Raw genomic sequence first — 57,671 nt, forward strand, 5'->3', positions numbered from 1 at the left:
GGGTCGCCGCGGAGTACGTCAGCGCCCCGTCGACCTGCGCGACGTCGTGCCAGGCGCCGTCGCGGAGCGACGCCTCGGCCGCTTCGACGATGCTCGCGGTCGCCAGTCCGTCGGCGACGGACGGCGCGAGCTGCTCCCCGCGTCGCACGCTCGCGACGAACTGGGCAGCCTCGATCGTCTTGAGGTCGTCGTAGCCCATGGCCGTGCCGGCTCCGGGCTGGAACCGGCCGAACTCGCCGTCACCGGGGGCGACGTAGTGGGTGGCGTACCCGTCGACCTCCTGGCCGTCGAGGTACACCTCGAGCTCGTTCAGCCGCTGGAAGTCCCACCGGACCGAGCCCTTCGTCCCGTAGACCTCGAGCGCGTACTCGGCGTGCGGGCCGCGCATCACCCGGCTCGAGTCCATGGTGCCGACCGCGCCGTCCTCGAAGCGGAACAGGAGCGCGGCGTAGTCCTCGTTCTCCACCGGGCCGTGTTCACCCCTCGCAGCGGCCGAGCGGTCGACGATCCCCTGCCCCGGTCGGGGCCTCGTCTCGATGAAGGTCTCGGCGAGGGCGGTCACGCTCGCGATCCGACCGACGACGTACTGCGCGAGGTCGAGCCCGTGCGAGAGCAGGTCGCCGAGGACGCCGGACCCTGCTCGTTCGCGTTCGAACCGCCAGGTCAGCGGGGCGTCCGGGTCGGACGAGTAGTCGGCGAGGAGCGCCCCTCGGACGTTCGTGATCCGGCCGAGCCGCCCGCTCCGGACGAGCTCGCGTGCCCGCTGGATCGCTGGGGCGTGCCGGTAGTTGAAGCCGACGCTCGTGACGACCCCAGCCGCCCGAACGGCGTCGTGGATCGCGCGGGAGTCGCTCGCGTACCGGCCCATCGGCTTCTCGATCCAGAACGGTTTCCCGGCCTCGGCCGCGGCGACGGCGACCTCGCGGTGCAGGAAGTTCGGCGCGCAGATCGACACGACGTCCACCTCGGGGTCGGTGAGGACCTCCCGGTACTCGGCGACGGCGCGTTCGTAGCCGAGCCGGGTCGTGGCCTGTTCGCGTGCGGCGTCGATCGGGTCGGCCGCGACGACGAGCCGCGGGTGGACGCCGAGTTCCGGGAAGTGGTCCGGGAGGGCCCGGTACGCGCGGGAGTGCAGTCGGCCCATCCAACCGACCGAGACCAGCCCGACGCCGAGCGTGTCCGTGGCGGTGCTCACGCGGCCGGGACGATGATGTCGCGGACGAGGGCGTCGAGCTTCGCGTCGGCGTCGAGGAACTGCCGGAGCGTCGTCACGGTCGCGCCGAAGCGGTCGAACTCGTCGATCGTCATCCCGTCGACGTCGTAGCCGCGGGCGAACTCGGGCGTCGCCGCACGCAGCGCCGCGATGACCTCGGCCGGGACCTCGTCGTCGATCGCGTCCGGGCGCCACGGGAACGCGTTGTCGTTGATGTCCTTCGACCACTGGAACGGCGGCGACACGACGAGGTCCCCGCCCTGGAACTCCGACCACTGCAGCGGGTTCCGGAACGCCGCCACGAGCACCCGTGAGCGGAAGCCGCGCTCCTGGAACACCCGGTAGGCGTTCTTCACCGCGGCCACCCCGGCCCACTCGAGGATCCCCGGGTCGACCATGACGTGGTCACGCTTGACGACGGTCTTCAGCCAGTCGTCGAACCGGCCGGCCATGAGCGTGACGACGTGACCGAACTCCTGCTCGGGCAGTCCGTCGGCGGCGCGTCGGTCGAGGGCACGCTCGATGGCCTCACCCACCGCGACGACCTGCGGCACCGTGAACGACACGGTGGCGTTGATCGAGACACCGCGGTACGCGGCCTCCTCGATCGCGGCGATCCCGGTCTTCATCGCGGGGATCTTCACGATGATGTTCGGCGCGAGCCGCGAGAACCGCACGGCCTGGTCGACGAGTGCGTCGGCGTCCCGGTGCAGCCGCGGGTCGGTCTGCATCGACAGTCGGCCGTTGCGCCCGCCCGACGCCTCGAACGCGGGCAGCAGCTGCTCCGCGGCGGCGATCGAGAGCTCCTCGACCGCCTTCCACCCGATCCAGGTCTCCCCCGCGGTCGGGTGCTCGGCGGCGATCTCGCGGATCCGCGGCACCCACCGCTCCGGGTCCTGCTGGATGCAGGTGAAGGCGATCACCGGGTTGCACGTCGCTCCGACCGCGCCGTACTCGTGGATCGCGGTCGACAGCTCGCGCGGGTCGGCGGAGTCGTTCCAGAGCGCGGTCGGGGTCCGTTCCGCGGCCTGCAGGGTCACCGGACGGGTGTCCGTCCCGGTCCGGTCGGTCGACGTCTCGAGCGTGGTGGTCATCGGGTCAGTCCCTTCGTGATCGCGTCCAGCTGGAAGCGGGACACCGCATCGGCGTTCTCGTCCTCGGCGAAGACGCTGGACACCGCGACCGTGTCGTCGCGGTCGGTGAACCCGATGCGGGCGAGGCCGGCCCAGAACGCGTCGAAGTCGACGTCGGCCTGACCGACCGGCAGGTGCTGGTGCACGCGCGCGGTGTTGCCGGGCGGGTTCGAGATGTAACGGAGGCCGTGCGACCGGGTGTGGTCGAACGCATCGGCCACGTGGACGAGCTGCAGCGAGTCACCGGCGGCGTCCATGATCGCGTCCATGTTCCCGCCGTAGTGGAACGTGTGACAGGCGACGTAGACGAACCCGACGTGCTTCGAGTTGAGGCCGCGGATCACCCGGAGCGCCTCGAGCCCGTCCTCGACGAAGTCATCGGGGTGCGGGTCGATGAGGACACGCAGGTCCGAGGACTCGATGATCGGCAGGAGCTCCTCCATCGAGCGGTAGAAGGCGTCCTCGGACTCCTCGGCGCGTTCGGGACGGCCGGAGAACTCGGTGTTGATGGTGTCGACCCCGAGTCGTTTCGTGATCTCGATGACGCGCTTCCACTTCGTCACCGCCGCCTCGCGGGCGTCCCGGTCGGGGCCGGACCAGCGGAGCACCGGGAGCACACTCGCCACCTGGACCCCGGCGTCACGGCACGCGGCGGCGAACGCGTCGACGAGGTCGTCGTCCGCCTTGGGGTGCCGGTAGAACGGGATGAAGTCCCGGTGCGGGGTGAGCTGGAGGTACTCGTACCCGAGGTCCGCAACCTTCCGCGGGAACTCGAGCAGCGACAGGTCGTGGTGGAACGGCGTCGGGTCGAGGGCGATCTTCGGCATGCGTCAGGCTCCGGCGAGCGCGTCGACGACGCCGTCCGCCGTCGCCGTGTCCGTCGCGTAGAAGGCGGGCTTCGCGGTGGCGTACGTGACCTGCTCGAGCGCACCCGACTGCTGGGCGCGGACCGCGACCTCGGCCACGACGGACGCCGTGTAGCCGTCCCAGGCGCTCGGGCCGTCGATCCCACCGGTGCGCGCGGCGTCGACCCAACGCTGGACCTCCTCGTCGTACGCGGCGCCGAACCGCTCGACGAACGACGGCGTGACGCCCTGGCCGGAGACGCCGGCGGACACGACGTTCATCGCGGTCTCGCGGCCGATGTACGCGACGCCCGACTCGAACACGGCGTCGGTCGTGACCTGGTAGCCGAACTGCGCGTTGACGTTGATCTCGACGATCGCCATCGTGCCCGACTCCGTGGTGAACAGCACGAATTGCGGCTCGGGCAGGTCCGCCGGAGCGAGTGAGTTCTTCCGCGGCTTCTTCACCTCGACGGACACGATCGGCTCGCCGGTGAGGAACGGGATGATGTCGATCTCGTGGATCACGGAGTCGTGGATGAGCATCGACTCACTGAAGTGCGGCGGCGTCGTCGGGTTCCGGTGTGCGTGGTGCAGGGCGAGCAGGGCGCCGTTCGCACCGGACTCGCGGAGGGCCTTGAGCTCCTGGTAGCCCTTGTCGAACCGACGCATGAACCCGACCTGGATCCGCGGACGGTCGGACCGCGCCTGCTCGAGCTCGACGATGCGGAGGGAGTCCTCGGCGCTCGTGGTGAGGGGCTTCTCGCACAGCACGGCGAGCCCGCGCTCGATCGCCGGGACGAGGACCGGCTCGTGCAGGAAGCCCGGCGTCGCGACGATGACCGCGTCGATCGGCGTGGCGTCGAGGGCGTCCTCGAACGACGCGGCGGTGATCGCGCCGGGTGCCTTCTCGGCAGCGGCCGTGGCGCGCGCCGTGTCCGGGTCGACGATGGCGACGACGTCGGCGCCGGCGATCGTGGACGTGATGCGACGGACGTGGTCGCTGCCCATCGCGCCGGCACCGACGACGGCGACGCGGAGGTTCTCGGTGGTGCTCATGGGGTTCTCCTGGTTGGACGACTGGTGGTGGACGGCGCTGCTACGAGACCCGGGCGGCCGAGGTCGACCCGAAGATGTGCTGGAAGGTCCGCTCGGCGATGGGGCCCGGGGCGTCGACCGAGCAGCCGTACATGTCCTGCTCGACGATCCCGAAGACGTCGGGGTTGATCTTCGCGACGGCCTCGATGATCGGCGCGAGCTCGGGTGTGCCGTGCGGCGGCTCGGTCATGATCCCCTGCGCGACCGCGGTGGCGAACGGGACGTCGTTCTTGAGCACGTCGAACAGCAGCTCGGTGTCGACCTGCTTGAGGTGCAGGTAGCCGATCCGCTCCGGGTGCTCGGCGATCATGCGGAGGTTGTCGCCGCCGTAGTAGGCGAAGTGCCCGGTGTCGAGGCAGAGGTTCGTGTACCGCGGGTCGGTGACCTCGAGGAAGCGGACGGTCTCGCGGTAGGTGCCGACGTGGCTGTCCGCGTGGGTGTGGAACTGCTGGTGGACGCCGTACTCCTCGAGCAGCGCCTTGCCGAGCTGGTCGTGCCCCTTGCCGAGGCGCTCCCACTGCTCGTCGGTCAGCGTGCGGGACTCGAGGACCTCCTCGGTGGCGTCGGAACGCCAGAGGTCCGGGATCGTGACGAGGTGCTCGGCACCGAGCTTCGACGCGAGGCCCGCGACCGCGACCGCCTGGTCCCACGCCCGCTGGAACTGGTCGTCGCCCTTGTGGAAGCCGGTGAAGACCGTGCCCGCCGAGAGCTTGAGCCCTCGGGACTCGAGCTCGTCGGACAGCTGCGACGGATCGGTCGGCAGGTACCCGTAGGGGCCGAGCTCGATCCACTCGTACCCGGCGGCGGCGGCCTCGTCGAGGAAGCGCTGCCACGGCACCTGCTTCGGGTCATCGGGGAACCAGACGCCCCAGGAGTCCGGAGCGGTGCCGATGCGGATGGCGTCGGTGGCGGTGGCGGTGTCGGTCATGACGTCGTCGTCCTTCGTGGGTGGAGGGTGGTTCAGCCGAGGAGCGGCCGCTGGGCAGCGACCTGCTGCTCGTACTCGGTGCGGGCCTGCTGCGTGCTCGGGAGGGTCGAGGTCTGGGCGACCGGGACGTCCCACCAGCCGTCGCCCTCGGGGGCGTAGACGAGCGGGTCGGAGTGCACGTGCACGAGCGTGGTGTGGTCGTTCGCCTTCGCCTGGCGGACCGCTGCCGTGAGGTCGGCGACCACGTCCGGCCCGGGCTGGACCTCGATCACGTCGACGCCGTACGAGCGGGCGTTCGCCGCGAGGTCGACGGGCAGCACCGCGTCGTTCTCGAACGAGCCGGTCTCGTCCAGGTAGCGGTACTTCGTGCCGTACCGCTCGGACCCCACGGTCTCGGACAGGTGCCCGATCGACGCGTACCCGTTGTTCTGGATGAGGACGACGACGATCTTGATGCCCTCGGCGACCGCGGTGACGAGTTCGGTGTGGAGCATGAGGTACGAGCCGTCGCCGACCATGACGATGGCGTCGCGGTCCGGGGCACCACGGCGCACGCCGATGCCGCCGGCGATCTCGTAACCCATGCACGAGAACGCGTACTCGACGTGGTAGCCGAGGGCGTCCCGCACCCGCCAGAGCTTGTGGAGGTCGCCCGGCAGCGAACCGGCGGCCTGGATGACGACGTCGCGGGGGTCGGTCGCGGCCTGCACGGCGCCGATGATCTCCGACTGCCCGGGCAGCGCGAGCCCGGACGGCGCGAAGGCGGCGTCGACCACGGCGTCCCACTCCTGCTTCCGCTGCGCGATCTCGGCGGCGTAGCCGGCGTCGACGGCGTACGACGAGTCGGTCGTGAGCGACGCGGTCAAGGCGACCAGTGCCTCCCGGGCGTCCGCGATCAGCGGCAGCTGCGTGCCGTGCTTGTAGGCGTCGAACGCAGCGACGTTGACGTTGACGAAGGTCACGTCGGGGTTCTGGAACGCCGTCCGCGACGCCGTCGTGAAGTCGCTGTACCGCGTACCGATGCCGATCACCACGTCGGCCTGTGCGGCGATGGCGTTCGCGGCCGCGGTGCCCGTCGCACCGACCCCGCCGAGGTACTGCGGGTGGTCCCAGACCAGGGAGCCGCCGCCGGCCTGCGAGGTCCCGACGGGGATCCCGGTCGCCTCGACGAAGGCGGCGAGCTGCTCCGACGCGTCGGAGTACAGCACGCCGCCACCGGCGACGATGACCGGACGCTTCGCCGCACGGATCGCCGACACCGCACGAGCCAACGGACCGTGCTCCGGCAGCGGTCGACGGATGTGCCACTCGCGCGGCTGCAGGAACGACACCGGGACGTCGAGGGCCTCGGCCTGCACGTCCTCCGGCAGGGCGATCGTCACGGCGCCGGTCTCGGCCGGGTCGGTCAGGACGCGCATCGCGGCGAGGGCGATCGAGAACAGCTGCTCGGGCCGCTCGACGCGGTCGAAGAAGCGCGACAGGGGCCGGAACGCGTCGGTCACCTGCAACGAGGTGTCGTGCGGCATCTCGATCTGCTGCAGGACCGGGTCGGTGGTCCGTGTCGCGAAGGTGTCGGACGGCAGCAGCAGCGCCGGGAGCCGGTTCGTCGTCGCGAGGGCGGCTGCGGTCAGCATGTTCGCGGCGCCCGGGCCGACGGACGCCGTCGACGCGAAGGTCGCACGGCGGCGGTGCATGCGCGCGAAGCCGACGGCCTCGTGCACCATCGCCTGCTCGTTGCGGGCCTGGTGGTAGGGCAGCAGACCCGGCTGCTCGACGTGGAGCTGCTTGATCGCCTGCCCGAGCCCGGCGACGTTGCCGTGCCCGAAGATGCCGAAGATCCCCAGGATGGTGCGTTCGCGGTGGTCGCCGTCGACGGTCCACTGGTTCGCCAGGAACTCGACGAGTGCCTGGCCGACGGTCATCCGACGGGTCTGCGCCGGGCCGGTGTGCTGGCTCATCGGGAGGACTCCTTCTCGTAGGGCAGGCGGGGGTCGAGCTGCTCGCTCGCCCACGCTTGACGGACCCAGCCGTGGGCCGGGTCGTCGGTGATGTTCCAGACGCGCTCCGGGTCGGGCCCGGCCATCACGTTGAGGTAGTACATGTCGTAGCCGGGGGCGGCGACGGCGGGGCCGTGCCACCCGTAGGGCACGAGGGCGATGTCGCCCGTGCGGACCTGCCGGAACTCGTCGATCGCGCGGTCGTCCGAGGCGTACGTCCGGTGCAGCGCGAAGGGGTCCGCGGCCTCCGGGGCGATGTCCGCTACCCCGCGGGACACCGCGGCCTCGTAGTAGTAGATCTCCTCGAGGTTCGACTCCGCGCCGGGCACGGTGGTGTCGTGCTTGTGGGGCGGGTACGACGACCAGTTCCCGGCCGGGGTGATGACCTCACACACGATGAACTTCACCGCGTCGAGCGCCGCCGGCGTGCCGAAGTTGTGCACCTGTCGACTCGACCGGCCGGCACCGCGGAGCTCCACCGGGACGTCCCGACGGGCGATGTACGTGCTCGGCCCGACCGTCTCGGTCGGTGCCTCGGCCACGGCGACACGGCCGGTGCCGGTGATCGTCGCTGCGGTCCCGGACCCGAGGTACAGGACGTCCGTCGGCCCCTCGAAGACGCTGGCGCGTCCCTCGAGGACCTGCGTCGTGTCGTCGTACACCACGGTGAAGCTGCCGGCGAGCGGGACGACCAGGCGTTCCACCGCGTCGGCCGGGAGGCGCAGCTCGCCCCCGTCACGGAGGGTGCCGGTCCGGAGACCGGTGTGCGCCCACCCCGCGACACGTCCGTCCACCACGTCCGTCCAGCCCGCCTCGGGGCGGGAGCCGGCGGCGATGAACCAGTTGTCGTTCGTCATCGGGTGCGTCAGCCGTTCGACGGGAAGCCGAGGTTGATGCCGCCGTGCGACGGGTCGAGCCACCGTGAGGTGATGGCCTTCTGGCGGGTGAAGAAGCTCACGCCGTCGGCGCCGTACGCCTTGTGGTCCCCGAACAGCGAGTTCTTCCAGCCGCCGAACGAGTAGTACGCCACCGGCACCGGGATCGGCACGTTGATGCCGATCATGCCGACCTGCACGTCGCGCTGGAACCGACGAGCGGCGCCGCCGTCGTTGGTGAAGATCGCCGTGCCGTTGCCGAACGCTCCGGAGTTGATGAGCTCCAGGCCCTCTTCGTACGAAGCGACGCGGACCACGCTCAGCACCGGGCCGAAGATCTCCTCGGTGTAGACGCGGCTCGTCGTCGGCACCCGGTCGATGAGCGTCGGGCCGAGCCAGAAGCCGTTCTCGTCGCCGTCGGGTCGGACGGTGCGGCCGTCCACCACGACCACCGCACCGTCCTGCTCTGCGACCTCGATGTACGAGGCGACCTTGTCGCGGTGCTGCTCCGTCACGAGCGGGCCCATGTCGCAGCCGCGACGCCCGTCTCCGATCCGCAGCGTCGCCGCGCGTTCCGTGATCTTCTCGATGAGCTCGTCCGCCACCGGCTCGACGGCGACGACGACCGAGATCGCCATGCAGCGCTCACCCGCGGAACCGAAGCCCGCGTTGATCGCGTTGTCCGCGACGAGGTCGAGGTCGGCGTCCGGCAGCACCAGCATGTGGTTCTTCGCACCGCCGAGGGCCTGCACCCGCTTGCCGTGCTTCGTGCCGGTCTCGTAGACGTACTGGGCGATCGGCGTCGACCCGACGAACGAGATCGACTCGACGTCCGGGCTCGTCAGCAGCCCGTCGACGGAGAGCTTGTCGCCGTTCAGCACGTTGAACACGCCGTCGGGCAGGCCCGCCTCCTTGAACTTCGACGCCAGCCAGATCGCGGCCGACGGGTCCTTCTCGGACGGCTTCAGCACCACGGTGTTGCCGGCCGCGATCGCGATCGGCAGGAACCACAGCGGCACCATCGCCGGGAAGTTGAACGGCGAGATGATGCCCACGACACCGAGCGGCTGGCGGATCGAGTACACGTCGATGCCCGTCGACACCTGGTCGGAGAACTCGCCCTTCATCAGGCTCGGGATGTTCGTGGCGAGCTCGACGACCTCTTGCCCGCGCGCGATCTCACCGAGCGCGTCGTCGATGACCTTGCCGTGCTCGCTCGTGATGATCTCGGCGAGCTCGGCCTTGTCGCGGTTCAGCACCTCGCGGAAGGCGAACAGGATCTGCTGCCGCTTCGACAGGGACAGGTTGCTCCACGCGGGGAACGCAGCCTTCGCGCTCGCGATCGCGGCCTGGATCTCGGACTCGTCGGCCAGGGCGACCTGCTTGGTCGCGACACCCAGCGCCGGGTCGAACACGGGAGCGGTGTTGCCGGACGCGGAGACGACGTGCGCGCCGTCGATCCAGTGCCCGACCGTGGTGGTGGTCTGCTCCGTGGTGGTCATGCGTTGCTTCCTTCCGGGATGGACGAGTCCATGGTGGTGGCGTCGGCGAGCCGCGTGTCGCGGTCGCGAGGATCTGTGGACGACCCGACCCGGGCCTCCAGGCTGTGGACGGACGGCGAGGCGACGCCTGTCGTCGCGTCCGCGCTGTGGACGAGTCCGGCGGCCACGTCGACGGCGGCGGCCACGTCGCCGTCCGGCGGGTAGAGCAGGGTCCGTCCGACGACGAGTCCACGCACGCCCGGCAGGGCGAGGGCGTCGGCCCACGTGCGGTAGGTCGCTTCGGGGCTGCCCGACGGGTCACCGCCGAGCAGCAGCGTCGGGAGGGTCGTGGCGGCCATGACCCGTTCCATGTCGTCGACGACGGGGATCTTCAGCCAGCTGTAGGCGCTGGACGCACCGAGGCCGGCCGCGATCGCCATCGACGTGATGACGGCGTCGGCCGTGAGGTCGTTGACGACCTTCCCGTCCCGCCACGAGGACATGAACGGCTCGAGCATGATCGGCAGCCGGAGCGCGGCGGCCTCGCTCACTGCCCGGGCGGTGGCCTCGAGGGTCGGGGCGGTGCCGGCGTCCTCGAGGGCGATCCGGACGAGGAGCTTCGCGAAGTCGAGCCCGTCGTCCTTGATGGCGCGTGCCGAGTAGGCGGTGTAGCGGTCGTCCATCTCGAACGTCGCCCCGCGCAGGCCGCCGCGGTTCATGGACCCGACCACGACCTTGTCGTCGAGCGCGCCGAGCAGCGCGAGGTCCTCGATGATGTCGGGCGTCCCGAGCACCCCGTCGACACCGGGTCGACCGAGTGCGACGACGAGTCGTTCGAGGAGGTCGTACCGGTCGGCCATCGCGGAGGCGTCGTCGCGGACGGCGAGGGCACCGCGCGCGGGGTGGTCGGCGGCGACGATGAACAGCTTGCCGTCCTCGGCGAGCAGGTCGCGCTTCCGACGGGCGTGCAACGTCTGCTGGACGACGTCGGGCTGTGCGGCGCGGACGTCGCGCAGGCGCTGGAAGTCAGCGGTGGTGAGCTCAGGCATCGGCCGTCTCCTCGGTGTGCGACGCGGTGGTCTGCGATGCGGTGGTGTGCGTGGTGCTCTCGGCCGGGTTGGACGCGATGAACTGCTCGATCTCGTCACTCGTCGGCATCGCGGTCGAGCACTCGAACCGGGTGGCGACGATCGCACCGGCGGCGTTCGCGAACGCGAGGATCCGCCCGAGGTCCCAGCCCTCGAGCAGGCCGTGGGTGAGCGCGCCGCCGAAGCCGTCGCCGGAGCCGAGGCCGTTGACGACGTCGATCGTGTGCGGGCGGAACTCGACGAACTCGTCGCGGGTCTTCGCGAGGACGCCCTTCGGGCCCTGCTTCACGATGGCGATCTCCACGCCCCGCTCGAGCAGGGCATCGGCGGCGCGGACCGGGTCGGTCTCCCCGACCGCGACCTCGCACTCCTCGCGGTTGCCGACCGCGACGGTCGCGTGTTCGAGGGCGACGGCGACCTCGCGCGTGGCGGCTTCGGGCGACGACCAGAACATCGGCCGGTAGTCGAGGTCGAGCACGGTGTGCTGCTTCGTCCCGCTCTCGGACGCGCTCCGCGCCGCGAGCGCGACGTGGTGGGCGTGCCGGCTCGGCTCCTCGCTGAGACCCGTGACGGTCGTCCAGAAGATCCGGGCCCGCTCGATCTCGTGCAGGGGCAGCGACTTCGCGGTGATCATGAGGTCCGGTGCCTTGGGCGCCCGGTAGAAGTACAGCGGGAAGTCGTCCGGCGGGAAGATCTCGCAGAACGCGACGGGGGTGTTCAGCCCGTCCACGGTCTCGACGAAGTCGTTCGCGACGCCGAACTCCGGCAGGGTGCGGGCGATGTAGCGGCCGAACGGGTCGTTGCCCGTGCGGGTGATCACGGCGGTGTCAGCGCCGTGTCGGGCCGCGGCGATCGCGACGTTCGTCGCGCTCCCGCCGACGGACTTCGAGAAGGTGGTGACGTCCTCGAGCGGACCGGTCTGCTGCGGGTAGACGTCGACGCTCACGCGTCCCATCGTGATCACGTCGTAGGCGTGCGGTGCTTCGTTCGTCATGCGACGGGATGGACCTTCCGTGCGGCTTCATCGGCGGACGATCACGACTGTACACCTCGTTTGCCCTAATGTCATTACATGGTTTCCTCGACGCCGCATCGGGGTGTGACGCGGCCTGGAGGCGCGGTGTCGGTGGCTCCTGCCAGGGTCACGTCATGCAGATCCTCGCCCTGGTCATCGGCCTCGTCATCGGCCTGGCCGTCGGTGCCGTCCTCGCCTGGGCGCTCGCCCGCTCGCGTGCCGGTGTCGACGCCGCCGCCGCGCACGCCACGGCGGACGCGCTGCGCGCGCAGCTCGACACCGTCCGCGCGGACGCCGAGGAACGCCTCGACGCGCAGGACGCGCAGTACCGCCGGCAGGTCGACTCGCTCGAGCGTCGGGCGGCGGAGCTCGAGCACCTCGTACAGCGGATGCACGGGGCCGATGCGGCACGGAACCAGAACGAGTCGAAGGTCCTCTCCGCGCTGAGCCCGGTCGCTCAGACACTCGACGTCATGCGCGCCAAGATCGCCGAGCTCGAACAGTCGCGGAGCGAGCAGTACGGCATGCTCTCCGCGCAGCTGCGGTCAGCAGCGGAGTCCGAGGAACGTCTGCGCGCCACCGCGGACACGCTCGCGAGCGCACTGTCCTCGAACAGCACGCGCGGTGTCTGGGGCGAAACGCAGCTCCGCAACGTGGTCGAAGCCGCCGGGCTCCTCGAACGGGTCGACTTCGACGTGCAGTCCTCCGTGACGACGTCCGCCGGGTCCGCGCGACCGGACATGGTCGTGCACCTGCCCGGCGGCAAGACCATCGCCGTCGACGCGAAGGTGCCGTTCAGCGCCTACCTGCAGGCAGCCGAGATCCCCGCGACCGCCACCGGGGCGGAGGGCGCCCGGCGCGACCAGCTCCTGCAGCAGCACGTGCGGGCACTGCGGGCGCACGTGGACGCCCTCGCGGCGCGGGAGTACTGGTCCGGGTACGACGCCTCACCCGAGCTGACCGTGGCGTTCATCCCGTCGGAGTCGCTCATCGCCAGTGCGCTCGCGGCGGACCCGGGGCTGCTCGACCACGCCTTCCGGAAGCGGGTCGCGCTGGCCTCCCCCGTGACGCTGTGGTCGGTCCTCAAGACCGTGGCGTTCTCGTGGCAGCAAGACGTCGTCACCGCCGAGGCCCGCGAGCTCTTCCGGGTCTCGCGGGAGCTCTACGGACGCCTGTCGACGCTCGCCGGCCACGTGGACAAGCTCGGTCGGGCCATCCGCGGCACCGTGGTCGACTACAACCGCTTCGTGGGGTCGCTCGAACGGCAGGTGCTGCCGAGTGCCCGACGGTTGTCCCTGCTCGACGAGTCGAAGGTCATCGCCGACCCCGCCTCGATCGACGACGAGCCGCGGTTGCTCACGGCGCCGGAGCTGGTCGGCGCCCTCGACGAGGACTGACCCGCACGCCGCGCAACCAGAATCCGTCCGAACCACGCGGGAACGTGGTTCGGACGGACTGTGGTTGTGCGAACGTGAATCGCATCGCACCGCACCGCACCGCACCGCACGGCGCGTCCGCGGCTTCAGCGGATCAGAACCACTTCTCGGCGCGGTGGTCGGCTTGGATGCGGCGGATCGTGTTCGAGCGGCTGCGGAGCACGAGCGAGTCCGTGTGGATGACGCCACGCGAACGGCGGACCCCGTCGACGAGGACACCGTCGGTGACACCGGTGGCGACGAAGAACGTGTTGTCGCCCGTGACGAGGTCGTCCTGGTCGAGCACCTTGTCGAGGTCGTGCCCGGCAGCGATCGCCTGCTCACGCTCCTCGTCGTCCTTCGGCTGGAGCTTGCCGAGGATCACCCCGCCGAGCGCCTTGATCGCGCACGCGGTGATGATGCCCTCCGGGGTGCCGCCGACACCGACGCACATGTCGATCTTCGACCCCGGCAGCGCCGCCGAGATCCCACCGGCGACGTCACCGTCCAGCAGCAGGCGCGTGCCGGCACCCGTCGCGCGGATCGCGCGGATGAGCTCGTCGTGGCGGGGACGGTCGAGGACCGCGATCTGCATGTCCTCGATGTCCTTGTGCTTCGCCTTCGCGAGCGCCCGGATGTTCTCCCCGATCGGCTTCTCCAGGTCGAGGACGCCGCGCCCCTCGGGCCCGGCAGCGATCTTGTCCATGTAGAACACGGCGCTGGGGTCGTACATCGACCCGCGGTCCGAGACGGCCATCACGCTGATCGCGTTCTGCCGGCCCGCGGCGGTCAGTGACGTGCCGTCGATCGGATCGACCGCGATGTCGCACGCCGGGCCGTGCCCGTTGCCGACGTGCTCGCCGTTGTAGAGCATCGGGGCGTTGTCCTTCTCGCCCTCACCGATCACGACGACACCGTCGAAGTTCACCGTGCCGAGGAACTTCCGCATCGCGTCCACCGCGGCACCGTCCGCGAGGTTCTTCTCCCCACGGCCGACCCACGGCTGCGCACGGATCGCGGCGGCCTCCGTCGCACGCACGAGCTCGAGCGCCAGGTTGCGGTCGGGCTGGAGGAACAGGGAACCGGTCTCAGTCGTGGGAGTCACGACGCCCAGCGTACCGACGAGGAGCAGGGAGCCGGTGCTCTGCTCGCTCTGGGAGTCACGGCCCCAGCGTACCGACGGCCAGTCGCGAGGCGGGCCGGTCGCGAGCGCCGTGAACGCATGTGCAGCACCGACGAAAGCGGCGCGCGTGACCCGCACCGCGCCTCTCCCACCAGACACAGCCGGACCGCCGCTGGCGCGTCGCTCCGGAACCGGCCGGCGGGGCCCAGTCCGGCTGACTAGGCTCAGCGAGGACACCACCACGTCGAAGGAGATCGCAGTGCCCATCGCAACGCCGGAACAGTACGCCGAGATGCTCGAACGAGCGAAGGCCGGCAAGTTCGCCTACCCCGCGGTCAACGTCTCGTCGTCCCAGACGATCAACGCGGTCCTCCAGGGGCTCCAGGAGGCCGGCTCCGACGGCATCCTCCAGGTCACCACCGGTGGTGCGGACTACTTCGCGGGCCACACGGTCAAGAACCGTGCCGCCGGAGCCCTCGCGATGGCGAAGTTCGCCCACGAGGTCGCGAAGAACTACGACATCACGGTCGCCCTCCACACCGACCACTGCCCGAAGGACGCCCTCGACGGATTCGTCCTCCCGCTCATCGCCGCGAGCGAGGAAGAGGTGCGTCAGGGCCGCAACCCGATCTTCCAGTCGCACATGTGGGACGGCTCCGCGGTGCCGCTCGACGAGAACATCGAGATCGCGAAGACGATGATCGCGAAGACGCGGAACATCAACGCCATCCTCGAGGTCGAGATCGGCGTCGTCGGCGGCGAGGAGGACGGCGTCCAGCACGAGGGCACGAACGACGCGCTCTACACGACCCCGAACGACGTCGAGAAGGTCGTCGACGCGCTCGGCCTCGGCGACCAGGGTCGCTGGATCGCCGCGCTCACGTTCGGGAACGTGCACGGTGTCTACAAGCCCGGCAACGTCAAGCTCCGTCCGGAACTCCTCGGCGAGATCCAGGCCTCCGTCGCGGAGAAGCACGGTACCGGCGAGAACCCGCTCGACCTCGTCTTCCACGGCGGCTCGGGCTCGACCGACGACGAGATCCACGAGGCCGTCCGCAACGGCGTCATCAAGATGAACATCGACACGGACACGCAGTACGCGTTCACGCGCTCGATCGCCGACTCGATGTTCCGCAACTACGACGGTGTCCTGAAGATCGACGGCGAGGTCGGCAACAAGAAGCAGTACGACCCGCGCGCCTGGGGCAAGGTCGCCGAGACCGCCATGGCCGCCCGCGTGGGCGAGGCCGCGAAGGTCCTCGGCTCGGCCGGCCACACCAAGGGCTGATCCGGCAGGCTGCAGCCGGGAGGCACGGGGCGCGTCCGACGGACGCGCCCCGTGCTGCGTCCGGTCGCCCCTGACCGCGGTGGGCGACGCCGCGTGCCACGATGGGGAGCGTGACCGCCGACGCCATCGCCTCCGAGTTCGCCCAGTACGTCACCGAGTCCCCCACCGCGTTCCACGCGGCGGCCGTGGCGCGGGACCGACTCGTGGAGGCCGGCTTCACCGAGCTGTCCGAGCTCGACGCCTGGCCGACCGCTCCCGGCGCGTACGTCGTCGTCCGCGACGGCGCGGTGATCGCCTGGCGGCTGCCGGAGGGCGCGACCGCGACGACGCCGTTCCGGATCCTGGGCGCGCACACCGACTCGCCGACGTTCCGGGTGAAGCCGAACCCCGCGGTGCGGACGCTCGGCTGGGAGCAGCTGAACGTCGAGGTCTACGGCGGCGCCCTGCTCTCCACGTGGTTCGACCGCGACCTCGCGATCGCCGGCCGGGTGGTCGACGCCGACGGCACCGTACGGCTCGTCGCGACCGGCGCCGTCGCCCGCATCCCGAACCTCGCGATCCACCTCGACCGAGGTGTGAACGACGGCAAGGAGATCGACCGGCAGCGGCACACGATCCCGGTGGTCGGCGTCGGCGGCGACGTCGGCGGGACCGACGTCCTCGCGTGGCTGCGTGACCAGGTCGGCGACGAAGCCGTGTCGTGGGACCTCTTCCTCGCGGACACGCAGGCGCCCGCCCGGATCGGCATCGATCAGGAGTTCCTGGCGTCCGGCCGGATGGACAACCTCACCAGCGTGCACGCCGGACTGCTCGGCGTCATCGCTGCTCCGTCCGACGCCGAGCACATCCCGGTGTTCGCCGCGTTCGACCACGAGGAGATCGGTTCCTCGACGCCGTCGGGTGCCGGTGGGCCGTTCCTCGAGGACGTCCTCGGCCGCGTCCAGGAGGGCCTCGGGGCGACCCGGTCCGAAGCCGCGCGGGCGTTCCGTGCTTCGTGGCTGCTCTCGAGCGACGCCGGACACCTCGTGCACCCGAACCAGCCGGAGAAGCACGACCCGACGAACCGACCGCGGCCGGGCGGGGGCCCGCTCCTGAAGATCAGCGCGAACCAGCGCTACATGACGGAGGCGAAGGGCGAGGCGGTGTTCGCGGCGGCGTGCGACCAGGCCGGTGTGGAGTACCAGCCGTTCGTCAACGTCAACACGATCCCGGGTGGCTCGACCATCGGGCCGATCGCGGCGACCCGACTCGGGATCCCGACGATCGACATCGGCGTCGGGCTGCTGTCGATGCACTCGGTGCGCGAGCTCGTGCACGTCGACGACCTCGCCGCGCTGCACGGGGCGGTCGCCGCCTTCCTCGCGGGCTGAGCGCGGTCGCCGCCTTCCTCGCGGGCTGTGCAGGAGAGCCTGGCCGGGTCAGCCGCCGCTCGCCTGCCGCAGCATCGCGTCGACCATCCGTGGGTCCTGCATCAGCACCACGAAGAACGCGGTGACGCTGACGGCGGTCCAGACCACCCCGCCGAGCAGGGGCACCCAGAACGTCCGCCGGCGCGCGCGGAGGCGGCGGACGGACCACCACACCGTCAGTGCGAAGAGCACGACCGCGGCGACCGCGATGACGACGGCCGCGGTGGTGAGCGCCGAGGGGTCCGAGAAGGTCGTGTACTGCCGCTCGAACGTCTGCCGGACCTGCGACGCCGTGGTGCCGACCCGCAGGGACCCGAGCACGTTCCACAACCCGAGGACGAGGAGCCCCACGGTGAGGCCGAAGTCGAGCGGCGACGCGCCGAACCGGCTGGTCGGCACGACGTCGGTCGCTCCCCGGGTGCCCGCGGGCGTGCCGGCCGGACGCCCGGTACGGGGACGCCCATCAGTGGTCCGTCCGGGGCCCGCGGTGGCCTCGCGCGCCGCCTGCTCGCGGAGCGCACGGGACGCCGCCTCGCGCTCCTGACGTTCCTGCTCGACGAGGACCGGGTTCACCCAGCCCTCCGGCGCGTACTCGCCGTACTGCGGAGCCGGTGTGCCGTGGGCGCGACCCGTTGCCGGGGCGGCGGCCGACGTGACGGGGCCGCGCCGTGCCTCCAGGCCGTCCCTGGGACTGCCGGCCGCCGGCCCGCCCGCCGCCGACCGCCCGGCGGCCGGGTCGTGGGCCGGTGTCGAGGACCAGTCGCCGCTCATGCGCGCCGTCCGCCGAGCGCGCGGGTCGGCTGGCCGGCCGCATCGGTCCGGAGTTCCTTCGGCAGCGAGAACATGAGGTCCTCGTGGGCGGTGACGACCTCTTCGACGGCGCTGTAGCCGGCGTCGGCGAGCTGTTCGAGCACCTCGGTGACGAGTTCCTCAGGCACGGACGCGCCGCTCGTCACACCGACGGTGGCGACGCCGTCGAGCCAGTCCTGCCGGATCTCCTCGGCGTAGTCGATGCGGTGCGCGGCTGCGGCGCCGTGCTCGAGCGCGACCTCGACGAGGCGGACGCTGTTCGACGAGTTCGCGGACCCGACGACGATGACGAGGTCGGCCGCCGGGGCGACCTTCTTGATCGCGACCTGACGGTTCTGCGTGGCGTAGCAGATGTCGTCCGACGGGGGGTCCTGGATGGTGGGGAACCGCTCGCGGAGCAGCCGCACCGTCTCCATGGTCTCGTCGACGCTCAGCGTGGTCTGCGACAGCCAGACGAGGTTGTCGGGGTCGGACACCTCGAGCGCGGCGACGTCCTCCGGACCGTTCACCAGGATCGTGCGGTCGGGCGCATGGCCCATCGTCCCCTCGACCTCTTCGTGCCCCTCGTGCCCGATGAGGACGATCGTGCGGTCGGCCTTGGCGAAGCGCGTGGCCTCGCGGTGGACCTTCGTGACGAGCGGGCACGTGGCGTCGATCGCGTGCAGGTCGCGGTCGGCGGCGCCGGCGACGACCGCCGGGGACACCCCGTGCGCGCTGAACACCACGTGGGCTCCGCGGGGGACCTCGACGACGTCGTCGACGAACACCGCCCCGCGCTGTTCGAGCGTCGACACGACGTGGACGTTGTGGACGATCTGCTTCCGGACGTAGACGGGCTCGCCGTACTGCTCGAGCGCCTGCTCGACGGCGACCACCGCCCGGTCGACGCCGGCGCAGTACCCGCGCGGCGCGGCGAGCAGCACCTTCTTCGTCCCGGCGACCGGTTCGTCCCGCAGCCGCCCGCGCGCCGCGTGCACCCGCGGCGGGGCGAGGGGGACCGTGTGGCCGTTGGTGATCGTCACGTCCCCGATGATAGGTGAGCGGCACCCGCACGACCTGGGCGCGACCACCCCTGTGGAGAACTCACGCGCGGCGCGGTGCGACCGGCCGTGTCACCGGTCTGCGGCAGCATGGGTGTCCCGCGTTCGGAAGGAGCGACATGGCGATCGAACAGGGCCCGCCGACGGCCGACAACCCCTGGCCCGTCGCGCTGCTCGGCGCCAAGCTCCGCGACTGGATCGACCGTCTCGGCACCGCGTGGGTCGAGGGCGAGATCACGCAGTGGAACGTCGCCGGCGGCAACGTCTACGGCAAGCTCAAGGACGTCGAGGTCGACGCGACCGTGTCGTTCTCGATCTGGTCGAGCGTGCGCTCGCGCGTGCCGGCCGACCTCAAGCAGGGCGACCGGGTCGTCGCGGCCGTCAAGCCGAACTACTGGGTCAAGGGCGGCTCGCTCACGATGCAGGTCGTCGAGATGAAGCACGTCGGGCTCGGCGACCTCCTCGAACGGCTCGAACGGCTCCGTCGCACCCTCGCGGCCGAGGGCCTGTTCGACCCGTCGCGGAAGAAGCGGCTGCCCTTCCTCCCGCACCGGATCGGCCTCATCACCGGCAAGGACTCCGACGCCGAGAAGGACGTCAAGCGCAACGCGCAGCTGCGGTGGCCGCAGGTCGAGTTCCGCACGGTGCACACCGCGGTGCAGGGAGAACGGACCGTGGGCGAGGTCACGGCCGCCATCCTCGAGCTCGACGCGGACCCGACCGTCGACGTGATCGTCATCGCACGCGGCGGTGGTGACTTCCAGAACCTCCTCGGCTTCAGCGACGAGACGCTCGTGCGCGCAGCAGCGGCGGCCTCCACACCGATCGTGTCGGCGATCGGGCACGAGGCCGACCGCCCGATCCTCGACGAGGTCGCCGACCTCCGCGCCTCGACACCGACCGACGCGGCGAAGCGGGTCGTGCCCGACGTCGCCGAGGAGCTCGCGAACGTCCGGCAGGCCCGTGCCCGGCTCGGCCTCCGGCTCTCGCACACGCTCTCGGTCGAAGCGGACCGGATCGCGGCGCTCCGCTCGCGTCCGGCGCTCGCCTCGACCGCGTGGCTCGTCGACACCCGCGCGGAGGAGGTGGCACGCGACCTCTCCCGCGCGCGCGAACTCCTCGACCGCCGGCTCGAACGGTCCCACTCCGACGTCGGACACCTGACGGCAAGGCTCCGTGCACTGTCACCGCGGGACACGCTCCGTCGCGGGTACGCGATCGTGCAGACGGCGGACGGCGGGGTGGTGCGCGCGTCGGAGGACCTCGACGGCGCGACTCCGGTCCACGTCACGCTCGGGGCCGGCACGGCCACCGGGACGCTCGAGCCGGACGGGCCGGGTCCGGACGGCGCGGTGTGACGACCAGGAGGCACAGGGCACCTCCGACTCGCAGCACCGGTCCTGCACAGGGCCGGTTCCGCGAGGGGCCTCCACAGGCTCGGGTCGGCGACGCCGCGTCGGTGGCTGCTCGGTAGGATCGTGGTGTGTCATCCCAGCAGGAACCCGAGCAGGTCGTCGACGTCGCCACGCTGAGCTACGAGGCCGCGCGCGACGAACTCGTGCGCGTCGTCGCCGAGCTCGAGCAGGGCTCCGCGACGCTCGAGCGCTCCCTCGGGCTGTGGGAGCGGGGCGAGGCCCTGGCCGCCCGGTGCGAGGAGTGGCTGGTCGGCGCCCGCGCACGGCTCGACGCGGCCCGCGCGGCGTCTGACGAGCGCGGCACCGCGACGGACGGCGGTGACGCCCGATGACCGACGCCGACGGACGGCCCATCGTCGCGGAGCTCGGTCGCGCCGAGACCCCGGAGGAGACCTGGGCGCGCAAGGACGCCGCGCGCACGGCTCGCCGGCAGCACCAGACGGCGTTCAACCTCGTCATCGCGCTGATCGCGTCGCTCGGGATCGTCCTCTTCCTCGTGGCGGTCGTCGTCCGACCGGACACCCAGATCGTGGACCGCACGGTGGACTACCAGCAGGTCGCTGCCGACGCGAACGTCCGGGGCGTCGAGCTCGCCGCTCCGACGCTGCCGAAGGGCTTCTCCGCGAACCGCGCCGACTGGACGGACAAGTCCGGCGACGGCGTCGACGTCTGGACGGTCGGCTTCCTGACGCCGGACAAGCAGTACATCGGGTTGCAGCAGGGCGTCTCCGCGAACGCGTCGTGGGTCGCGAACCAGCTCGACCAGAAGCCCGCCACGGGTTCGACGACGATCGACGGCACGAAGTGGACCGTCTACGACCGACGCGACGAGGGCAAGGACGCGGGCAACAACGCCTACGCGCTCGTCCGCACCACCGGCAAGTACACCTTCGTCCTCGCCGGCACCGCCGACGACGCCTCGTTCCGCACGCTCGCGACCGCCGTGTCCGAGCAGTTCGCGGACCGGTGACCGCCACCGTCCACCCCTGACCGACCGCAGCACCCCGAGGAACCCCATGCCCGACCGCGCCGCCTCCACCCCGTCCGACGCCCTCCGACTGCTCGTCGAGGGCAACGCCCGGTTCGCCGCCGACAAGCGTCGGACGGGCCGGATCGATCCCGACCGTCGCTCGGAGCTCACCGGTTCGCAGGCGCCCTTCGCGACGGTCCTCGGCTGCTCCGACTCCCGCGTGCCGTTCGAGCACGTGTTCGACGCGGGCATCGGCGACCTCTTCGCGATCCGCAACGCCGGTCAGATCGTCGACGACGTGGTCCTCGGCTCGATCGAGTTCGCGGTCGTCGCGCTCGGCACGCCGCTCGTCGTCGTCCTCCGTCACACCCGCTGTGGTGCGGTCGCCGCCGCCCGTTCGGGCGAGCCGGTGCCGGCCCCCCACCTCCAGTCGCTCGTCGACGCCATCGCCCCGAGCGTCGAGAAGGTCCGTGCCACCGACGCCGACCTGTCGCAGGAGTCGATCGGTGCTGCGCACCTCGAGAACACCCTCGCGCAGGTCCTCGAGCGGTCGGGCGCCGTCTCGGACGCCGTCGCCGAGGGTAGGTTGGCGGTCGTGGGGGCGACCTACGACCTGGCCTCGGGCGAGGTCACGATCGACACCGTCGTGGGCGAGGCCTGACCAGGGCACGATCAGCCCCGAACACCACCGGCACGACGGCGACCAGCCCCACGACCGGCGCGACGGACCAGCACCGTCGCAGCACCGACCGACGCGACCGCGCCGGAGCACACCCAGGAAGGACCACGACGACGTGACCGACACCACCGAGACCGCAGCGACGACCGATGACGGGTTCCGCATCGAGCACGACACCATGGGCGAGGTCCGGGTGCCGAAGTCGGCGCTCTACCGCGCCCAGACGCAGCGGGCCGTCGAGAACTTCCCGATCTCCGGCAGCGGCCTCGAGCCGTCGCAGATCGTCGCCCTCGCACGGGTGAAGCGTGCCGCCGCGATCGTGAACGGGGCCCGCGGGATCGTCGACGAGTCGGTGGCGGGGGCGATCGTCGCGGCCGCGGACGCGATCATCGGCGGGCAGCACCACGACCAGTTCCCGGTCGACGTCTACCAGACCGGCAGCGGCACCTCGTCGAACATGAACATGAACGAGGTCCTCGCGACGCTGGCCTCCGACGTCGCCGGCACGCCCGTGCACCCGAACGACCACGTGAACGCGTCGCAGTCCTCGAACGACGTCTTCCCCACGTCCGTGCACGTCGCCGTGACCGAGGCCCTGATCCGCACGCTCGTCCCCGCGCTCGAGCACCTCGCCGAAGCGTTCGAGCGGAAGGCGACGCTCTGGGCCGACGCCGTGAAGTCCGGGCGCACCCACCTCATGGACGCCACCCCGGTGACCCTCGGGCAGGAGTTCGGCGGGTACGCGCGACAGATCCGGCTCGGCATCGAGCGCGTGGAGGCGACCCTCCCCCGCGTCGCCGAGGTGCCCCTGGGCGGGACCGCGGTCGGCACCGGGATCAACACCCCGAAGGGCTTCCCGCAAGAGGTCATCGCACAGCTCGCCGAGGACACCGGGCTGCCGATCACCGAGGCACTCGACCACTTCGAGGCGCAGGGGGCGCGCGACGCACTCGTCGAGGCCTCCGGCGCGCTGAAGGTCATCGCGGTCAGCCTCACGAAGATCAACAACGACCTCCGCTGGATGGGTTCGGGGCCGAACACCGGCCTCGGCGAGCTCCACATCCCGGACCTCCAGCCCGGATCGTCGATCATGCCCGGCAAGGTGAACCCGGTCATCCCCGAGGCCACCCTGATGGTCGCGGCCCGGGTCATCGGGAACGACGCGACCGTGGCGTGGGCCGGTGCGTCGGGCGCGTTCGAGCTGAACGTCGCGATCCCGGTGATGGGCACGGCGCTGCTCGAGTCGATCCGTCTGCTGGCGAACAGCTCGCGCGTCCTCGCCGACAAGACGGTCGACGGGCTCGAGGCCAACCTCGACCGTGCTCGCGCCTTCGCGGAGTCCTCCCCGTCGATCGTGACGCCGCTCAACCGCGTGATCGGGTACGAAGCCGCCGCCAAGGTCGCGAAGCACGCCGTCGCGGAGGGCATCACCGTGCGTGAGGCCGTCGTCGCCCTCGGTTACGTCGAGCGGGGCGAGGTCACGGAGGAGCAGCTCGACAGCGCCCTCAACGTGCTCTCGATGACCCACCCGAACTGACGCGCCCGAACTGACCCGCGCCGCGCGCGACGCGACCACCGGACGGACGGAGGCGCGGTGCCAGCTGGCACCGCGCCTCCCGTCCGTCTCCGGCGACGGTCGTCCGGCGCGAGCCACCGCCGCACAACCAAAGTCACCTCGAACCACGTACTCACGTGGTTCGAGGTGACTTTGGTTGTGCCGGGCGCAGCCAGACGGGGCGGCGCGCCCGCGGCGGCGCGCCCGCAGCCGACCGCGCCCCGCTACACGAGGTCGGGCGAGTCGAGCATCTCCGTCACGAGTGCCGCGATCGCTGACCGCTCCGAGCGCGTCAGCGTCACGTGCGCGAACAGCGGGTGGCCCTTCAGCCGCTCGATCACGGACGCGATGCCGTCGTGCCGGCCGACCCGCAGGTTGTCCCGCTGCGCGACGTCGTGGGTGAGGACGACCCGCGAGTTCTGCCCGATCCGGGACAGCATCGTGAGGAGGACGTTCCGTTCGAGCGACTGGGCCTCGTCGACGATGACGAACGCGTCGTGGAGGGACCGACCGCGGATGTGGGTGAGCGGCAGGACCTCGAGCATCCCCCGCTCGACCACCTCGTCGAGCACGTTGTCCGACACCACCGAGCCGAGGGTGTCGTAGACCGCCTGCGCCCACGGGTTCATCTTCTCCGCGGCGTCGCCCGGCAGGTACCCGAGCTCCTGGCCGCCCACCGCGTAGAGCGGCCGGAAGACCATGATCTTCTTGTGCTGCTGGCGCTCGAGGACCGCCTCGAGGCCGGCGCAGAGCGCGAGCGCCGACTTGCCCGTGCCCGCCGCGCCGCCGAGGGACACGATGCCGATCTCCGGGTCGAGGAGCGCGTCGATCGCGAGCCGCTGCTCCGCGGACCGTCCGCGGAGGCCGAACACCTCGCGGTCGCCCCGCACGAGCGCCACCGAGCCCGCGGTGTGCACGCGGCCGAGGGCGGAGCCGCGCTCGGAGTGGATGACGACCCCGGTGTTCACCGGCACGTCGGCGAGCGCACCGGAGCGGATCTCCTCGTGCTCGTAGAGGTCGGCCATCTGCTCGCCGGAGACCTGGAGGTCGGTGAGGCCCGTGTAGCCGCTGTCGACCGCGAGTTCGGCGCGGTACTCCTCGGCGGCCATGCCGATCGACGACGCCTTGACCCGCAGCGGGAGGTCCTTCGACACCACGACGACGTCGAGGCCGTCGTTCGCGAGGTTCATCGCGACCGCGAGGATCCGCGAGTCGTTGTCGCCGAGCTGCAGCCCGGACGGCAGCACCGCCTGGTTGGAGTGGTTCAGCTCGACCCGCAGCGAGCCGCCTTCACCGATCGCGATCGGGAAGTCGAGTCGTTCGTGCTCGACCCGGAGGTCGTCGAGGATCCGGAGTGCCTGCCGGGCGAAGTACCCGATCTCCGGGTCGTTCCGCTTCGACTCCAGCTCGCTGACGACCACCACGGGCAGGACGACCGCGTGCTCGGCGAAGCGGAACAGCGCCCGCGGATCGCTGAGGAGCACCGAGGTGTCGAGCACGTACGTGCGCTGGACGACCGGTGTGGACGAGTCCGCGGTGGGCTGCTGCTGCGTTCCGCGAGAGACGTTCTGAGAGGTCACGACCACTCCATCCCCGGGCCGCGAAGGACCCGGTCCTTGTCCTCGACGCGGCCACTGGAGCGGGTCTCGAAGCACCTGCTGCGGCCGCTTCGATCGGGCGCGGTGCCCGATGCCGTCAAACTACGTCCGACCCCTGACACGGCGCACGCGACACGCGGCGCGGCGGGTTACGGTCGCGTGAACGCGACCTGAGCGGTGCGCCCCGCGCCCGACACGCGGACCCACCGGCCTGGAGGCGCGGTGCGGGCCCGCCACGGGTCTCCCGTCCGGCGGCCTGCCGCTTCCGCGAGAGCGACAGTGTGCGTCGGTGCGTCCAGTCAGAACGGTCGATTCCGCGAAGGAGACAGGATCCGCTGGTGCTCACCGTCGCATCTGTCGCTTTCGCGAACCGCTCCGCTCGCCGCGCGCCCCGCACCGCGTGCCTCCCGTCCGGTGACCTGCGGCTTTCGCGAAAGCGACAGGATCCGCTGGCGCGTGGAGCGGAATCTGTCGCTTTGCCGAGCCTCGCGCCGCGGACCTCGCGCCGCGCGCGGCGCGCTACGGCATCGTGGCGTACGACAGGCAGGCGTCGCGGAACATGTCGAGCGTCTCGTCCGTCGTGGAGGCGAACGGCGACACCCGGGCGGTCCCGGAGCGCGTCGTCACCGTCACCCCGTGGTTGTGCATCGCTGCGGAGAGCGCCGTCAACCGCCCCTGCGGCGGGCGCAGCACGACGATGCCGGCGCGCTCGCGCGGGTCGCGGCTGGACTCCACGACGAGGCCGAACTCGTCGGCGATGTCGAACACCCGCTCGACCCGGTCCGACACCCGCTCCTGCACGGCGGACACCCCGACGGCGGCGAGCCGCTCGAGCGACACCGCGAGCCGTGCCTGGGCGACGGGGTCGATCCGCGTCGAGCGGAAGCCGGCGGCCCCAGGGCGGACCGAGGGCACCTCGTCCGGCCACCCGGTGGTCCCCGCAGGGCCGGACAGCGCCGGACGCAGACGGTTCAACGCGCGGTCGCTGAAGGCCACGAAGCCGGTCCCCCAGCCGGCGTGCAGCCACTTCTGGCCGCCCGTGGCGACGACGTCGGCGACCTCGTAGGGGACGTCCACGACACCGAAGCCCTGGATCGCGTCGACGATGAGCAGGCGGTCGCCGATGACCTCGCGGACGGCGGCGAGGTCGACCAGGTAGCCGGTGCGCCAGTCGACGAGCGAGACCGCGACGGCAGTGACGTCGTCGGTGAGCCGTTCCGCGATGAGCGACGGCGTGGTCCACCCGGCGCCGGACTCGATCACCACGGGGTGCACGCGGCCACCGGTGGACGACGCGGCCGATGCGAGGGCGAGCGGCATCGACGGGTAGTCGTCGGCCGACACGAGCACGCCGCCGGTCAGCCCGAACGCGGTGTGCACGAGGCCGGGGGTCGTCGCGGTCTGCGACACGACCTGGTCCTCGCGGCGTCCGACGAGCCGCGCGGCCACGGTGCGGACGCGCGCGTCCTGTTCGTCCAGGGTCTCCATCGCTCCGAAGCGCATGTGCTCCTGGATCGTGCCGAGCACCCGCTGCTCCTCGAGCACCGCCGTCTGGACCGGACCGAACGCGGCGTGGTCGAGGTAGCCGGGCTCCTCGGCGAAGCCGGCGGCGTACTCGTCGGTGTTCACAGGTGCAACCTTCCGTGGGACGAAAAACCCTGTGAGTCTACTGGGACGGCAGTCAGGTGGCCGAACCCGGTCCACTGTGCGCACGAGCGGCACCGCGCGAGCGGCCGAACGAAGGGGACCGCGCGATCAGCCGCCGAACCGCCGGGACCGCAGCCCGAAGTCACGGACCGCGCGGAGGAAGTCGACCTCGCGGAGGTCCGGGTAGAACGCCTCGACGAAGTAGAACTCGCTGTGCGCGCTCTGCCACAGCATGAAGTCGGACAGCCGCTGCTCCCCCGAGGTCCGGATCACGAGGTCCGGGTCGGGCTGCCCCTGCGTGTAGAGGTGGTCGCCGATGAGTTCGGGCGTGAGGACCTCGGCCAGGGTGTCGAGCGTCCCGCCGCCCTCGCCGTGTGCCCGCACGATGCTGCGCATGGCGTCGGCGATCTCCCGCCGTCCGCCGTACCCGACGGCGAGGTTCACGTGCAGACCGGTGTGGGCGGCCGTGCGGTGCTCGGCGGCGGAGAGTGCCTCGACGAGGGAGGCCGGCAGCCCCTCGTCGGCGCCGACGTGCTGCACCCGCCAGTCCCGGTGGTCCGCGAGCACCCCGGCGAGCTCGCCGATGATGCCGACGAGGTCCTCCAGCTCCTCGCCACCGCGGCCGGTGAGGTTGTCCGCAGACAACAGGTAGAGCGTCACGACCTCGATGCCGAGGTCGTCGCACCAGTCGAGGAACTCGGGGATCTTCGCGGCGCCGGCACGGTGTCCGTGCGCTGCGGTCTCGAGCCCGAGCTGCTTCGCCCAGCGACGGTTGCCGTCGACGATCATGGCGACGTGCTTCGGCATCGGGGCGCCGTCGATCTGCTTCCGGATGCGGCGTTGGTAGGCGCGGTAGAGGAGTCCCCGCCCCGTCGGTCCCACCCTGCTCGCCACGGGACGACTGTAGTGCACCGCACCCGCGAACCCGCAGGACGGGAGCGTGTTCGGCGGACGTTCGGACTGGGGCCCTACTGTCGCCCCATGCAGGCCACGAACGACACCGGGACCCTCCCGCACGTCCCCTTCACCGAAGAGGCGTCGACCGCGACCGAACCGCCCCGCCCTGCCTGGCGCGGCTGGATCCACCTCGGCACGTTCCCGTTCGCCATCGCGATGGGCGTCGTGCTCGTGTGCCTCGCGGCGTCACCCGCGGCGAAGGCGGGCAGCGCCGTGTTCATGGCGAGTTCGCTCCTGCTGTTCGGCGTCTCGGCGACGTACCACCGGTTCCCGTGGGGCCCGACGGTGAAGAAGGTCCTCAAGCGGATCGACCACACGAACATCCTGCTGCTCATCGCGGGCACGTACACGCCGATCGCGATCTGCGCCCTGCCGCACACGCTCATGGTCGTGGTGCTCTGGGTGATGTGGTCGGGTGCCGCGCTCGGCATCGCCTTCCGCGTGCTGTGGATCGGTGCGCCGCGTTGGCTCTACGTGCCGATCTACCTCGTCCTCGGGTGCGCCGCGCTGGGCCTGCTGCCCCAGTTCTTCGCCGCGAGCGTGCCGATGACCGTGCTCGTGCTGTCCGGCGGCCTGGCGTACATCCTCGGCGCGCTCGTCTACGGCTTCAAGCGTCCCGACCCGTCGCCGACGGTCTTCGGCTTCCACGAGATCTTCCACGCCTTCACTGTGGTCGCCTTCGCCGCGCAGTGGGTCGGCGTGCTCATCGTGGCGCTCGACCCGGTGCGCTGAGCCTGCGCACGCAGGTGCGCGCCACGCACTGACGTGCGCGTCTCAGCGGTGCGGGCCTGCCACGAACCTCCAGGCCGTCGTTGGTCGCGTCTACCCGCGTTCGGTGTCGTCGCCGACGTCGGCCCGGCCGTCCTCGGCGGCACGCCGCTCCGGCTCGTCCGTCGCGGCGCCCTCGGCGCCGGCCTCGGCCTCGAGCCGCTCCCGGATCTCGGCGCGGTAGCGGGTCCGACGGATGCGCCGGGTCATGTCGATGACCAGCAGGATCGTCACGACCGCGACGACCGCGATCGCGATGAACCCGGCGACTCCCGGGGTGACGTCGACGTCCGGGACGACCGAGGTCGGGCTCGGGCTGGGGGTGGCGGCGGCGACTGCCGCCCAGGTGGTGCTCACGCAGTGGTGTCCTCGTCTGCCGGGATCCCCGCGAAGAGGTCGGACTCCGGCGTCGACGTGGGCACACGGGCCTCGACGAGCTGGTAGTCCTCGGTCGGCCACACCGTCGCGAGGAGGTCGTTCGGCCAGGAGAAGAAGAAGCTGTCCGGCGGCACCTGGCTCGCGTGCGCGTGGAGGGCGGCGTCACGCGCGTCGAACCAGTCGCGGACGTCGACGTGCGTCGTCGCGAGGTCCGGCCGGTCGGCGAACCGCTCGACCCACTCGCGGAGCTGCTCGACGGCGGCGCTGTCCGGCTCCCGCTCGCGCATCGCGTCGTAGATGGCGGTGAAGCGCCGGGGGTTCATCGTCCGCTCGTAGTACAGCTTCGCGACCGCCCACGGCTCGCCCGCCTCCGGGTACTTCGCGGGGTCGGCGGCGTCGCGCCAGGCGGCCACGGAGACCTCGTGCGTGCGGATGTGGTCGGGGTGCGGGTAGCCGCCGTTCTCGTCGTACGTGACGAGCACGTGCGGACGGAAGCGGCGCACGACGCGGACGAGGGCCTCGGTCGAGTACTCGAGCGGCACGGTCGCGAACGTGCCGGGGCGGACCGACTCGCCCTCTTCCGGGAGCCCGGAGTCGTGGTAGCCGAGCCAGACGTGGTCGATGCCGAGGGCCTGCTGCGCGGCGGCCATCTCGGTGCGGCGGTACCCGGCCATGTCACGGTGCGCGCGCGTGGTCGCGGGCTCGCCGAGCTGGTCGTTGAGGATGTCGCCGGCCTCGCCGCCCGTGCAGGACACGACGAGGACCTGGTTGCCCTCGGACACGTACTTCGCCGCCGTCGCCGCTCCCTTGCTCGACTCGTCGTCGGGGTGGGCGTGGACGGCGAGCAGACGGTACGGCACGGGGGTTCCTCGCGGTCGGGGACGGTCGCGGACGCGGGCGGCGCACAGCCAGGCGTGAACTACCCTGGTCATCAGGATAATCACCCCGGGAGCCCCGAACTGTCCGATCAGCAGCACCCCGCCGCGCCGGCGCCCGCCGCGGCCACCACCGCCGCCGCGCTCGACGACCGCTACGGCCGCACGCCGTCGCGGAACCGCCGTGCACGTGCACTGGCGATCGCCGCGGCCATCGCGGTCGTGGTCGTGTTCGCGGTGTGGGCGATCTGGGCCGGTCCGGGGCAGACGAGCCACGGACTCGACACGGACGACGTCGGGTACGAGGTCCTCTCCGACCACGCGACGGTGGTCCACTCACAGGTGTCGCTGGACCCCGGCACCGAGGCCGAGTGCGCCGTGCAGGTGCTCGACAAGTCGTTCACGATCGTCGGCTGGAAGGTCGTGACGATCCCGGCGAGCGACCAGCGATCACGGACCATCTCGACCGAGGTCCGCACGACGACGCGCGGCGTGACCGGCTTGATCCACGACTGCTGGGTTCCCTAGACTGCTGTGATCCGCAGAGCGAGACCGGCCACACCGGCCGGTCTCGCTCTTTGTCGAAGGGATCACGATGAGCAACGACACCCAGGGCACCTGGTTGACCCAGGAGGCACACGACCGCCTCCAGGCGGAGCTCGAGCAGCTCTCCGGCCCGGCGCGCAAGGAGATCGCGGACCGCATCGAGGCGGCGCGTGAAGAGGGCGACCTCAAGGAGAACGGCGGCTACCACGCTGCCAAGGACGAGCAGGGCAAGATCGAGGCCCGCATCCGCCAGCTCACCGAGCTGCTCAAGCACGCCACGGTGGGCGAGGCCGACTTCGACGGCACCGCCGAGCCCGGCACGGTCGTCACGGCCGTGATCGCGGGCGACGAGTCGACGTTCCTCGTCGGCAACCGCGAGATCGTCGGCGAGGGCTCGGACCTCACCGTCTACAGCCCGGTCAGCCCGGTCGGCGCCGCCATCCTCGGCCTCCGTGCCGGCGAGAAGACCACGTACACGGCGCCGAACGGCAAGGAGATCGCCGTCGAGGTCACGAAGGTCGAGCGCTACGAGCCGTAGGGCCTCGCGCAGCACCACGCAACGGACACAGCACCGCGGGACTCCGCGGTGCTGTGTCCGTTCTGCAGTGTGGTGCAGCGCGGCGTGGCGCGGGGCACCGCCGTGGCGCGCCGCTGCTCAGTGCACGGCGAGGTCGCGGTGGGTGACCGCCCGACGGCACGGGAAGCACACGAGGTCGCCGACCGCCACGTCCGCGGGCAGCACCGCGTCGACGCCAGCGGTACCGGCCGGGTTCGTCGTGAGCGTCACGACGGCGGCGGGGGCGACCGAGGAACGGCCGATGATCCGCGCCTCAGTCAGCACGGCGCAGTCCGGCAGCACGGCGTCGAGCTCGACGAGGAGCACGCCCCACGGCCGACGGACGCGGGTTACGGCGGCGACGGTGACGCAGACCTCGCGGGGCCGCCAGTCGCGGGGACGGAACCGGGGCGGGGCCTCCTCGGCGGTGTGCACGCACGGCGTCCCCACCATGTCGGCGAGCCGCTGCATCGAGACCGCGCGGACCGTGACGTCGTCGACGGTCGCCACGGTGACGGCGGGCCACAGCGTCGGGTCGAGCGGATCGGGCAGCGAGGCGCGGAGGGTGGGGAGGATCGACGTGAGGGTCATGACGGCAGCCTCACGCGCCTCCAGGCCGGTGCCGCCGTCGCGAACGGAACCCTGACGGTGCGCGGCCGCTCCCGTGCGGTCCCCTGACGGGCCCGCGGGGAGCGCGGCGTCAGCGCTCGATCATCTCCGGGCGGAAGCCGGCCTCCTGCAGGCGTCCGAGGACCTCCTGCGCGTGCTCGGGACCACGCGCCTCGACCGACAGGTCGAGCGCGACCTCGTTGATGACGAGCCCCTGGCCGTGCCGCGTGTGGAGCACCTCGACGACGTTCGCGCCGGCGTCGGAGATGACCTGCGCGACCCGCGCGAGCTGCCCCGGACGGTCCGGCAGCATGATCCGGACACCGATGTAGCGCGACGCGGCGACGAGACCGCGGGTGATGATCCGCTCCATCATGAGCGGGTCGATGTTGCCGCCGCTGAGCAGGACCACGGTCTTGCCGGTGTCGCGGACCGACCCGGCCATGATCGCCGCGACCCCGACCGCACCGGCGGCCTCGACCACGAGCTTCGCGCGCTCGAGCAGCACGAGGAGCGCTCGGGCCACGTCGTCCTCGGTCACGGTGACGATCTCGTCGACGAGGTCGCGGATGATCGGGAAGTTCATGTCGCCGGGGCGGGCCACCGCGATGCCGTCCGCGATCGTCGGGGTTGTCTGCACGGTCACCGGCTCGCCCGCCCGGAGCGAGCTCGGGTAGGCGGCGGCGTTCGCGGCCTGCACGCCGATGACGCGGATGGTTCGGCCCTGCTGCTCGGCGATGCCCTTCACCGCGAGGGCGATGCCGGCGATGACCCCGCCGCCGCCGATCGGCACGACGACGGTGTCAGCGTCGGGGACCTGGTCGAGGATCTCGAGGCCGAGGGTGCCCTGGCCGGCGATCACCGCGGGGTGGTCGAACGGGGGGATGAAGACGGCACCGGTGCGGTGGGCGAAGTCCTTCGCGGCGCTGAGGGCCTCTTCCACGGAGTGTCCGCGGAGGACGACCTCGGCGCCGTAGTGGCGGGTGGCCTGGAGCTTCGGCAGGGCCACGCCCACGGGGGTGAAGATCGTCGCGGGGATGCCGAGCGCGCGTGCGGCGAAGGCGACGCCCTGCGCGTGATTGCCGGCGCTCGCGGCGACCACGCCCTTCGCGCGCTGCTCCGGTGTGAGGGCGGAGAGCCGGTTGTAGGCACCGCGGACCTTGTACGCGCCGGTGCGCTGGAGGTTCTCGCACTTCAGGTGCACCGGCGAGCCGAGCAGTTCCGCGAGGTACTGCGACGACTCCATCGGGGTGACACGGGCGACCCCGGCGATGGTGGTGCGAGCGGCCTCGATGTCCGCGAGCGTGGGGATCGCTGCGGTCGGGATCTGGGGCGCGGTGGTGTCGGTCACCCGCTCATCATCGTCGCTCGCGGTCGTCGCCGCGAACTCGTGACGTCCGCTCGGATCGATCGGGGTCAGCCGGCCGTGCCCTTCGCAGCCGTCGGCTGCTCGTCACTGCCCGGCTCCGGGACGTCGTTCCGGTGCCGCTTCCGCCACTTCCGCTCGCGCTTCTCCTTCGCGTTCGCGTCGTGGTTCCGCCGTTGCGCCTCGAGCACGTGGTCGGAGTCCATGTCCCGCCACTTGCCACTGGCGATCGTCGTCACCATCGAGTTCACGGTCGCGATGAGCGGGACGGCGAAGAACGCACCCGCGATGCCCGCGAGACCCGACGCCGCGGTGACACCGAGGACGACGGCCAGCGGGTGCACCTTCACGGCGTTGCCCATGACGAGCGGCTGGAGGATGTGTCCCTCGATCTGCTGCACCGCGAGGACGACGCCCAGCATGATCAGGGCCGCGACCCACCCGTTGAAGAGCAGCGCCACGATGACGGCGAGGATGCCGGTCACGATCGCACCGACGACGGGGATGAACGCCCCGAGGAACACGAACACGGCGATCGGGACCACGAGCGGGAGCTGCAGTGCCGCTGCTCCGATGCCGATGCCGACCGCGTCGACGAACGCCACGAAGATCTGCACCTTCACGAAGCTCGTGAGGGTCGTCCAGCCGGCGACGCCCGCGCCGTCGATCGCCGAGCGGGCCTTCTTCGGGAAGATCCGTACGACCCAACGCCAGACGTTCTTGCCGTCGATGAGCAGGAAGATCACCGTGAAGATGACGACGAACAGCCCGGTCAGCACGTGGGTGAGGGACGAGCCGACGCTCGCGGCCCCGGACAGGATCGACCCGGAGTTGTCCTGCAGCCAGTTCGTCGCCTGGTTCAGGTAGTTGTTGAAGTCCTTCTCGCTGATGTCGAGCCCGGAGTTCTGCAGGAGCTGCTGCACCGAGTCGTACTGCTGCAGTGCGCGATCGCGGAGCGACGGCCACGCGGCGGCGATCTGGTCGATGACGAGCCAGATCAGTCCACCGACGGCCGCGAGACCGCCGACCAGGCTCACGACGACGGCGACCCACTTCGGGACGTGGTGCCGCTGCATCCAGTTCGAGAGCGGCACGAGCAGCGACGCCACCACGATGCCGATGAGGAACGGGATGAGCACCTCGCTGAAAAGCGTGACGAGGTAGATGAACACCGCCACCACGCCGAGCACCACGAGCACGCGCCACGACCACGCCCCCGCGATCCGCATGCCCGTGGGCACCGAGTCCTCCACGACGGGATCCGGATGAGTCTTCTTGCCCCAGGCCATGCCCGCGAGTGTACCGATGTGCAACCTGACAGGTTCCGGATCAGGCATACGGGTCGGCGGCCGGGCATGTCGGTGCGGATCGGTAGCGTCGGGGCATGGTCAGGACGACGCTCTCCGCCGCCGAGGCACGCCGGGTCGCCCTCGCGGCGCAGGGGTTCGGCGCCGCCCCCTCCCCGATGGTGTCGACCCGTGCGCTGAAGGCCGGGTTTGCCCGGCTCGGGCTGCTGCAGATCGACTCGGTGAACGTCTTCGAGCGGAGTCACTACCTGCCGCTGTTCGCCCGCCTCGGCGCCTACGACCGGGCGACGCTCGACCGGCTCACCACCACGCGGCGCGGTCCGTACCTCGAGTACTGGGCGCACGAGGCCGCGTTCGTCCCGCGTGACGACCTCCGCCTCTTCCGGTGGCGCATGGACGCCTTCCGGGCTCGGGACGCCCGCCCGAACCGCGTGGAGTCCGTCGTCCGGACCGAAGGCGTCCGGCGGGAGCTCCGGGCCCTGCTCCGTGCCGAGGGGCCGATGCGGGCGAGCGACGTCGAACACGAGTCGAACGTGCGCCGCGGTCCGTGGTGGGGATGGAGCGACGTCAAGATCGGCCTCGAGCAGATGTTCCGCTGGGGCGAGGTCGTCAGCGCCGGTCGGTCCGGCTTCGAGCGGGTCTACGCCCTGCCCGAGCAGGTCCTGCCCGAGCGCTTCCTCGACGACGCACCGGACCGCGCCGACGCCGTGCGGGAACTCGTGCGCCGGGCGTCGCGGGCGCTCGGGGTCGGGACCCGGGCCGACATCGCGGACTACTACCGGTTGCGGTCGGACGACACCGGCCGCGCCCTCAGCGAGCTGACCGACGCGGGCGAGCTCGCGCCCGTGCGCATCGAGGGCTGGGCGGACCGGGCATGGCTGCACCCCGACGCACGGGTGCCCCGGGCGCTGACGGCCGACGCGGTGCTCAGCCCCTTCGACCCGGTCGTGTGGTTCCGACGCCGGGCCGAGCGGATGTACGGCTTCCACTACCGGATCGAGATCTACACGCCGGCGCCGAAGCGGGTGTTCGGGTACTACGTGCTGCCCGTGCTGCAGGACGACCGGCTCACCGGGCGCATCGACCTGAAGAGCGACCGGCAACGGGGGGTGCTCCGCGTCCGGACGGCGTGGCAGGAGCCGGGCGAGCACCTCGACGCCGAGCGGCTGGCCGACGTGCTCCGGCGGACGGCGGCGTGGCAGGGCCTCGACGGCATCGAGGTCACGGACCGCGGGACGGCCGCGGCCGCACTGGCCGGTGCTCTCGGCGTGGGTCTGGTCCCGCACGAGGCGGCGGACGACGCGGACGCGGCGGAGCCGGCCCCCGCCGTGGACGCGACCGCCTGACCGGCCGGGAGGCCCGTGCGGACGCCGCCACGAGCCTCCCGGTCGGTGGCCACGCCGTCGGGCGCGGGGCGCGCGGGTGGGCACGCCGTCGGGCGCGGGGCGCGCTCGGCGCACTCGACGCACCCGGTGCGCACCGCGCCGCGCTCGTCGCGCCGCGCTGTCAGAACCGGTCGAGGCTGCCGCGCAGACGTGCGATGCGGTCGGGCAGCGGCGGGTGCGTCGAGAACAGCCGGTCCATCACGCCCGGGCGCATCGGGTCCGCGATCCACAGGTGCGCCATCGACGAGTTCTGCGTGCGCATCGGCCGCCCGTACGCGCCGAGCTTCTCGAGCGCTCGGGCGAGGCCCTCGGGGTGCCGGGTCGTCATCGCACCGGTGGCGTCCGCGAGGTACTCGCGCTGCCGGGACACCGCCGCCTGCACGGCCACGGCCGCGATGGGCGCGACGATGACCGCCACGAGCCCCGCGATGAGCAGGATCGGGTTGTTCCCGCCGTTGTTGTCGTTGCGGTTCCGCCCGCTCAGGCCGCTGAAGATCGAGATCCGGAGCAGCACGTCCGCGATGAGCCCTACGGCGACCACCAGGCCGAACACCATCGTGGACACCCGGATGTCGTAGTTCCGGACGTGCCCGAGTTCGTGGGCCATGACGCCCTGGAGCTCCTGGTCGTCCATGATCGCGAGCAGGCCGGTGGTCGCCGCGACGATCGCGTGCTCGGGGTCCCGTCCGGTAGCGAACGCGTTCGGCGACGGGTCGTCGATGACGTAGACGCGGGGCATGGGCATCCCGGTGGAGATGGCGAGGTTCTCGACCGTCCGCCAGAGCCGTGGCTCCGTGGTGCGGTCGATCTCGACGGCCCCGGCGATCGCGGTGGCCTGCCGGGCCGCCGTGAAGTACTGCAGCACGGCGTACCCGATCGCGACCACGAGGACGATGACGCCGATCGAGACGTTGCCCGCGAGGTACCCGCCGAGGAAGCCGAGCGCACCCACGAGCAGCAGGAACGCGAGGACGATCAGGACGGTGTTGCGCTTGTTCTGCGCGATCGCGCGGTACACGGCCGGACGCTGCGGTCGAGCGGGCGCGTCAGAACTGGACGCGCGGCGGCTCGGCGATGGCCGCCGGCTCCGCGGTCTCGAAGAACGACGCCTCGGTGAAGCCGCGGTTCTTCGCGAACGCCGAGTTCGGGAAGACGCGGATCTTCGTGTTCAGCTCGCGGACGCCACCGTTGTAGAAGCGTCGGGCGGACTGGATCTTGTCCTCGGTGTCGACCAGCTCGGTCTGCAGCTGCAGGAAGTTCTGGCTCGACTGGAGCTGCGGGTAGCCCTCCGCGACGGCGAACACGCTCTTGAGGGCTTTCTGCATGTGTCCCTCGGCTGCCGAGGCCGCGCTGGCGTCCCCCGCACTGAGCGTCTCCGCCCGGGCCTGGGTCACGTCGGTGAACACCGACTTCTCGTGCGCGGCGTAGCCCTTCACGGTGTCGACGATCGTCGGGATGAGGTCTGCCCGGCGCTTGAGCTGCACCGAGATGTCGCTCCACGCCTCGTCGACGCGGACCTTCAGCGTCACGAGCGAGTTGTACGTCACCCAGAGGTAGATCCCGACGACCACGAGGACGACGACGACCACTCCGACGACGATCAACGTCGTGACGAGTCCGGTGTCCATGCGGGCGTACTCCTTTGCGCGTCGGGAACCGCGCGGTGACCGCGGTCGGCTGGTCCGGCGGCGGGGACGGCCGGGGACGGTCGTGCAGCGGCCGCGCGGACCATCGCAGAGTCTACCGACGCACAGGACGTGCTCTTGTCCCGCTTGCTGGTTCACGGGCGATTCCCGAGTCGTACACACCGGACGCTCGGGGTGCGGGCGCGCGGGGCGGATCGTCCGCGCGGCGGATTGACGCGAGCGCCGAGATCGCGTGGGATGGACACGGTGAACACGCCCGGGGAGCACGTGGACGACTGGGCCGTCGGGGGCGACGGTCCGGGTTGTCGACCCCGCACGCAGCCGACCCGTCCGGCGCCGCTCCGACTGGCGGGCGCGACGGTGCTCGCGGCCGTCGTCCTCGCCGGGGCAGCGGTCGGGTTCGGCGCGGTCGGCCTCGGACCGGTCCCGGCGGCGAGCGCGGTCACCACCGCCGCTGGAGCGCCGACCGCCACCGACGCCCCGACCGCGTCCGACAGCCCGGCCGCGTCCGACAGCCCGGCCGCGTCCGACAGCCCGGCCGCTTCCGACAGCCCGGCCGCTTCCGACACGAGCGCCGGCGAGGTGCTGCGTGCTGCAGCGCCGAACGACGACGGCGACGGCGACGACGGCTCGTCCGGCGGGTTCCTGCCCGGCGCGACCCCGGACCCGTCCGACAGCCCGACCGGCCCGGTGTTCGGCCATCCCACCCCGACGACCCCGCCGACCACGACGCCGCCGGTCGCCCCGACCATCGCCGACCCGGGCGACATCACCACCGGCACCGCACGCTTCCACGGGCGGGGCACTCCCGGCCACGCGCTCCGGGTGGCCTCGGGCTCGGCTGCGACCTGCTCGACCACGGTGCAGCGGGACGGGTCCTGGTCGTGCCTGGGGAGCGTCGTGTCCGGCCCGGCGCAGGTCTTCACGGTGTCCGACCGCACGGCACCGTCGCTCGGGTCCGCCGCCACGCCGTCGTCGGACGTGGTGACGCCGCCGACGCTCGCGACCCGGAGCACCTCGACCGGCACCGTCGCCGGGGACGGGCACCCCGGCGCGACCGTGAACCTGAGCGCCTCGGGGTCCGCTGCCGAGTGGGACGCGACCGTCGGACGGGACGGCCGCTGGGTCGTGTCGCTCCCCCGGGACGTCCGGGACGGCACGCTCACCCTCGTCGCGACCCAGACCGGCAGCACGGCGACCGGCTACCGGTCGGACCTCCGGAGCGCCGCGTCGTCCCCACGGACGATCACCCTCGACCGGAGCGCCCCCGCTGCGCCCCGCATCCTCGAGCCCCGCGCCGCCGACAGCGTCCGGGCGCAGCCGCTCCGGGTCACCGGCACGGGTGAACCACGGGCGGTCGTCAGCGTCTCGGTCGGCCGTTCCCCGGTCTGCATCGCCACGGTGGACACCGACGGGGGCTGGGCGTGCTCGACGTCCGGCACGACGATCGCCCCCGGGTCACGGATCCTCTCGGCCGTGCAGCGCGACGCGGCGGGCAACACCTCGCGGTCCTCGTCCGGGGTCCGGGTGCTCGTCACCACGTCGTCGGCGACGCCGTCGGGCTCCGGCTCGTCCGACCCGAGCAGCACGGGCAGCGCGACGGGCACCTCGGGTCCGTCCGGCTCAGCGGGGACCGGTCCGGGCGACACCGGTTCCTCCGCAGCGGGCACCCCGACCGGGAGCGGGTCCGGCACCGGGTCGTCGGCGGACGGCTCCGGCCCCGGCGGAGCCCCCGGCACGACGAGCAGCGGGACGCACGCTGGCGGTCCCGGCGCGGGTCCCGGCGGACTCGACTGGTCCGGCCCGGCCGGCGACTGGAGTGCCCGGACCGCGTACGACCAGGCCGTCCCGACGATCCAGTCCGTGTTCTCGTGGCGGACCGTGCTCGTCGCGACCGCCGTCGCCGCCGGGTTCCTGGTCCTCGTCCTCGTGCCGCTCGCGATGGTCGCCGGTGTGGTCCGCGGGCGGATCCGGTCGCCCTTCTCCGCGCTGCTCGGCCGCAACCTGCCGCGGACCCGGTCGCGCGCAGACGATGCCCTGCCGACGTGGGTGTCGATCGTGTCGTCGGTGACGATCGCGACGCTCTGCACCCTGCTCGGCACCGGGGTCTCGCTGGAGGCCCGGTACGTCCGACTCGCGCTCGCGATCGCGCTCGGCTCCTCGCTCCTGACGACGGCGACGGTGCTCGCCACCCGGTGGGCGGCCGGCAGCGACCGGCACCTCGTCGGCCACCGTGTCTCCCCCGTGCTCGTCCTGGCCGCGCTGGTCGCGTGTGCACTGACCCGCGCGGGCGACCTGTCCCCCGCGCTCGTCGTCGGGGTCGTCCTCGTCCCGACCGGACGCGCGGACCTCGGCACGGGTCCGATGCGGCTCGGGTCGGAGGTCGTCGGTCGTGTCCGCGGTGCCACGTGGCGGTCGGCGGCGTTCCTCGTCCTCGCGGTCGCCGGGTGGGGCGTGCACAGCGTCGCGACGCGTGGCGGGGTCTGGACGTCGTTCGTGTCGGACGTCGCGATCACGCTGTGCGTCGGCGGCCTCGGGGCGGCGGTCGCCTCGCTGCTGCCCTTCACCGGTTCGGTCGGGGCCGTCCTCCTCGCCGAGGCCCGAGCACGGTACGCCGTCCTCGCGTCCGTCGCCGCTGCGCTCACCGCCGCCGTGTACTCCGGCGCCGCGGGCACGCACGTCGCCCCGATCACGTGGGCGGTCGCCGTCATGCTGTGCGTCGCCGCCGGCCTGGTCGCTCGTCTCTGGGCACGGTCCGCGGCCACGGCCGACGGGTGAGACTGACCGTCGCAGCCGCAGTCCCCGCACCAGCCGCAACAGCAGCGAGCGCGGTGCCGGGGCCGTCGCTACGCTGACGATCGGTGAGCGCCCCGTGGGTGGACGCCACGATGGAGCGACGATGACCGACACCCGATCCGACTACGACGCCACACGCTTCCGCGAGGTGTTCGAGGGCAGCTACACGTACGCGAACGGCTTCGCCCGGAACACCCACCGCTTCGCCGGCCGCCCGGCCCTCCGCGACCCGGACACCGGACGCTCATGGACGTACGCCGAGCTCGGCGACGAGGTCGATCGGGTCGGCGGATGGCTCGTCCGGCACGGTGCCGGCCCGGGGTCGGTCGTGATGGTGGAGCTCTTCAACGGCCCGGAGTTCGCCATCGCCTACCTCGCGTGCCACCGGATCGGCGCGGTGTTCTCGCCGACCAACTTCCGGCTCGCACCCGACGAGGTGGCCTTCATCGTCGAGGACTCCGCGCCCGTCGTCCTCCTCCACGACGCCGCACGCACCGCCGAGATCGCCCAGGCACTCGAGACCTCCGACCACCGACCGGCCCACGTCGTGACCGTCGGTGGCGAGGACGACCAGTTCGCGGAACTCCTGGCCGCGGCTCCCGTCACGGCCGAGGAGCTCGCCGCCACCGAGCCGCGGAACACCTACGCGGAGACGACACGGCTCTACACGAGCGGCACGACCGGTCGCCCGAAGCCGGTCCCGCTGCCGAGCCTCGTCGAGGTGCTCAGCGCGCACGACGTCGTCATGCACTTCCCGCTGAGCCCGTTCGACAAGACGCTCAACATGTCGCCGCTGTTCCACCGGGGCGGCCTGTACTCGGGTGGCCCGAACCCGGTGTTCTACGTCGGCGCCGAGCTCACCACGCTCCGGCACTTCGACCCTGACCGCGTCCTCGACCTCGTGGAGTCCGAGCGGCTGACGTTCCTCATCGGCGCTCCGCCGAACCTCGTCGGCCTCGCGAACGCCCAGGAGACCCGGCCCCGCGACCTGTCGAGCCTGCACGGCATCGTGACGATGGGCGCTCCGCTCGACCGTGCTGCCGCGCTGCGCTACCAGGAGTTGCTGTCCCCGCGGATCTTCAACGGCTACGGCACGACCGAGACGTTCTGGAACACGTTCCTCCGTCCCGAGGACTTCCCCGACGGCGCGGGCTCCACCGGCCGCGCGAGCACCGACGACGACGTCGCGGTCGTGCGCGTCCACGAGGACCGGCTCGCCGACCCGTCCGACACGGTCGCGAAGGACGGCACCGAGATCGGCGAGTTCGCGGTCCGCACCGTGAAGTCCGGCTACTCGTACCGGAACCCGGGGCTCGAGGCGGAGAAGTTCGCGAACGGTTGGTTCTACCCGGGTGACCTCGCGACGTGGGACGAGCACGAGCGCGTGACGATCGTCGGACGCAAGGACGACATGATCATCTCCGGCGGCGAGAACGTCCACCCGGTGCAGGTCGAGGCGGCGCTGCAGGAACACCCCGGCGTCGCGGACTCGATCGTGGTCGGCGTCCCGGACGAGCAGTGGGGCGAGATCGTCACCGCGTTCGTGGTCCGTGCTGCCGGCCGGCTGCCGGAGGACGACACCGAGGCTGCGGCCGTCCTCGAGGAGTGGACCGCCGGCCACCCGGGCCTCGCCCGGTACAAGCGACCGCGCCGCTACCGCTTCGTCAGCGAGCTTCCCTACAACGCCACCGGCAAGAAGGTGCACTACCTCGCGAAGGCGACGGCGGCGGAGGACCAGGCGGCGGGCCGCCTCATCGCGCCCTGACGGTCGCCCCCGGCGCAGACGCGCCGCATGACGGCCGGGAGGCACGGTGCGGGCCCGCACCGCGCCTCCAGGCAGAGACGGGTTCAGACCTGGCCGCGGTGCGGCGCGTTGCGCCGGAACAGACCGGGCAGCAGTCCGCCGATCTTCGTGCCGACGCAGAGGCTGACGAAGGTCGCGAGCGGGGTCGCGAGCGCCACCGGGGACAGCGTCGCGACCGCGACCAGACCGACCGTGCCGGGGACGAGCAGGAGGAACGCGGGGAAGAACGACACGTTCGCGGGGATCACCGGGACGATGCGTTCGAGGATGCGGGTGGCGACGAACAGGAGCGCTGCCGTCGCGCCCGTCGCGACCACGCTGCCACCGAGCGGGGTGATGCCGGTGAGGAGGCCGTAGGCCGACGTCATCACGACCACGGACACGAGGGTGAGCCGCCAGCCGGACTGGAACACGAGCCCGAGGCCGACCGCGAGGAACACCACCGCGACCCACGAGACCCAGTAGGGCGGTACGGCCTCCCACCCGCCGCGGTCGGTGCCGACCCCGGCGACCTCGCCGACGAGCGCTGCCGACGACGGGTCGACGTGCAGGCCGGTGAGGGCGCTCCCGGCGGCGATGCCCGCGGCCATGAAGCCGAGCATGATGATGCCCTGCATGAGCCGTGACGACCCCGTGACGATGTCGGCGGCCGTGAGTTCGAGCAGGGCGTTCGTGATCAGCGCGCCCGGCACGAACACCGCGACCGGGGCGCACACCGCGAAGAGCGGCACGTGGCCGAACCCCGTCCCCGCGGCGACGAGCCCGACGATCGACGTCGACACGAAGGCCGCGAGGAACGGGACGATCGCGAGGGCCTCGCGGAAGCGCCGCAGCACGATGCCGATCACGCCGACGAGCGCGCCGACGCCGAGCGCCAGCAGGATCGCCCACCACGGGCAGCGGAACACGACCGCGAGGCCCGCCGAGGTCAGGGCGTTGCCGAGGATCCACGGCAGCGGGGCCGGCAGCCGGGTGCTCGCGCGGATGGCACGGACGCGGGCGGGGATCTCGGCGAGGCCGATCGATCCGCTCTCGAGGCCGAGGACGATCCGGTTCGCCCGGGCCGACTGCCGTGCGGAGAGCTCGACGCCCTCGGCGTTGACGATGGTCGCGGCACCGGTGGCGGTCTCGCTGACGATGACCAGTGCGGGGAGGACGCCCACCGCGAGCTCGGGGCCGATGCCGGCGGCGTCGCGGGCCTTCTCCAGTGCCGAGCGGACGTCGGTGACCGAGCTGCCGGCGTCGAGGAGGAGGGCTCCGAGGGTGCCGAGGAGCATGCCGACCGGGACCGCTTCGCCGTCGATCACCTCGACGTGCGGTTCGGGGCGGCGGAGGGTGTTGCGCAGTTGGGCGATGGCGCTTCCGAGTCCGACCACGAGTGTCGATCGTAGCTGGCGCGGGGGCGCGGGCGTACCGAGACTCGTGCTCAGCGACAGTTCTCGCGGGTCGGTTCGCGAGAAGTGTCGCTCACCCCGAGACTCGCGGCGGCACCGCCGAGGCTCAGGCGGCACCACGTACCCCCGGTGGGACTCGAACCCACAACTCGGCGATTTTAAGTCGCATGCCTCTACCGGTTGGGCCACGGGGGCGGGCCGCAACAGCCTACCGACGCCGAGAGGCGGCCACCCACCGGGGGTGACCGCCTCTCGCGTCGGGCGGGTGCCTACTTCGCGTCGGCCGAGGCCTCGGCCTTCACCGGCTCGGCCTCCTTGGAGACGTCCTCGGCGGGCGTCGCGTACGCGGGGCCCGCAGCGTCGGCAGGCTTGCCCTCCTCCGGAGCCGGAGCGGCGGCAGCGGCCGGGGCGGACGCCTCGACGGCCGGCTTCGGACGCGACGCGAACGCCTCGAACGCAGCGCGCGGGGTCTCGCGGTCGTCGAGCGACGCGATGTCGCGGCCGAGGAAGAAGCCACCCACCCAGTCGCCGATGACGCGCCACTTGCGCTCCCACGACGGCATCGCGAGGCCGTGGTAGCCACGGTGCGCACCCCAGGCGAGGAAGCCCTTCATCGCGAACTTGCCGGACTGGAACACACCGATGCCGAGACCGAGGCCCGCGACGGCGCCGAGGTTCTCGTGCTTGTAGTCGGTCGTGGCCTCGCCGCGGATGACCGCGACGAGGTTCTTCGCGAGCTGCTTCGCCTGACGGACCGCGTGCTGGGCGTTCGGCACGCAGAACCCACCGACGCCGCCGCCCGTGAGGTCCGGCACGGCCGCGACGTCACCGCACGCCCACGCGTCGGCGATCACGCCGTTGTCGTCGACCACGCGGAGGTCGGGCTGCACGCGGATGCGGCCGCGCTGCTCGAGCGGGAAGTCGGTGCCCTTGACCATCGGGTTCGCCATGACGCCGGCGGTCCAGATGATGAGGTCGGACGGGATCGTCTGGATCGACTCGTCCTTCGCCTTGAGCTGGCAGACGCCGCCCTCGGCCGACGCGAGCTGCGTCTCGAGGTGGACGGTCGCGCCGCGCTGGGCGAGGTTCTCGAGCACCCAGTGCGAGGTCTCGAGCGACACCTCGGGCATGATGCGCCCCATCGCCTCGACGAGGTGGAAGTGGGTGTCGTCGAACGACAGCTGCGGGTAGCTCTTGAGCAGGTCGGAGACGAACGAGCGGAGCTCTGCGAACACCTCGATGCCGGCGAAGCCACCGCCGACCACGACGACGGTCAGCAGGCGGTCGCGCTCGGGACCGGCCGGCAGGTTCGCCGCCTTGTGGAAGTTGACGAGGATCTTGTCGCGGATGGCCGCGGCTTCCTCGATCGTCTTGAGGCCGATCGCCTCGTCCGCGACACCCGGGATCGGGAACGTGCGCGAGACGGCACCGGCGGTCATGACGATCTGGTCGTAGGTCTCTTCCCACGACTCACCCTCGGTCGGCGTGATCGTCGCGGTCTTCGTGGCGTGGTCGACCTTCGTGACCTTGGCCGTGACGACCCGGGTCTTCTTGAGGTGACGGCGGTGGGAGACGACCGCGTGACGCGGCTCGATCGACCCGGCGGCGACCTCGGGCAGGAACGGCTGGTAGGTCATGTACGGCAGCGGGTCGACCATGACGACCTCGGCTTCGCCCTGACGCAGGTGCTTCTCGAGCTTCCAGGCGGTGTAGAAACCGGCGTAACCGCCGCCGACGACGAGGATCTTGGGCACGGGGGATGATCTCCTTGGAGTGGGGTGGTTTGCCGGGAGGCTGGTCAGAACTCGCCGCCACCCGCCCCGACTCCGGCGTCTGCAGCCTCATCATACGCCCGGCACTCACACCGGGAGGGCGACCAGTCGACGCGTTCCAGCGCGAGGTCACCGATGGGGTTGACGCCGGGTCCGGCGGCGAGGGCGTGGCCGACGAGAGCGTGCAGGCACTTCACGCGGGTGGGCATGCCACCGGCGCTGATGCCGTGGATCTCGTCGACGTGCTCGATCGACTCACGATCGGCCAGGTAGGACTCGTGGGCGGCGCGGTACTGCTGTGCGACGTCCGGGTCCTCGAGCAGGGCGGCCAGCTCCGGCATGACCTGGTTGGCCTCGAGGGTGCTGATCGCGGCGGTGGCCGCGGGGTGGCACAGGTAGTACAGCGTCGGGAACGGGGTGCCGTTCGACAGCCGGGGCTTGGTGGACACGACCGTGGGGTTGCCACAGACGCAGCGTGCCGCGATCCCGATGACGTCGCGAGCCGGTCGCCCGAGCTGCGCCGACACGACGCGGACGTCGTGCTCGGTGGGCGGGTCGAAGGGAGGGGTCGTCACGGGTACGTGAGCCTACCCGAGTCCGGAGCGTCGTCCTACTTCGTGTCGCCGGTACCCGAGACGTCGGGTGCCACGAGCTTCTCGGTGCTCTCGTCGCTGAGCCCGGACTTCAACACCGACGAGAGCATCGCCTGCACCCAGTCGACCTTCGGCGTCTGCACGGTCGAGCTCACCGGCGTGCCCGAGTCGGTCTCCGGACGCCCAGAGCTCTTCGCGTCCTCGCTCCCCATCACGAGGTAGCTCTCCTCGCCCGGGTACACGTAGAGCAGCCGGTCACGGGCCTGTGCCTCGATGTAGGCCGGGTCGTCCCACCGCGCGACGTCCTGCTTCTTCTGCGACACGTCGTCCTTCTGCGCAGCGACCTGCTGCTGCTGCTGCGCGATCTGCTCCTGCTGCTGGATGAGCGTGCGGAGCGACGGCGCGAGCACGACCACGAACAGCACGATGATCGCGAGCATGAGCAGGCTGAACCCGGAGAACCGGATCGAGCGGTACCAGGGCTGGTGCGCGGCCGCGCCGGCGTGCGGCATCGCCACGGGGACGCGGCGGACGCGGGGCTTCTGGCTGGGCACGACGCTGACGATAACCCGCGGTGGGCAGGGGGTCGGCCCCGGCACGCGGGTGTCGGGCAGCCTCCCAGCGTCGGCCTGGAGGCACGGCTCGGCCCCGTCGCGCCCCGCACCCCCGCCACCCGCCACCCCCGCCGGCTGTATCCACCGCTCGCCACCGCACGACCAAAGTCACACTGAACCGCGGTTCCGCGTGGTTCCGACGGGCTTCGGTTGTGCGGCGGCACGCCGCACCGGCGCGACGTCGCGGACGGCTGATCGACGTCGGGGAACGGCGAGACGCCGCCCTCCGGACGGAGGACGGCGTCTCGTGGTGGCGCTGGAGTGTTACAGGGCCGCCGCGCGCGGGAAGGCCGAGCGACCGGCGTACACCGCGGCGTCGCCGAGCTCCTCCTCGATGCGGAGCAGCTGGTTGTACTTCGCGACACGGTCCGAACGAGCCGGTGCGCCGGTCTTGATCTGGCCGCCGTCGACCGCCACGGCGATGTCGGCGATGGTGGTGTCCTCGGTCTCGCCCGAGCGGTGCGACAGGATCGCGGTCATGCCGTGACGGTGCGCGAGCGACACGGCGTCCAGCGTCTCGGTGAGCGTGCCGATCTGGTTCACCTTCACCAGGATCGAGTTGCCGGCCTGCTCGTCGATGCCCCGCTGCAGACGCTTCGGGTTCGTGACGTACAGGTCGTCGCCCACGAGCTGGAGCTTCGAGCCGAGCTCCGCGGTGAGGTGCTTCCAGCCCTCCCAGTCGTCCTCGGCCAGGGCGTCCTCGATGGTGACGAGGGGGTAGTTCGCGACGAGGTCGGCGAAGTAGCCCGTGAACTCCTCGCTCGAGAGCTGCTTGCCCTCGAACGCGTACTTGCCGTCCTGGAAGAACTCGGTCGCGGCGACGTCGAGGCCGAGCGCGATGTCCTTGCCCGGGGTGAAGCCGGCCTTCTCGATCGCGGCGAGCAGGAAGTCGAGCGCCGCGCGGTTCGACGCGAGCTCGGGCGCGAAGCCGCCCTCGTCGCCGAGGCCGGTCGCGAGGCCCTGCTTCTTCAGCTCACCCTTGAGGGCGTGGTAGGTCTCGACACCCCAGCGGAGCGCCTCGGAGAACGACTCGGCGCCGTAGGGCACGAGGAAGAACTCCTGGATGTCGACGTTGGTGTCGGCGTGCGCGCCACCGTTGACGACGTTCATCAGCGGGACGGGCAGCGTGTGCGCGTTCGGGCCACCGAGGTAGCGGAACAGCGGCAGGTCCGCCGAGTCGGCGGCGGCGCGGGCGACGGCGAGCGAGGCGCCGAGGATCGCGTTCGCGCCGAGGCGGGACTTGTTCTCGGTACCGTCGAGCTCGATGAGCGCGGCGTCGACGAGGCGCTGGTCGGTGGCGTCGAAGCCCTCGAGCGCCGGGCCGATCTCGTCGAGGACGGCGTCGACGGCCTTGAGGACACCCTTGCCGCCGTAGCGCGACTTGTCTCCGTCACGGAGCTCGTACGCCTCGAACGCGCCGGTGGAGGCACCGGACGGGACGAGCGCGCGCGAGACGACGCCGTCGTCGAGGAGGACCTCGACCTCGACCGTCGGGTTGCCTCGGGAATCGAGGACTTCGCGTGCGCCTACGGCATCGATCTGGGCCACGGGGTACTCCCTACGAGTTCGGTTGTGGTGATTGCGGGTCCGATCCTACCGAGGCCCGGTGGACAGGACACTCCGCGTGACGCTCACTGTGGAGAACGGCCCGTGACGCACAGGCCCCGACCGGTCGGTCCGACCGATCAGCCGAGCGGACGGAACTCGACCCCGTCGAGCGAGGTCGTGTCGGCGCGGACCGACGCGAACGCGCCGAAGCCCTGCGCCTCGAGCGCGGCGAGCTGGTTCTTCGTGTTCTTCGTGCGCTTCTCGAGCCGGACGCGCTGGTGCGTCGCGAGCGCCTCGGTCTTGAGCGCGGCGAGTCGGCCCGGTTCGACGTCCTTGTCGTAGAGCAGCACGACGGCGTCCGCGGACTCGGCGTCCGGCAGCGTGACGAGGTCGACGAGCCGCTCGAACCCGAGCGAGAAGCCCACCGCCGGGACGTCCTGGCCGAGGAAGCGCCCGATCATCCCGTCGTACCGACCACCACCGCCGAGGCTGTACCCGAAGTCGGGGTGCGCGACCTCGAAGATCGTGCCGGTGTAGTAGCCCATGCCGCGCACGAGGGTCGGGTCGAACCGGAGGTCCACGCCGTCGAGCGCTCCACGGAGACCGAGCAGCTCACCGAACGCACCCTCGTCGAGCCACGGTGCTCCCCCGACCGAGTCCCAGTCGGCGGACTCGAGCGCACGGATGGTGTCCTCGAGCCCGGGCAGGTCCGATCCGGTGGTCTCACGGAGCTCCGCTGCGACGCCGTCCGGCCCGATCTTGTCGAGCTTGTCGATCGTGATGAGCGCACGGTCAGCCTCGGCGGCGTCGGTGATCCCCCACGACGCGAGGAGCCCGAGCAGGATGCGCCGGTCGTTGATGCGGATCGACGTCCCGGAGACGCCGAGCGCGTCGAGTGCGTCCGTCGTCGCACGGATGAGCTCGATCTCGGCGAGCTGCCCGGGTTCGCCGAGGATGTCGATGTCGCACTGCACGAACTGCCGGTACCGCCCCTTCTGCGGACGCTCGGCCCGCCAGACGGGCGCGATCTGCACGGAGCGGAAGACCGTCGGCAGCTCGGCGCGGTGCGAGGCGTAGAAGCGGGCGAGCGGCACCGTCAGGTCGAAGCGGAGGCCCAGGTCGGCGAGGTCGAGCGGCGCGTCGGCCGCGCGGAGGTCCTCGACGGTCAGTCCCCGCTTCATCACCGCGAACGCGAGCTTCTCGTTGTCACCGCCGAGTCCGGAGTGGAGCCGCGCCGCGTCCTCCACCACGGGCGTCTCGATCTCGTCGAACCCGTGCCGCGCGTACACGCCACGGACGACCCCCAGCACGTGCTCCCGACGGGCCTTGTCCGCCGGGAGGAAGTCGCGCATGCCACGGGGTGCCGTCACGGTCGTCGCCATGCGGCAATCCTGCCAGAACGTCCACCCCGGCTTGCGCGGCCTGGTGTCCGCTGATATTGTGGACACACAACTTCGGTCCGCAGGTGCCTGATCCACCCGCGGGCCGATCGCGAGGGCAACGTGCTGCAGTGTGCCCCGCGGTGAGCGGGGTCCCCCGTCCACACCGGTATCCCTGTCGGTACGGACGGCCCGCTCGCGGGCGTCCTCCTTTTTTCGGGTTGGGAGGACGCCCGCTCTCCTCGGTCCCGCTACGCACCGGCGTGACCGGTCTCGCGACCGATCACGTGACCGATCACGCGACGTCGAGTCGCCTCGCGCCACGTCTGACGGCCCCGCGGCACACCTCACGCCCGCAGTACGCCTCACGCCCCGCGGCACCGCTCACGGCCCCGCAACACACCTCACGCCCCCGCGGCACGCCCCTCCGCCTCGAGCGCGGCGACGGCAGCGCGGAGGCTGGCGACCGGGTCGATCCCGTCCGCCCGAGCCGCCGCCACCGTGCGCAGCGCACCGGTCCCCCACTCGAGGTCGATTCGTCCGGCGCCCGCGATCGCCCCGGTCATCGTCGATGCGCCAGCGCCCGTCGGACCGGACGCCCCGGCGTCGTCTGCACCCCCGGCGCCGTCTTCGCCCCCGGCGCTCGGCCTCGCACCCAGGGACGCGACGAGCGCGCCGATGTCGACCCGCGCCTCCAGGCGTTCCAGCAGCTTCACCGCACGCTCGAGCGGCGGCATCGCCTGCGGGACCCCGTCGAGTGCGCTCCGCCGGGAGGCCTTCTCGGCCGCCTTCGCCGCGCGCCAGACCCGTTCGACCTCGGCCACCGTGTCCGCTCGCTCGTCCCCGAAGACGTGCGGGTGCCGCCGGACCATCTTGTCCCGCACCCCGGCGGCGACGTCCTCGAGGTCGAACGTCGCTGCGAGCCCGGCGTGCAACACCACCTGGTAGAGCACGTCGCCGAGTTCCTCGCACAGATCGCCCTCGTCGCCGTCGTCGATCGCGTCGACCAGTTCGTAGACCTCCTCGACGGCGTAGCGCGCGAGGGAGGCGTGCGTCTGCTCCCGGTTCCACACGCAGCCGCCCTCGGGGGCGAGCAAGCGGTCGACGACGGCCTCGAGGTCGGTGAGGGCACTCATGGCGTCATGCTCGCACGAGCCGGGCCGCCGGGTCCGGCGTGTCAGCCCCCTCCGGTACGCTGGTCGAGGCGTGTCGGGAAGTCTGGTCGACGGACCGATCACCGACCCCTCGAACCGGAGCTCCATGTCTGCACTCCTCCGTTCCCCGCGGTTCAGCGCCATCGCGCTGCTCACCGCTGCCGTCCTCGGCCTGCTCGTCGCGAACTCACCCCTCGGGCCGGGACTCGAGCGTGCGCTCGACGCGCACTCCCCGTGGGGTGCTGTCGGTCTCGACCTCTCGGTCGCGCACTGGATCAGCGACGGTCTGCTCGCGGTGTTCTTCCTGCTGGTCGCGATCGAGCTGAAGCAGGAGCTCGTCGCCGGGGAGCTCTCGAACCCGAAGACGGCGGTGATCCCAGCGATCGCAGCGGTCGGCGGGGTGGTCGTCCCGGCGGGGATCTACCTCGCGGTCACGGCGGGGACGCAGTACCAGCACGGGTGGCCGATCCCGACCGCGACGGACATCGCGTTCGCCCTCGGGCTCCTCGCGATGTTCGGCCGTGGCCTACCCTCGACGATCCGCGTCTTCCTGCTCGCCCTCGCCGTGCTCGACGACCTCATCGCCATCGTGATCCTCGCGGTCGTGTTCGCGCACGACACCGACTTCGTCTCGCTCGCCGGCGCGGTGGTCGTGCTCGCGCTCTTCTGGCTGCTCGGTCGACGACTGGGCCGGGCGGACGGACGCCGAGGGCTGTTGATCGTCGCGATGGTCGTGCTCGGCCTCCTCGCGTGGTGGCTCGTGTACCACTCGGGCGTCCACGCGACCATCGCCGGGGTCGCGCTCGGGCTCCTGCTCCCCCGACCCCCCGGGCACACCGTGTACGAGCGTGTCGAGCCGTGGTCGAACGGACTGGTGCTGCCGGTCTTCGCGTTCGCGTCCGCCGCCGTGGTCGTCCCGGACGTCGGCCTCGGGGAGCTCTCCCCGACGTTCTGGGCGGTGGTGCTCGCGCTGCCGGTGGGCAAGGTGGTCGGCATCACGGTCTTCGGGTCGATCGCGACGCGGATCTTCCGGGCGCCCGGCCGCTCGACGCTGTCGTTCGGATCGATCATGACCGTGAGCGTGCTCGGTGGCATCGGCTTCACGGTGTCGCTCCTCATGAACGAGCTGGCCTTCGCCCGCAACGAAGAGATCCTCGACGAGGGCGTCCTCGCGGTGCTCGTCGGATCGGGGATCGCGATGCTCGCCTCCGCCGTCGTGGTGTCGTGGCGTGCGCGCCGGTACCGGGCGCGCCGCGAGCTCTCCGAAGCCGAGTCGACGGAGTAGGTCTCGGCCACCGGGCGTCGCTGCTGGACGACGCGACCGCTGTCGTCCGACAGCGAGCCGGTCGGTCGTAGCGCACGCCGGGTACCAGACGGCGCAACGGACGACGTGACCACGGACCGGACGGGAGGCACGGCGCCAGCCCGCCAGGCGCCTCCCGGCCGACAGCGCGACCGACGGGCGGCACGGCGCCAGCCCGCCACGGGCCTCCCGGCCGACGGCTCGCTACGCGGCCGTCTCGGCCGGCGCCTTCGACGCGCCGTACACCGCGGTGAGGATGCTCTCCACCCACTCGATGAGCGCGCCGTCGGGCAGGGCCTCGCCGTGCGGTCGCGGCATCGGGATGCTCGTCGCGTTCTGCTGCGGGAACCACCGCGCGCCCGGGAACATCCGCTTCAGCCGCACCTGCGCCGAGTCCGCGAGCTCCTTGCCCGCGACACGGAGGTTCGAACCCATGACGACGACGTCGGACAGGCCGACCTGCTGCGCCATGCGCCGGAGCCGGGACACCTCGACCAGCGTGAGCACCGCCTGCGGAGGCTGCCCGTAGCGGTCGGTGAGTTCGTCGAGGACCATGTCGATCGCCTCGGGCTGCGCCGTCGGGGCGGAGGCCGCGGAGAGCTTCTGGTAGGCCTCGAGTCGGAGGCGCTCGGACTCGACGTAGTCCTCCGGGATGTGCGCATCGACCGGGATCTCGAGCCGGAGCTCGGTCTGCCCCTCGGCGACGTCGCCACGGAACTGCGACACCGCCTCGCCGATCATGCGCAGGTAGAGGTCGAAGCCGACGCCCGCGATGTGCCCCGACTGTTCCCCGCCGAGCAGGTTGCCGGCGCCGCGGATCTCGAGGTCCTTCATCGCGACCTGCATGCCCGCGCCGAGTTCGTTGTTCGCCGCGATGGTCTCAAGGCGGTCCTGGGCGGTCTCGGACAGCGGCTTGTCGGCGTCGTAGAGGAAGTACGCGTAGCCGCGCTCCCGACCACGACCGACGCGGCCACGGAGCTGGTGCAGCTGTGACAGCCCGTACTTGTCCGCCTTGTCGATGATGAGCGTGTTCGCGTTCGCGATGTCGAGCCCGGTCTCGACGATGGTGGTGGACACGAGGACGTCGAAGCGACGCTCCCAGAAGTCGACCATCACCTGCTCGAGCGTGCCCTCGGACATCTGCCCGTGCGCAACGGCGATGCGGGCGTCCGGCACGATCTCGGCAAGGTGCGCCGCGACCGACTGGATGTCCTTCACGCGGTTGTGCACGTAGAACACCTGGCCTTCGCGCAGGAGCTCGCGCCGGATCGCCGCCGCGACCTGCAGGTCGGACTGCGGGCCGACGAAGGTGAGGATCGGGTGACGGTCCTCCGGAGGTGTCGCGAGCGTCGACATCTCCCGGATGCCGGTCACGGCCATCTCGAGCGAGCGCGGGATCGGCGTCGCCGACATCGCGAGGACGTCGACGTTCGTCTTGAGCTTCTTCAGCTGGTCCTTGTGCTCGACGCCGAACCGCTGCTCCTCGTCGATGATGACCAGGCCGACGTCCTTGAACTGGATGGCTTGCGACAGGATCCGGTGCGTGCCGATGACGATGTCGACGGTTCCGTCGGCGAGGCCCGCGATCGTCTCCTTCGACTCCTTCTCGGACTGGAACCGGCTGAGTGCCCGGAGGTGGACGGGGAAGCCCGCGAAGCGCTCCTGGAACGTCTCCATGTGCTGGCGGACGAGCAGGGTCGTCGGGACGAGCACCGCGACCTGCTTGCCGTCCTGCACGGCCTTGAACGCGGCACGGATCGCGACCTCGGTCTTGCCGTAGCCGACGTCGCCGGAGAGCAGGCGGTCCATCGGGATCGGACGCTCCATGTCGCGCTTGATCTCGTCGATGGTGGTGAGCTGGTCGGCGGTCTCCGCGAACGGGAACGCCTCTTCCAGCTCGCGCTGCCACGGGGTGTCCGGGCCGAACGCATGGCCCTTCGACGCCATGCGCGCCGAGTACAGCTTCACGAGGTCGACGGCGATGTCACGGACGGCCTTGCGCGCCTTCGACTTCGCGGCCGCCCAGTCCGAGCCGCCCATCTTCGACAGGGTGGGGCTCTCGCCGCCGACGTACCGGGAGAGCTGGTCGAGCTGGTCGGTCGGGACGAACAGCTTGTCGCCCGGGTACCCGCGCTTCGACGGCGCGTACTCGAGGACGAGGTACTCGCGCTGGGTCTTCACGGCGTTCCGGCCACCGGAGCTCACCTCGCGCGAGACGAGCTCCACGAACTTGCCGATGCCGTGCGTGGCGTGCACGACGACGTCACCCGCCTTGAGCTGCAGCGGGTCGACGACGTTCTTGCGCCGCCCCGCGAGCTTCTTCACCGTGCGGGCGCCCTGCTGGACGCTGCGGCCGTAGAACTCGGCCTCGCTGAGGACCGCGATGCGCGGATCCGGGGTGGCGAAACCGTGCTCGACGCTCGCGGTGGTCACGATGGCGACCCCCGGCTCGGGAGGCGCGGTGAGGGCTTCGGCACGGGCTGCGACCCCGGCGTCGGCGAGGACCTGCACCGCCCGTTCGACCAGCCCCTTGCCCTGGGCGGTCACGACGACGGCCCAACCGTCGTCGGTCAGCTGCTTGACGTGCGCGATCGCGCCGTCGGCGCTGCCGGCGAACGCCGGGATCGCCTCCGCGCGGACGCGGATGTACTCGCCCGCCTCGGCGGCTGCCTCGGCGTCGGTGAGCACCCGGTCACGGTCGCCCTCGTCGAGGCCGGAGTCGAACGGCGAGACCGTCCACCACGTGCGCTGCCCGCGGCCGCTCTTGAGCTGCTGCACGGTCAGGAAGTTGCCGGCGTCGAGGTCGATCGGCGCCTGGGCCCCCGCGACGGCGGCGCTCCACGCGGCCTGGAGGAACTCCGTGTTCGTCTCGGCCAGGCTGTGCGCGCGGCCGCTGACCCGCTCGGGCGAGAACACCGCGATGGTGGCGTCCTCGGGGAGGTAACTCGTCACCGGCACGAGGTCCTGCACGAGCGCGGGCGCGAGCGACTCCATGCCCTCGACCGGGATGCCCTCGGCGATCTTCGCGAGCATCTGCGACAGGTTCGGGAACTCGTGCAGCATCTCGCGCGCCCGCTGCCGGACGTCGTCGGACAGCAGGAGTTCACGTGACGCCGTCAGCTCGACCTGGCCGAGGTCGTCGTCCGTCGTGCGCTGGTCCGCGACGGAGAAGGCCTTGATCGCCTCGATCTCGTCGCCGAAGAAGTCGACGCGCACCGGGTGGTCGGCGGTGGGCGGGAAGACGTCGAGGATGCCACCGCGCACGGCGAACTCACCGCGGCGGGTGACGAGGTCGACCCGGGCGTACGCGAGGTCGACGAGCTGGGAGGCGATCGCGCCGAGGTCGTTGCCGCGGGAGTCGGTGCGGAGGACGACCGGCGCGAGGGCGACGAGGTTGCCCGCGATCGGCTGGAGCGCCGCGCGGACGCTCGCGACGACCACGGTCGTACGGCGGTCGGCGGCGGACGCGTCCTGCCACGCGGCGAGCTTGCGCAGCGTCGCGATCCGGGTGCCGACGGTCTGCGCGCTCGGGCTGAGGCGCTCGTGCGGCAGGGTCTCCCACGCTGGGAACTCCAGGACGTCGGCGTCGGGGACGTAGCTGCCGACCGCCTCACGCACGGCCTCGGCCTCACGCCCGGTGGCGGTGATGACGAAGACGCACTGGGGTCCGTTCCGCTCGGCGAGCAGGGCGGCGAGGAGCGGGACGCGCAGGCCGTCGACGACCGAGAAGTCGGCGTCACGTGGGGCGGCGCGGAGGACGCGATCGAACGCGGAGGCGCGCGAGAGCGCAGGGATGATGCCCGAGATCGTCACTCAGGACATGGTACCGGCGGCCTCCGACAGACGGGCGGGCGTGCGCGAGCGGCGAACACCCAGCGCCGGGTCGAGCGCGCCGGCCTCAGCGGCGGTGCCGGTGCCGGCGAGTGGTCGATCGCAGCAGGATGCCGGCCAGGACGGCCGTGGCGGCCGCCAGGGCGAGGGCACCGACCGGGCCCGCGCCCGTGCTGGCGAGCGTCCGGGCGTTCGTGGCCGAGCGCGGCGGTGCCGTCGAGGCGTCGGTCCCGGCGCGGGGGCGTGTGTGCCCGCCGGTGCCACCACTGTTGCCACCGTTCCCCGCGGACGTGGTGCTTCCGGGGTCGAGGGGACCCTGGGACGTGGACGCGCTCGGGGTCGGGGTCGGGGTCCAGGTCGGGGTCGGTGTCACCGCCGGCGGCGAGGTCGAGGGTGCGCTCGGGCTCGGGGTGGCGGTCGGGGTGGTGGTCGCGGGCGCGGACGGTGTCGGAGTCGCACCGGCTGTCGGGGTGGCGCTCGGCTGCCCCGCACCAGGCGACGGCGTCGGCGTCGAGGTCGCGTCCGGCGTCGGCCCCGAGGTCACGACCGGCGTCGGCGTCGGCGCCGGCGTCACGTCGGGCGCCGGCGCCGAGGTCACGACCGGCGTCGGCGCCGGCGTGACGTCGGGCGTCGGCGCCGAGGTCACGTCCGGCGTCGGCGCCGAGGTCACGTCCGGCGTCGGAGTCCCCGTCGGCGTCCGCTCGGCCTCCACGACGCGCCGCCGGTTGTAGTCCGCCACGGCGATCCGGTCCCCGGGTCCGACGGACACCCCCGTCGGGTTCGCCAGCGTCGTCCCGTCCGGCGCCCCCGCGAACGCGACCGTCCACTCGCCGTCCTGCCGCACGAAGACCCGGCCACCACCGTTGTCGGCCACCACGACCGACCCTTCCCCGAGCAATGCGACACCGCGGAGTCGGACCCGCCCCTGGTCGTCCTGGACGGTCCCGAGCGACGAGGTGACGCCGGTGGACCGGTCGAGTCGCCACACGACGTCGGTCGCCCCGTCCGCCACGATCAGGACCGAGCCGTCCGGGGACACCGCGACGCCCGCGGGGTCCACCCACGGGCCGTCGACGGCGCGCCACACGGGGATGTCCGCCGCCGTGTCCGTCTCCCACAGCGACCCGCTCCCGGCGACCGCGGCGACGAGTCGGGTGCCGTCGACGGCGAGTTCCGACACGGCGCGATCGGACGGGGCTGCGAAGCGACGTTCGACGTCGTGCCCGTCGAGCACGGCGATGGTCCCGGGCCCGCCCGGCGTCGGACGCCGACCGGCCTCGGCCACGATGAGCCGCCCGTCGTCGGACTCGGCCAACGCGGACGGGTTCCACATCGACCGGTCGTCGGTGCCGAACGGGGCGACGACCGACCACGTGCCGTCGGTGTCCCGGCGCAGCACGCCGTTCCCGGCGAAGTCGGCGACGAGGAGTGCCCCGGAGTGCGTGTACCGGACGTCGTTCGGCGCCGAGAACGCCGCCGCGGCACCGGGTGCGTCCGTCGTCGCCGCGCTCGGGGTCCAGGTCGCAGGGGCTGCGGACGCGGCCCCGACCGTCGCAGCGCCGAGTCCGGCCACCGCGAGCAGGGCTGCAGCGGTGACGACGGCCGGGAGCGCGGCTCGTCGGGCGGACGGCCGGGATCGGTGCAGCGCCACGGGAGGACCCCCTCGTTCATCACGGGGGTCGGGCGCCCCCGGCCAGAACCTACCGAGCATGGGGGACGGAGCGGTCCCCCAGTTCGGGGACCGCTGGGATCAGACCGTCCGGATCGGTGGCGCGGTCAGGAGGGGGCGTGGATCCGCTGCTGGGCGGCGAGCAGGCCGAGCTCGGCGATCGCCTCGACGGCGTCGGCGCCGTCGGCGACGAGGTTCGGGAGCGTCTTCTTCTCGGCGGGCGAGAAGTCGCGCAGCACGTAGTCGGCGGGGTCTTGTCGGCCCGGGGGACGGCCGATGCCGATCCGCACCCGGGCGAACTCGTTCGTGCCGGTCGCCTTGATGATGTCGCGGAGCCCGTTGTGGCCGCCGTGCCCACCGTTGCCCTTGAGCCGCACGGTGTCGTAGGGCAGGTCGAGCTCGTCGTGCACGACCACGAGCGACCGGGCGTCGAGTCCGTAGAACCCGAGGACCGACGAGACGGGGCCGCCGGAGGTGTTCATGAACGAGCCGGGCTTCGCGAGCACGAGCTTCGGCCCGCCGGGGACCAGGCGCCCCTCGGCGACCTGGTTCGGCGTCTTGTGCTTCTTGAACGTCGCGCCCATCCGGGCAGCGAGTTCGTCGAGGACCATCTGGCCGACGTTGTGGCGGTTGCCCGCGTAGCCGGGCCCGGGGTTCCCGAGCCCGACCACGACGAACACGTTGTCAGCCATCAGCGTCGACCAGAGGTCCGCGGAGAGGTGTTACTCGGAGTCCGATGCGGACTCGTCGGCGGCAGATGCCTCGCCCTCGGCGCCGGCCTCGGCACCGGCCTCGGCGG

49 protein-coding genes and 1 tRNA gene (2 of these 50 only partly in view) are annotated in these 57,671 nt (G+C 71.8%); 15 read left to right on the forward strand and 35 right to left on the reverse strand.

From position 1 onward, the window contains the following. The 10 genes in view from ACIPYW_RS01645 to iolC are tightly spaced (at most 40 nt apart) and all read right to left on the reverse strand, a layout consistent with a single transcriptional unit that may run on beyond the window. A protein-coding gene (locus tag ACIPYW_RS01645) for a Gfo/Idh/MocA family protein (RefSeq protein ID WP_400410205.1) crosses the window boundary here: on the reverse strand, window positions 1-1,195 show its 5' portion. 11 nt of this gene lie to the left of the window's left edge; 1,195 of the gene's 1,206 nt are visible here — the first part of the coding sequence; its start codon is at window positions 1,193-1,195; its stop codon lies off the left edge, out of view. After that, entirely contained in the window at window positions 1,192-2,307 is a 1,116-nt protein-coding gene (locus ACIPYW_RS01650; protein ID WP_400410207.1) for a transaldolase family protein, read from the reverse strand. Before ACIPYW_RS01650 ends, ACIPYW_RS01645 begins: the two co-directional genes overlap by 4 nt. Beyond that, window positions 2,304-3,173, reverse strand: a complete 870-nt coding sequence (locus ACIPYW_RS01655) for a sugar phosphate isomerase/epimerase family protein (protein WP_290132564.1) — start codon at window positions 3,171-3,173, stop codon at window positions 2,304-2,306. Before ACIPYW_RS01655 ends, ACIPYW_RS01650 begins: the two co-directional genes overlap by 4 nt. Before the next feature lie 3 nt (window positions 3,174-3,176). Next, window positions 3,177-4,250 carry a Gfo/Idh/MocA family protein gene (locus ACIPYW_RS01660; protein WP_400410209.1) on the reverse strand — a complete coding sequence of 358 codons (1,074 nt, stop codon included), beginning with the start codon at window positions 4,248-4,250 and terminating at the stop codon, window positions 3,177-3,179. Window positions 4,251-4,290: 40 nt separating this feature from the next. Next, entirely contained in the window at window positions 4,291-5,217 is a 927-nt protein-coding gene (locus ACIPYW_RS01665; protein ID WP_290132566.1) for a sugar phosphate isomerase/epimerase, read from the reverse strand. A 32-nt stretch (window positions 5,218-5,249) separates the two neighbouring features. Then, window positions 5,250-7,175 (reverse strand): 3D-(3,5/4)-trihydroxycyclohexane-1,2-dione acylhydrolase (decyclizing), encoded by a 1,926-nt coding sequence (iolD, locus tag ACIPYW_RS01670; RefSeq protein ID WP_400410211.1) that lies wholly within the window; start codon window positions 7,173-7,175, stop codon window positions 5,250-5,252. Beyond that, window positions 7,172-8,071: a 5-deoxy-glucuronate isomerase gene (iolB, locus tag ACIPYW_RS01675; RefSeq protein ID WP_400410212.1), complete on the reverse strand. Its 900-nt coding sequence runs from the start codon at window positions 8,069-8,071 to the stop codon at window positions 7,172-7,174. Before iolB ends, iolD begins: the two co-directional genes overlap by 4 nt. Before the next feature lie 8 nt (window positions 8,072-8,079). After that, complete coding sequence (locus ACIPYW_RS01680; protein ID WP_290132569.1) at window positions 8,080-9,591, reverse strand: CoA-acylating methylmalonate-semialdehyde dehydrogenase; 1,512 nt, start codon at window positions 9,589-9,591, stop codon at window positions 8,080-8,082. Next, window positions 9,588-10,619 carry a class I fructose-bisphosphate aldolase gene (locus tag ACIPYW_RS01685; RefSeq protein ID WP_400410214.1) on the reverse strand — a complete coding sequence of 344 codons (1,032 nt, stop codon included), beginning with the start codon at window positions 10,617-10,619 and terminating at the stop codon, window positions 9,588-9,590. Before ACIPYW_RS01685 ends, ACIPYW_RS01680 begins: the two co-directional genes overlap by 4 nt. Further along, entirely contained in the window at window positions 10,612-11,652 is a 1,041-nt protein-coding gene (gene iolC / locus ACIPYW_RS01690) for a 5-dehydro-2-deoxygluconokinase (RefSeq protein WP_400410216.1), read from the reverse strand. Before iolC ends, ACIPYW_RS01685 begins: the two co-directional genes overlap by 8 nt. Window positions 11,653-11,807: 155 nt before the next feature. Here iolC and ACIPYW_RS01695 point away from each other — a divergent pair, with 155 nt between their 5' ends. After that, window positions 11,808-13,070, forward strand: coding sequence for a DNA recombination protein RmuC (locus ACIPYW_RS01695; RefSeq protein ID WP_400410218.1), 1,263 nt, complete (start codon window positions 11,808-11,810; stop codon window positions 13,068-13,070). A 133-nt stretch (window positions 13,071-13,203) separates the two neighbouring features. Here ACIPYW_RS01695 and glpX read toward each other — a convergent pair whose 3' ends face one another. Beyond that, window positions 13,204-14,193 carry a class II fructose-bisphosphatase gene (glpX, locus tag ACIPYW_RS01700; protein WP_400410220.1) on the reverse strand — a complete coding sequence of 330 codons (990 nt, stop codon included), beginning with the start codon at window positions 14,191-14,193 and terminating at the stop codon, window positions 13,204-13,206. A gap of 277 nt (window positions 14,194-14,470) precedes the next feature. Between glpX and fbaA the strand changes: the two genes are divergently transcribed. Together fbaA and ACIPYW_RS01710 are read left to right on the forward strand one after the other, a co-directional pair. Next, on the forward strand, window positions 14,471-15,499 hold the full coding sequence (fbaA, locus tag ACIPYW_RS01705; protein ID WP_290132574.1) for a class II fructose-bisphosphate aldolase: 1,029 nt from the start codon (window positions 14,471-14,473) through the stop codon (window positions 15,497-15,499). Between the two features lie 110 nt (window positions 15,500-15,609). Continuing rightward, the gene (locus ACIPYW_RS01710) at window positions 15,610-16,869 is read left to right on the forward strand and encodes a M18 family aminopeptidase (protein WP_400410222.1); all 1,260 of its coding nucleotides are present in this window, start codon (window positions 15,610-15,612) and stop codon (window positions 16,867-16,869) included. Between the two features lie 48 nt (window positions 16,870-16,917). Here the strand turns inward: ACIPYW_RS01710 and ACIPYW_RS01715 are convergent, their stop codons facing one another. Next, window positions 16,918-17,679: a DUF6264 family protein gene (locus ACIPYW_RS01715; protein ID WP_400410223.1), complete on the reverse strand. Its 762-nt coding sequence runs from the start codon at window positions 17,677-17,679 to the stop codon at window positions 16,918-16,920. Continuing rightward, on the reverse strand, window positions 17,676-18,740 hold the full coding sequence (locus tag ACIPYW_RS01720; RefSeq protein WP_400410225.1) for a 4-hydroxy-3-methylbut-2-enyl diphosphate reductase: 1,065 nt from the start codon (window positions 18,738-18,740) through the stop codon (window positions 17,676-17,678). The genes ACIPYW_RS01715 and ACIPYW_RS01720 overlap by 4 nt, the downstream gene beginning before the upstream one ends. A 137-nt stretch (window positions 18,741-18,877) precedes the next feature. Between ACIPYW_RS01720 and xseA the strand changes: the two genes are divergently transcribed. The 5 genes from xseA (at window position 18,878) to ACIPYW_RS01745 (ending at window position 23,359) form a co-directional block, all read left to right on the forward strand. Continuing rightward, a complete protein-coding gene (xseA, locus tag ACIPYW_RS01725) occupies window positions 18,878-20,116 on the forward strand; it encodes an exodeoxyribonuclease VII large subunit (protein ID WP_400410227.1) in 1,239 nt (412 codons plus the stop codon). A 125-nt stretch (window positions 20,117-20,241) separates the two neighbouring features. Continuing rightward, window positions 20,242-20,505, forward strand: coding sequence for an exodeoxyribonuclease VII small subunit (locus ACIPYW_RS01730; protein WP_290132578.1), 264 nt, complete (start codon window positions 20,242-20,244; stop codon window positions 20,503-20,505). After that, on the forward strand, window positions 20,502-21,143 hold the full coding sequence (locus ACIPYW_RS01735) for a DUF4245 domain-containing protein (protein ID WP_400410229.1): 642 nt from the start codon (window positions 20,502-20,504) through the stop codon (window positions 21,141-21,143). The genes ACIPYW_RS01730 and ACIPYW_RS01735 overlap by 4 nt, the downstream gene beginning before the upstream one ends. Window positions 21,144-21,189: 46 nt before the next feature. Further along, window positions 21,190-21,804, forward strand: a complete 615-nt coding sequence (locus tag ACIPYW_RS01740; protein ID WP_400410231.1) for a carbonic anhydrase — start codon at window positions 21,190-21,192, stop codon at window positions 21,802-21,804. A gap of 133 nt (window positions 21,805-21,937) precedes the next feature. Further along, a complete protein-coding gene (locus ACIPYW_RS01745; protein ID WP_400410232.1) occupies window positions 21,938-23,359 on the forward strand; it encodes a class II fumarate hydratase in 1,422 nt (473 codons plus the stop codon). Between the two features lie 242 nt (window positions 23,360-23,601). Here ACIPYW_RS01745 and ACIPYW_RS01750 read toward each other — a convergent pair whose 3' ends face one another. From ACIPYW_RS01750 to ACIPYW_RS01760, 3 genes are all read right to left on the reverse strand, one after another. Continuing rightward, window positions 23,602-24,963: a PhoH family protein gene (locus tag ACIPYW_RS01750; protein ID WP_400410234.1), complete on the reverse strand. Its 1,362-nt coding sequence runs from the start codon at window positions 24,961-24,963 to the stop codon at window positions 23,602-23,604. Between the two features lie 531 nt (window positions 24,964-25,494). Next, window positions 25,495-26,604: an aminotransferase class V-fold PLP-dependent enzyme gene (locus ACIPYW_RS01755; RefSeq protein WP_400410236.1), complete on the reverse strand. Its 1,110-nt coding sequence runs from the start codon at window positions 26,602-26,604 to the stop codon at window positions 25,495-25,497. 126 nt (window positions 26,605-26,730) lie between these two features. Further along, a complete protein-coding gene (locus ACIPYW_RS01760) occupies window positions 26,731-27,516 on the reverse strand; it encodes an isoprenyl transferase (protein ID WP_400410237.1) in 786 nt (261 codons plus the stop codon). A gap of 87 nt (window positions 27,517-27,603) precedes the next feature. Between ACIPYW_RS01760 and ACIPYW_RS01765 the strand changes: the two genes are divergently transcribed. Next, window positions 27,604-28,311 carry a hemolysin III family protein gene (locus tag ACIPYW_RS01765; RefSeq protein WP_290132585.1) on the forward strand — a complete coding sequence of 236 codons (708 nt, stop codon included), beginning with the start codon at window positions 27,604-27,606 and terminating at the stop codon, window positions 28,309-28,311. 90 nt (window positions 28,312-28,401) lie between these two features. Here the strand turns inward: ACIPYW_RS01765 and ACIPYW_RS01770 are convergent, their stop codons facing one another. Together ACIPYW_RS01770 and mca are read right to left on the reverse strand one after the other, a co-directional pair. After that, the gene (locus ACIPYW_RS01770; protein WP_400410240.1) at window positions 28,402-28,704 is read right to left on the reverse strand and encodes a hypothetical protein; all 303 of its coding nucleotides are present in this window, start codon (window positions 28,702-28,704) and stop codon (window positions 28,402-28,404) included. Beyond that, on the reverse strand, window positions 28,701-29,585 hold the full coding sequence (gene mca, locus ACIPYW_RS01775) for a mycothiol conjugate amidase Mca (RefSeq protein ID WP_290132587.1): 885 nt from the start codon (window positions 29,583-29,585) through the stop codon (window positions 28,701-28,703). Before mca ends, ACIPYW_RS01770 begins: the two co-directional genes overlap by 4 nt. 54 nt (window positions 29,586-29,639) lie before the next feature. Here mca and ACIPYW_RS01780 point away from each other — a divergent pair, with 54 nt between their 5' ends. Then, window positions 29,640-30,128: a DUF4307 domain-containing protein gene (locus tag ACIPYW_RS01780; RefSeq protein ID WP_400410241.1), complete on the forward strand. Its 489-nt coding sequence runs from the start codon at window positions 29,640-29,642 to the stop codon at window positions 30,126-30,128. A gap of 67 nt (window positions 30,129-30,195) precedes the next feature. Then, window positions 30,196-30,684 carry a transcription elongation factor GreA gene (gene greA / locus ACIPYW_RS01785; protein WP_058726479.1) on the forward strand — a complete coding sequence of 163 codons (489 nt, stop codon included), beginning with the start codon at window positions 30,196-30,198 and terminating at the stop codon, window positions 30,682-30,684. Between the two features lie 117 nt (window positions 30,685-30,801). On the opposite strand, the gene ACIPYW_RS01790 is transcribed toward greA, so the two are convergent. From ACIPYW_RS01790 to ACIPYW_RS01800, 3 genes are all read right to left on the reverse strand, one after another. Further along, complete coding sequence (locus ACIPYW_RS01790; RefSeq protein WP_400410243.1) at window positions 30,802-31,293, reverse strand: hypothetical protein; 492 nt, start codon at window positions 31,291-31,293, stop codon at window positions 30,802-30,804. A 109-nt stretch (window positions 31,294-31,402) separates the two neighbouring features. Beyond that, entirely contained in the window at window positions 31,403-32,662 is a 1,260-nt protein-coding gene (ilvA, locus tag ACIPYW_RS01795; protein WP_400410244.1) for a threonine ammonia-lyase, read from the reverse strand. A 65-nt stretch (window positions 32,663-32,727) separates the two neighbouring features. Next, window positions 32,728-33,966: an AI-2E family transporter gene (locus ACIPYW_RS01800; RefSeq protein WP_400410246.1), complete on the reverse strand. Its 1,239-nt coding sequence runs from the start codon at window positions 33,964-33,966 to the stop codon at window positions 32,728-32,730. A gap of 95 nt (window positions 33,967-34,061) precedes the next feature. Between ACIPYW_RS01800 and ACIPYW_RS01805 the strand changes: the two genes are divergently transcribed. Further along, window positions 34,062-35,330 (forward strand): winged helix-turn-helix domain-containing protein, encoded by a 1,269-nt coding sequence (locus ACIPYW_RS01805; protein WP_400410248.1) that lies wholly within the window; start codon window positions 34,062-34,064, stop codon window positions 35,328-35,330. A 160-nt stretch (window positions 35,331-35,490) separates the two neighbouring features. On the opposite strand, the gene ACIPYW_RS01810 is transcribed toward ACIPYW_RS01805, so the two are convergent. Both ACIPYW_RS01810 and ACIPYW_RS01815 read right to left on the reverse strand, forming a co-directional pair. Further along, on the reverse strand, window positions 35,491-36,387 hold the full coding sequence (locus tag ACIPYW_RS01810) for a M48 family metalloprotease (protein ID WP_290132593.1): 897 nt from the start codon (window positions 36,385-36,387) through the stop codon (window positions 35,491-35,493). A gap of 28 nt (window positions 36,388-36,415) precedes the next feature. Beyond that, window positions 36,416-36,997, reverse strand: coding sequence for a LemA family protein (locus tag ACIPYW_RS01815; protein WP_400410250.1), 582 nt, complete (start codon window positions 36,995-36,997; stop codon window positions 36,416-36,418). Window positions 36,998-37,261: 264 nt separating this feature from the next. Here ACIPYW_RS01815 and ACIPYW_RS01820 point away from each other — a divergent pair, with 264 nt between their 5' ends. Beyond that, window positions 37,262-39,793, forward strand: coding sequence for a hypothetical protein (locus ACIPYW_RS01820; RefSeq protein ID WP_400410252.1), 2,532 nt, complete (start codon window positions 37,262-37,264; stop codon window positions 39,791-39,793). Between the two features lie 121 nt (window positions 39,794-39,914). After that, a complete protein-coding gene (locus tag ACIPYW_RS01825) occupies window positions 39,915-41,576 on the forward strand; it encodes an AMP-binding protein (protein ID WP_400410254.1) in 1,662 nt (553 codons plus the stop codon). An 83-nt stretch (window positions 41,577-41,659) separates the two neighbouring features. On the opposite strand, the gene ACIPYW_RS01830 is transcribed toward ACIPYW_RS01825, so the two are convergent. From ACIPYW_RS01830 to ACIPYW_RS01865, 8 genes are all read right to left on the reverse strand, one after another. Continuing rightward, complete coding sequence (locus tag ACIPYW_RS01830) at window positions 41,660-42,991, reverse strand: threonine/serine exporter family protein (RefSeq protein WP_290132597.1); 1,332 nt, start codon at window positions 42,989-42,991, stop codon at window positions 41,660-41,662. 139 nt (window positions 42,992-43,130) lie between these two features. Beyond that, window positions 43,131-43,204: transfer RNA gene (locus tag ACIPYW_RS01835), tRNA-Leu, on the reverse strand. Window positions 43,205-43,278: 74 nt separating this feature from the next. Continuing rightward, on the reverse strand, window positions 43,279-44,763 hold the full coding sequence (locus ACIPYW_RS01840; RefSeq protein ID WP_400410255.1) for an NAD(P)/FAD-dependent oxidoreductase: 1,485 nt from the start codon (window positions 44,761-44,763) through the stop codon (window positions 43,279-43,281). Window positions 44,764-44,807: 44 nt separating this feature from the next. Beyond that, window positions 44,808-45,356: a DUF501 domain-containing protein gene (locus ACIPYW_RS01845; RefSeq protein ID WP_290132599.1), complete on the reverse strand. Its 549-nt coding sequence runs from the start codon at window positions 45,354-45,356 to the stop codon at window positions 44,808-44,810. Between the two features lie 35 nt (window positions 45,357-45,391). Further along, a complete protein-coding gene (locus ACIPYW_RS01850; RefSeq protein WP_290132600.1) occupies window positions 45,392-45,928 on the reverse strand; it encodes a septum formation initiator family protein in 537 nt (178 codons plus the stop codon). A gap of 324 nt (window positions 45,929-46,252) precedes the next feature. After that, entirely contained in the window at window positions 46,253-47,536 is a 1,284-nt protein-coding gene (gene eno / locus ACIPYW_RS01855; protein ID WP_290132601.1) for a phosphopyruvate hydratase, read from the reverse strand. 137 nt (window positions 47,537-47,673) lie between these two features. Continuing rightward, on the reverse strand, window positions 47,674-48,918 hold the full coding sequence (hisS, locus tag ACIPYW_RS01860; RefSeq protein WP_400410258.1) for a histidine--tRNA ligase: 1,245 nt from the start codon (window positions 48,916-48,918) through the stop codon (window positions 47,674-47,676). Window positions 48,919-49,319: 401 nt separating this feature from the next. Next, complete coding sequence (locus ACIPYW_RS01865; RefSeq protein WP_400410260.1) at window positions 49,320-50,051, reverse strand: MazG family protein; 732 nt, start codon at window positions 50,049-50,051, stop codon at window positions 49,320-49,322. A gap of 124 nt (window positions 50,052-50,175) precedes the next feature. On the opposite strand from ACIPYW_RS01865, the gene nhaA reads away from it, so the two are divergent. Beyond that, complete coding sequence (gene nhaA / locus ACIPYW_RS01870; protein WP_400410262.1) at window positions 50,176-51,354, forward strand: Na+/H+ antiporter NhaA; 1,179 nt, start codon at window positions 50,176-50,178, stop codon at window positions 51,352-51,354. Window positions 51,355-51,576: 222 nt separating this feature from the next. Here nhaA and mfd read toward each other — a convergent pair whose 3' ends face one another. The 4 genes from mfd to ACIPYW_RS01890 all read right to left on the reverse strand — a co-directional run. Continuing rightward, on the reverse strand, window positions 51,577-55,185 hold the full coding sequence (mfd, locus tag ACIPYW_RS01875; protein ID WP_290132605.1) for a transcription-repair coupling factor: 3,609 nt from the start codon (window positions 55,183-55,185) through the stop codon (window positions 51,577-51,579). Between the two features lie 85 nt (window positions 55,186-55,270). After that, the gene (locus ACIPYW_RS01880; RefSeq protein ID WP_400410264.1) at window positions 55,271-56,854 is read right to left on the reverse strand and encodes a hypothetical protein; all 1,584 of its coding nucleotides are present in this window, start codon (window positions 56,852-56,854) and stop codon (window positions 55,271-55,273) included. Window positions 56,855-56,979: 125 nt separating this feature from the next. After that, window positions 56,980-57,564, reverse strand: coding sequence for an aminoacyl-tRNA hydrolase (gene pth, locus ACIPYW_RS01885; protein WP_400410266.1), 585 nt, complete (start codon window positions 57,562-57,564; stop codon window positions 56,980-56,982). 30 nt (window positions 57,565-57,594) lie between these two features. Further along, a protein-coding gene (locus ACIPYW_RS01890) for a 50S ribosomal protein L25/general stress protein Ctc (protein WP_400410268.1) crosses the window boundary here: on the reverse strand, window positions 57,595-57,671 show its 3' portion. Its footprint extends 571 nt past the window's final position; the window shows 77 of its 648 coding nt (coding positions 572-648); the start codon falls outside the window, past its right edge; its stop codon occupies window positions 57,595-57,597.

It is taken from the genome of Curtobacterium sp. NPDC089689 (assembly GCF_044749145.1).
Classification (GTDB): domain Bacteria; phylum Actinomycetota; class Actinomycetes; order Actinomycetales; family Microbacteriaceae; genus Curtobacterium.

Excerpts from the sequence above, each read along its gene's own strand:
- ACIPYW_RS01790 (WP_400410243.1), bottom strand. The coding sequence starts at position 31,293 with ATGACCCTCACGTCGATCCTCCCCACCCTCCGCGCCTCGCTGCCCGAT.
- nhaA (WP_400410262.1), top strand. The coding sequence starts at position 50,176 with ATGTCTGCACTCCTCCGTTCCCCGCGGTTCAGCGCCATCGCGCTGCTC.
- ACIPYW_RS01740 (WP_400410231.1), top strand. The coding sequence starts at position 21,190 with ATGCCCGACCGCGCCGCCTCCACCCCGTCCGACGCCCTCCGACTGCTC.
- ACIPYW_RS01665 (WP_290132566.1), bottom strand. The coding sequence starts at position 5,217 with ATGACCGACACCGCCACCGCCACCGACGCCATCCGCATCGGCACCGCT.
- ACIPYW_RS01815 (WP_400410250.1), bottom strand. The coding sequence starts at position 36,997 with ATGGACACCGGACTCGTCACGACGTTGATCGTCGTCGGAGTGGTCGTC.
- ACIPYW_RS01650 (WP_400410207.1), bottom strand. The coding sequence starts at position 2,307 with ATGACCACCACGCTCGAGACGTCGACCGACCGGACCGGGACGGACACC.
- ACIPYW_RS01660 (WP_400410209.1), bottom strand. The coding sequence starts at position 4,250 with ATGAGCACCACCGAGAACCTCCGCGTCGCCGTCGTCGGTGCCGGCGCG.
- iolD (WP_400410211.1), bottom strand. The coding sequence starts at position 7,175 with ATGAGCCAGCACACCGGCCCGGCGCAGACCCGTCGGATGACCGTCGGC.
- iolC (WP_400410216.1), bottom strand. The coding sequence starts at position 11,652 with ATGACGAACGAAGCACCGCACGCCTACGACGTGATCACGATGGGACGC.
- ACIPYW_RS01765 (WP_290132585.1), top strand. The coding sequence starts at position 27,604 with ATGCAGGCCACGAACGACACCGGGACCCTCCCGCACGTCCCCTTCACC.
- xseA (WP_400410227.1), top strand. The coding sequence starts at position 18,878 with ATGGCGATCGAACAGGGCCCGCCGACGGCCGACAACCCCTGGCCCGTC.
- ACIPYW_RS01695 (WP_400410218.1), top strand. The coding sequence starts at position 11,808 with ATGCAGATCCTCGCCCTGGTCATCGGCCTCGTCATCGGCCTGGCCGTC.
- ACIPYW_RS01655 (WP_290132564.1), bottom strand. The coding sequence starts at position 3,173 with ATGCCGAAGATCGCCCTCGACCCGACGCCGTTCCACCACGACCTGTCG.
- ACIPYW_RS01865 (WP_400410260.1), bottom strand. The coding sequence starts at position 50,051 with ATGAGTGCCCTCACCGACCTCGAGGCCGTCGTCGACCGCTTGCTCGCC.
- iolB (WP_400410212.1), bottom strand. The coding sequence starts at position 8,071 with ATGACGAACGACAACTGGTTCATCGCCGCCGGCTCCCGCCCCGAGGCG.
- ACIPYW_RS01685 (WP_400410214.1), bottom strand. The coding sequence starts at position 10,619 with ATGCCTGAGCTCACCACCGCTGACTTCCAGCGCCTGCGCGACGTCCGC.
- greA (WP_058726479.1), top strand. The coding sequence starts at position 30,196 with ATGAGCAACGACACCCAGGGCACCTGGTTGACCCAGGAGGCACACGAC.
- ACIPYW_RS01805 (WP_400410248.1), top strand. The coding sequence starts at position 34,062 with ATGGTCAGGACGACGCTCTCCGCCGCCGAGGCACGCCGGGTCGCCCTC.
- ACIPYW_RS01800 (WP_400410246.1), bottom strand. The coding sequence starts at position 33,966 with ATGGCCTGGGGCAAGAAGACTCATCCGGATCCCGTCGTGGAGGACTCG.
- ACIPYW_RS01825 (WP_400410254.1), top strand. The coding sequence starts at position 39,915 with ATGACCGACACCCGATCCGACTACGACGCCACACGCTTCCGCGAGGTG.
- ACIPYW_RS01680 (WP_290132569.1), bottom strand. The coding sequence starts at position 9,591 with ATGACCACCACGGAGCAGACCACCACCACGGTCGGGCACTGGATCGAC.
- ACIPYW_RS01715 (WP_400410223.1), bottom strand. The coding sequence starts at position 17,679 with ATGAGCGGCGACTGGTCCTCGACACCGGCCCACGACCCGGCCGCCGGG.
- ACIPYW_RS01735 (WP_400410229.1), top strand. The coding sequence starts at position 20,502 with ATGACCGACGCCGACGGACGGCCCATCGTCGCGGAGCTCGGTCGCGCC.
- hisS (WP_400410258.1), bottom strand. The coding sequence starts at position 48,918 with ATGGCGACGACCGTGACGGCACCCCGTGGCATGCGCGACTTCCTCCCG.
- pth (WP_400410266.1), bottom strand. The coding sequence starts at position 57,564 with ATGGCTGACAACGTGTTCGTCGTGGTCGGGCTCGGGAACCCCGGGCCC.